47 protein-coding genes and 1 pseudogene (2 of these 48 cut by a window edge) are annotated in these 57671 nt (G+C 58.8%); 31 read left to right on the plus strand and 17 right to left on the minus strand.

The genetic code is table 11. The annotated features are described in order from the left end of the window. The 4 genes from kdpB to GWQ27_RS12455 all read left to right on the plus strand — a co-directional run. Window positions 1–681, plus strand: the 3' end of a protein-coding gene (gene kdpB / locus GWQ27_RS12440) for a potassium-transporting ATPase subunit KdpB (RefSeq protein ID WP_275907491.1). 1377 nt of this gene lie to the left of the window's left edge; the window shows 681 of its 2058 coding nt (coding positions 1378–2058); the start codon falls outside the window, past its left edge; its stop codon occupies window positions 679–681. Window positions 682–961: 280 nt separating this feature from the next. Further along, on the plus strand, window positions 962–1477 hold the full coding sequence (locus tag GWQ27_RS12445; protein WP_219598115.1) for a potassium-transporting ATPase subunit C: 516 nt from the start codon (window positions 962–964) through the stop codon (window positions 1475–1477). A gap of 126 nt (window positions 1478–1603) precedes the next feature. Then, complete coding sequence (locus GWQ27_RS12450) at window positions 1604–4192, plus strand: sensor histidine kinase KdpD (protein WP_275907492.1); 2589 nt, start codon at window positions 1604–1606, stop codon at window positions 4190–4192. An 86-nt stretch (window positions 4193–4278) separates the two neighbouring features. After that, window positions 4279–4962: a response regulator transcription factor gene (locus GWQ27_RS12455; protein ID WP_058395532.1), complete on the plus strand. Its 684-nt coding sequence runs from the start codon at window positions 4279–4281 to the stop codon at window positions 4960–4962. 4 nt (window positions 4963–4966) lie between these two features. Here GWQ27_RS12455 and GWQ27_RS12460 read toward each other — a convergent pair whose 3' ends face one another. Further along, window positions 4967–6094: a multidrug effflux MFS transporter gene (locus GWQ27_RS12460; protein ID WP_275907493.1), complete on the minus strand. Its 1128-nt coding sequence runs from the start codon at window positions 6092–6094 to the stop codon at window positions 4967–4969. Window positions 6095–6186: 92 nt separating this feature from the next. Here GWQ27_RS12460 and GWQ27_RS12465 point away from each other — a divergent pair, with 92 nt between their 5' ends. Then, complete coding sequence (locus tag GWQ27_RS12465; protein ID WP_265463063.1) at window positions 6187–6975, plus strand: helix-turn-helix transcriptional regulator; 789 nt, start codon at window positions 6187–6189, stop codon at window positions 6973–6975. On the opposite strand, the gene GWQ27_RS12470 is transcribed toward GWQ27_RS12465, so the two are convergent. Beyond that, complete coding sequence (locus tag GWQ27_RS12470; protein WP_219598113.1) at window positions 6941–7174, minus strand: hypothetical protein; 234 nt, start codon at window positions 7172–7174, stop codon at window positions 6941–6943. The two genes, GWQ27_RS12465 and GWQ27_RS12470, sit on opposite strands and share 35 nt — an antisense overlap. A 292-nt stretch (window positions 7175–7466) precedes the next feature. On the opposite strand from GWQ27_RS12470, the gene GWQ27_RS12475 reads away from it, so the two are divergent. Next, window positions 7467–8717 (plus strand): valine--pyruvate transaminase, encoded by a 1251-nt coding sequence (locus GWQ27_RS12475; RefSeq protein ID WP_275907494.1) that lies wholly within the window; start codon window positions 7467–7469, stop codon window positions 8715–8717. Between the two features lie 58 nt (window positions 8718–8775). On the opposite strand, the gene GWQ27_RS12480 is transcribed toward GWQ27_RS12475, so the two are convergent. Then, window positions 8776–9213, minus strand: coding sequence for an Hsp20 family protein (locus GWQ27_RS12480; protein WP_058395536.1), 438 nt, complete (start codon window positions 9211–9213; stop codon window positions 8776–8778). 93 nt (window positions 9214–9306) lie between these two features. Beyond that, window positions 9307–9720 carry an Hsp20 family protein gene (locus GWQ27_RS12485; RefSeq protein WP_169047132.1) on the minus strand — a complete coding sequence of 138 codons (414 nt, stop codon included), beginning with the start codon at window positions 9718–9720 and terminating at the stop codon, window positions 9307–9309. A gap of 278 nt (window positions 9721–9998) precedes the next feature. Between GWQ27_RS12485 and GWQ27_RS12490 the strand changes: the two genes are divergently transcribed. Together GWQ27_RS12490 and GWQ27_RS12495 are read left to right on the plus strand one after the other, a co-directional pair. Next, window positions 9999–10703 (plus strand): YafY family protein, encoded by a 705-nt coding sequence (locus GWQ27_RS12490; RefSeq protein WP_275907495.1) that lies wholly within the window; start codon window positions 9999–10001, stop codon window positions 10701–10703. A 70-nt stretch (window positions 10704–10773) separates the two neighbouring features. After that, window positions 10774–11151, plus strand: coding sequence for a VOC family protein (locus GWQ27_RS12495; RefSeq protein WP_275907523.1), 378 nt, complete (start codon window positions 10774–10776; stop codon window positions 11149–11151). Between the two features lie 187 nt (window positions 11152–11338). Here the strand turns inward: GWQ27_RS12495 and gyrB are convergent, their stop codons facing one another. The 4 genes from gyrB to dnaA form a co-directional block, all read right to left on the minus strand. Continuing rightward, window positions 11339–13753 carry a DNA topoisomerase (ATP-hydrolyzing) subunit B gene (gene gyrB, locus GWQ27_RS12500; protein ID WP_275907496.1) on the minus strand — a complete coding sequence of 805 codons (2415 nt, stop codon included), beginning with the start codon at window positions 13751–13753 and terminating at the stop codon, window positions 11339–11341. Then, window positions 13750–14853, minus strand: a complete 1104-nt coding sequence (gene recF, locus GWQ27_RS12505) for a DNA replication/repair protein RecF (protein ID WP_011898202.1) — start codon at window positions 14851–14853, stop codon at window positions 13750–13752. Before recF ends, gyrB begins: the two co-directional genes overlap by 4 nt. Before the next feature lie 2 nt (window positions 14854–14855). Beyond that, the gene (gene dnaN / locus GWQ27_RS12510; protein WP_005319542.1) at window positions 14856–15959 is read right to left on the minus strand and encodes a DNA polymerase III subunit beta; all 1104 of its coding nucleotides are present in this window, start codon (window positions 15957–15959) and stop codon (window positions 14856–14858) included. An 82-nt stretch (window positions 15960–16041) separates the two neighbouring features. After that, window positions 16042–17412 carry a chromosomal replication initiator protein DnaA gene (gene dnaA / locus GWQ27_RS12515; protein ID WP_005319544.1) on the minus strand — a complete coding sequence of 457 codons (1371 nt, stop codon included), beginning with the start codon at window positions 17410–17412 and terminating at the stop codon, window positions 16042–16044. A gap of 311 nt (window positions 17413–17723) precedes the next feature. On the opposite strand from dnaA, the gene GWQ27_RS12520 reads away from it, so the two are divergent. From GWQ27_RS12520 to mnmE, 8 genes are all read left to right on the plus strand, one after another. Further along, window positions 17724–18482, plus strand: coding sequence for an amino acid ABC transporter substrate-binding protein (locus GWQ27_RS12520; protein WP_005319547.1), 759 nt, complete (start codon window positions 17724–17726; stop codon window positions 18480–18482). After that, complete coding sequence (locus GWQ27_RS12525; RefSeq protein WP_087756815.1) at window positions 18483–19151, plus strand: amino acid ABC transporter permease; 669 nt, start codon at window positions 18483–18485, stop codon at window positions 19149–19151. A gap of 12 nt (window positions 19152–19163) precedes the next feature. Further along, window positions 19164–19898: an amino acid ABC transporter ATP-binding protein gene (locus tag GWQ27_RS12530; RefSeq protein WP_111588806.1), complete on the plus strand. Its 735-nt coding sequence runs from the start codon at window positions 19164–19166 to the stop codon at window positions 19896–19898. A gap of 269 nt (window positions 19899–20167) precedes the next feature. Beyond that, window positions 20168–20302: a 50S ribosomal protein L34 gene (rpmH, locus tag GWQ27_RS12535; protein WP_005307156.1), complete on the plus strand. Its 135-nt coding sequence runs from the start codon at window positions 20168–20170 to the stop codon at window positions 20300–20302. Continuing rightward, entirely contained in the window at window positions 20302–20661 is a 360-nt protein-coding gene (gene rnpA, locus GWQ27_RS12540) for a ribonuclease P protein component (protein ID WP_275907497.1), read from the plus strand. The genes rpmH and rnpA overlap by 1 nt, the downstream gene beginning before the upstream one ends. Continuing rightward, complete coding sequence (yidD, locus tag GWQ27_RS12545) at window positions 20628–20876, plus strand: membrane protein insertion efficiency factor YidD (RefSeq protein WP_010635605.1); 249 nt, start codon at window positions 20628–20630, stop codon at window positions 20874–20876. Before rnpA ends, yidD begins: the two co-directional genes overlap by 34 nt. Window positions 20877–20881: 5 nt before the next feature. Then, a complete protein-coding gene (yidC, locus tag GWQ27_RS12550) occupies window positions 20882–22528 on the plus strand; it encodes a membrane protein insertase YidC (protein WP_017411499.1) in 1647 nt (548 codons plus the stop codon). 87 nt (window positions 22529–22615) lie between these two features. Further along, window positions 22616–23977: a tRNA uridine-5-carboxymethylaminomethyl(34) synthesis GTPase MnmE gene (gene mnmE, locus GWQ27_RS12555; protein WP_275907498.1), complete on the plus strand. Its 1362-nt coding sequence runs from the start codon at window positions 22616–22618 to the stop codon at window positions 23975–23977. A 101-nt stretch (window positions 23978–24078) separates the two neighbouring features. Here the strand turns inward: mnmE and GWQ27_RS12560 are convergent, their stop codons facing one another. Continuing rightward, complete coding sequence (locus GWQ27_RS12560; RefSeq protein ID WP_275907499.1) at window positions 24079–25248, minus strand: histidine decarboxylase; 1170 nt, start codon at window positions 25246–25248, stop codon at window positions 24079–24081. Window positions 25249–25406: 158 nt separating this feature from the next. Further along, window positions 25407–25658 (minus strand): phosphopantetheine-binding protein, encoded by a 252-nt coding sequence (locus tag GWQ27_RS12565; RefSeq protein ID WP_005319564.1) that lies wholly within the window; start codon window positions 25656–25658, stop codon window positions 25407–25409. 335 nt (window positions 25659–25993) lie between these two features. Here GWQ27_RS12565 and GWQ27_RS12570 point away from each other — a divergent pair, with 335 nt between their 5' ends. After that, window positions 25994–30367 (plus strand): amino acid adenylation domain-containing protein, encoded by a 4374-nt coding sequence (locus GWQ27_RS12570; protein ID WP_275907500.1) that lies wholly within the window; start codon window positions 25994–25996, stop codon window positions 30365–30367. 63 nt (window positions 30368–30430) lie between these two features. Then, on the plus strand, window positions 30431–31753 hold the full coding sequence (gene basC / locus GWQ27_RS12575) for a putative histamine N-monooxygenase (protein ID WP_275907501.1): 1323 nt from the start codon (window positions 30431–30433) through the stop codon (window positions 31751–31753). Window positions 31754–31798: 45 nt separating this feature from the next. Here the strand turns inward: basC and GWQ27_RS12580 are convergent, their stop codons facing one another. Continuing rightward, window positions 31799–33928, minus strand: a complete 2130-nt coding sequence (locus tag GWQ27_RS12580; RefSeq protein WP_275907502.1) for a condensation domain-containing protein — start codon at window positions 33926–33928, stop codon at window positions 31799–31801. A 240-nt stretch (window positions 33929–34168) separates the two neighbouring features. Between GWQ27_RS12580 and GWQ27_RS12585 the strand changes: the two genes are divergently transcribed. From GWQ27_RS12585 to GWQ27_RS12620, 8 genes are all read left to right on the plus strand, one after another. Continuing rightward, window positions 34169–34687, plus strand: coding sequence for a sigma-70 family RNA polymerase sigma factor (locus GWQ27_RS12585; RefSeq protein WP_275907503.1), 519 nt, complete (start codon window positions 34169–34171; stop codon window positions 34685–34687). Between the two features lie 133 nt (window positions 34688–34820). Continuing rightward, a complete protein-coding gene (locus tag GWQ27_RS12590; protein ID WP_275907504.1) occupies window positions 34821–36644 on the plus strand; it encodes an ABC transporter ATP-binding protein in 1824 nt (607 codons plus the stop codon). Then, window positions 36638–38407: an ABC transporter ATP-binding protein gene (locus GWQ27_RS12595; RefSeq protein ID WP_275907505.1), complete on the plus strand. Its 1770-nt coding sequence runs from the start codon at window positions 36638–36640 to the stop codon at window positions 38405–38407. The genes GWQ27_RS12590 and GWQ27_RS12595 overlap by 7 nt, the downstream gene beginning before the upstream one ends. After that, window positions 38404–39348 (plus strand): iron chelate uptake ABC transporter family permease subunit, encoded by a 945-nt coding sequence (locus GWQ27_RS12600; protein ID WP_059112332.1) that lies wholly within the window; start codon window positions 38404–38406, stop codon window positions 39346–39348. The genes GWQ27_RS12595 and GWQ27_RS12600 overlap by 4 nt, the downstream gene beginning before the upstream one ends. An 11-nt stretch (window positions 39349–39359) precedes the next feature. Next, the gene (locus tag GWQ27_RS12605) at window positions 39360–40295 is read left to right on the plus strand and encodes an iron chelate uptake ABC transporter family permease subunit (protein ID WP_309266942.1); all 936 of its coding nucleotides are present in this window, start codon (window positions 39360–39362) and stop codon (window positions 40293–40295) included. After that, window positions 40292–41074 (plus strand): ATP-binding cassette domain-containing protein, encoded by a 783-nt coding sequence (locus GWQ27_RS12610; protein ID WP_275907506.1) that lies wholly within the window; start codon window positions 40292–40294, stop codon window positions 41072–41074. Before GWQ27_RS12605 ends, GWQ27_RS12610 begins: the two co-directional genes overlap by 4 nt. After that, entirely contained in the window at window positions 41071–42045 is a 975-nt protein-coding gene (locus GWQ27_RS12615; RefSeq protein ID WP_275907507.1) for a siderophore ABC transporter substrate-binding protein, read from the plus strand. Before GWQ27_RS12610 ends, GWQ27_RS12615 begins: the two co-directional genes overlap by 4 nt. Window positions 42046–42210: 165 nt before the next feature. After that, entirely contained in the window at window positions 42211–44685 is a 2475-nt protein-coding gene (locus tag GWQ27_RS12620) for a TonB-dependent receptor (RefSeq protein ID WP_275907508.1), read from the plus strand. Window positions 44686–44784: 99 nt separating this feature from the next. On the opposite strand, the gene fhuB is transcribed toward GWQ27_RS12620, so the two are convergent. From fhuB to GWQ27_RS12650, 6 genes and pseudogenes are all read right to left on the minus strand, one after another. After that, entirely contained in the window at window positions 44785–46767 is a 1983-nt protein-coding gene (gene fhuB, locus GWQ27_RS12625; protein WP_265433941.1) for a Fe(3+)-hydroxamate ABC transporter permease FhuB, read from the minus strand. Continuing rightward, a complete protein-coding gene (locus GWQ27_RS12630; protein ID WP_265433962.1) occupies window positions 46764–47687 on the minus strand; it encodes an ABC transporter substrate-binding protein in 924 nt (307 codons plus the stop codon). Before GWQ27_RS12630 ends, fhuB begins: the two co-directional genes overlap by 4 nt. 17 nt (window positions 47688–47704) lie before the next feature. Next, window positions 47705–47800, minus strand: a pseudogene (locus GWQ27_RS12635) (Fe3+-hydroxamate ABC transporter ATP-binding protein FhuC); the annotation flags it as partial. Window positions 47801–47842: 42 nt separating this feature from the next. Further along, the gene (locus GWQ27_RS12640) at window positions 47843–48607 is read right to left on the minus strand and encodes an ATP-binding cassette domain-containing protein (RefSeq protein ID WP_275907509.1); all 765 of its coding nucleotides are present in this window, start codon (window positions 48605–48607) and stop codon (window positions 47843–47845) included. Between the two features lie 46 nt (window positions 48608–48653). Beyond that, window positions 48654–50300 (minus strand): multidrug ABC transporter permease/ATP-binding protein, encoded by a 1647-nt coding sequence (locus tag GWQ27_RS12645; protein ID WP_275907510.1) that lies wholly within the window; start codon window positions 50298–50300, stop codon window positions 48654–48656. 57 nt (window positions 50301–50357) lie between these two features. Beyond that, window positions 50358–52463 (minus strand): TonB-dependent siderophore receptor, encoded by a 2106-nt coding sequence (locus GWQ27_RS12650; RefSeq protein WP_275907511.1) that lies wholly within the window; start codon window positions 52461–52463, stop codon window positions 50358–50360. Between the two features lie 384 nt (window positions 52464–52847). Between GWQ27_RS12650 and mioC the strand changes: the two genes are divergently transcribed. The 5 genes from mioC to GWQ27_RS12675 form a co-directional block, all read left to right on the plus strand. Beyond that, window positions 52848–53297, plus strand: coding sequence for an FMN-binding protein MioC (gene mioC, locus GWQ27_RS12655; protein ID WP_265458040.1), 450 nt, complete (start codon window positions 52848–52850; stop codon window positions 53295–53297). Window positions 53298–53806: 509 nt separating this feature from the next. Further along, a complete protein-coding gene (gene mnmG / locus GWQ27_RS12660) occupies window positions 53807–55696 on the plus strand; it encodes a tRNA uridine-5-carboxymethylaminomethyl(34) synthesis enzyme MnmG (RefSeq protein WP_059169525.1) in 1890 nt (629 codons plus the stop codon). 8 nt (window positions 55697–55704) lie between these two features. Beyond that, window positions 55705–56331 carry a 16S rRNA (guanine(527)-N(7))-methyltransferase RsmG gene (gene rsmG, locus GWQ27_RS12665; RefSeq protein ID WP_021139942.1) on the plus strand — a complete coding sequence of 209 codons (627 nt, stop codon included), beginning with the start codon at window positions 55705–55707 and terminating at the stop codon, window positions 56329–56331. A gap of 26 nt (window positions 56332–56357) precedes the next feature. Beyond that, entirely contained in the window at window positions 56358–57161 is an 804-nt protein-coding gene (locus tag GWQ27_RS12670) for a ParA family protein (RefSeq protein WP_005319608.1), read from the plus strand. Continuing rightward, window positions 57158–57671, plus strand: partial view of a ParB/RepB/Spo0J family partition protein gene (locus GWQ27_RS12675; RefSeq protein WP_021139940.1) — the 5' portion only. 395 nt of this gene lie beyond the right edge of the window; the window shows 514 of its 909 coding nt (coding positions 1–514); it begins with the start codon at window positions 57158–57160; its stop codon lies off the right edge, out of view. The genes GWQ27_RS12670 and GWQ27_RS12675 overlap by 4 nt, the downstream gene beginning before the upstream one ends.

A 57671-nucleotide genomic window follows, 5' to 3' on the forward strand; every position in this document is an offset into this window, starting at 1 on the left:
CGCTTCCAGATCCTGCGTCACATGGGGATCCGTACAGTGATGATCACAGGTGACAACCCGCTGACCGCTGCCGCCATCGCTGCCGAAGCCGGGGTGGATGACTTTATCGCAGAAGCAACGCCGGAGAAGAAGCTGGCTTATATCCGCCAGGAGCAGGCGGACGGACGTCTGGTTGCCATGTGCGGTGACGGTGCCAACGATGCGCCCGCGCTGGCACAGGCTGACGTGGGTCTGGCCATGAACGAGGGTACCCAGGCCGCCAAGGAGGCGGGCAACCTGGTGGATCTCGACTCCAACCCCACCAAGCTGCTGGACGTGGTACTGGTCGGCAAGCAGTTGCTGGTGACCCGGGGAGCATTGACCACCTTCTCCATCGCCAACGACGTGGCCAAGTACTTTGCCATACTGCCGGCTCTGTTCATCGCAGCCTATCCGCAACTGGGTGCGCTGAACCTGATGCAGCTGGGTAGCCCCGAAAGCGCCATCTTGTCGGCCATCATCTTCAACGCCCTGATCATAGTGGCGCTGGTACCGCTGGCCCTGCGCGGTGTCGATCTGAAAGGTTCGGCTGCCAGCCTGCTGCGCCGCAACCTGCTGATCTACGGTGTCGGTGGTTTGCTGGTGCCCTTTATCGGCATCAAGCTGATCGATCTGGTCATTACCGGCCTGGGCTTGGTGTAGGAGCAAGGGCGCAAGGCGCTGAATCCATGGTGTCCATGGCCTGCTGGTGCACCCGATTAATCGGCATCAAGCTGATCGACCTGGTCATTACCGGCCTGGGCTTGGTGTAGGAACAAGGGCACAAGGCGCTGAATCCATGGCGTCCATGGCCTGCTGGTGCACCCGATTAATCGGCATCAAGCTGATCGACCTGGTCATCACAGGCCTGGGTCTGGTGTAACGACATAGCGGGGTGCAAGCCAGGCTTGCATCCCATCAACCTGTTTGGAGCAAGAAAATCATGATCGCAATCAGAACCCTGCTGACCCTGACCCTGTTGCTGGGCGTCGGCTATCCCCTGGCAGTGACAGGTGTGGCCCAGTTGCTGTTTCCCTGGCAGGCCAATGGCAGCCAGTTGACCAACAAGAAGCAAGAGTTTGTCGGCAGCGCCCTGCTGGCGCAGAAATTCGAGCGGGCCGAGTACTTTCATTCCCGTCCTTCCGCCAGTGACTTCGCCACCATAGGTGGCGGCGGCAGCAATCTGGGCGTCAGCTCACCATTGCGTAGCGAGTTCGCCAAGGCACAGGGTGATGTCCAGTCACCCGCCATGCTGACCCGCTCCGGCTCAGGCCTCGACCCCCATCTGCCGGTGGATGCCGTGCTGGCTCAGGTGAACAGAGTGGCCAAGCAGCGAGGGCTGGATCCCGCCTTGCTGACGGAGCAGGTCAAGTCGGCGACACAAGCTGGTATCCTTGGCCCGCAAGTGGTCAATATCCTTCAGCTGAATCTGTTGCTCGATCAGGGCAAGGATGCCTGATGGAGGCAAAGTCCGGCACATGCGGCTGGCGATGACCCACATTTTCGAACTGAGCCAGCGGTTGCTCGATAAGGACAATAATGCGTGATGAGGTAAAGGCGGCAAGTCTGGAGCGGGAGCACCGGGATGCGTGATGAGGCAAGGGCCGACGCCTTGCTGGCGAGCCTGGAGCAAGAACACAAGGGCAAGCTGAAGGTATTCCTCGGTGCCGCACCCGGCGTAGGCAAGACCTACGCCATGCTGCAGGCAGTGCGTGAGCAGGCAAAAGAGGGGGTCGATATCCTGATCGGCGTGGTGGAAACCCACGGCCGTCAGGAGACTCTGGCCCTGCTCGACAAGCTTGCCATCCAGCCACGCAAACTCCATCTCCACCGCCAGCAACGTCTGGAGGAGATGGATCTGGATGCGCTGCTTGCACGCAAACCCGCCATAGTGGTGGTGGATGAGCTGGCCCACAGCAACGCCCCCGGCAGCCGCCACGAAAAACGCTGGCAGGATGTGGAGGAGCTGCTCGGTGCCGGCATCGACGTCTACTCCACCCTCAACGTGCAACACCTCGAGAGCCTCAACGATCTGGTGTGGCAACTGACCGGTGTCAGGGTCAAGGAGACCCTGCCCGATCAGGTGCTGCTGGAGGCCGACAGCATAGTGCTGATCGACCTGCCCCCCAAGGAGTTGCTCGGCCGGCTCAAGGAGGGCAAGGTCTATGTGCCCCATCAGGCCAAGGCCGCCCTGCAATCCTTCTTCTCCCTCAACAACCTGACCGCCTTGCGCGAGCTGGCGATGCAAACCGCCGCCAGCCACGTGGAGGGGGATCTGCAACTGCAGTGGCAAGCCGCAGGCAAGACAACGCTGCCGTTGCGAGGCAAGCTGATGGTTTGCCTCGGCGATCAGCACGGCTCTGCACTGGTGCGTTACGGCCACCGTTTCGCCCAGCGCCGCCAGCTGCCCTGGCTGGTGGTCCACATCGACAGCAAGGGACAACGCTCCGCCGAGCTGGAGCAGGCACTGGCGCTGGCCTCCCACCTTGGTGCCAAGGTGCTGACTCTCTCCAGCCCGGCAGTAGCCAGTACCCTGCTGGAAACGGCCGAGCAGCAACAGGTCTCACAACTGCTGCTCGGCAAACCCCACAAGGCCCCCTGGCGCCGCTCCCTGGTGCAACACCTGCTCAAGCAGGCACAAGGGCTCGAAATCACGCTGGTGGATACCGAGAAGCGCAAACCCGGCATAGGATTGCAACCGCTTCACCCCAAGGACATTCGCCAGAGTCTGCTGGCAGTGACCATAATGGGGCTGACATCGGCTGCCGCCTGGGGACTATCTCACTGGCTGCCCCCTGCCTCCCTGCCGCTGCTGTTCGTGCTGGGGGTGCTGGCGACGGCACTCACCACCAGCCTGGTGCCCGCCATTCTGGCGGCCGTGCTGGGGTTCGTCGGCCATAACCTGCTCTTTACCGCCCCTTATTTTTCACTGAGCGTGGCAAGACACAGTGACCTGCTCACCTTGCTGGTACTGCTTATCGTCGGTATGACGGCAGGACGGCTCGCCTCCCGCCAGCGGCAGCAACTGGTGGGCTTGCGTGAAACCCAGCAGCTCGGCAATGCCCTGCTGTCGCTGAGCCAGGGGCTGGCCACCGCCAGCAGTCCGGAAGAGGTACTCAGGCAAGGCACCCAGGCCATCTCCCTGGCCCTGGCTCAACCCGTCTTTGCCCTCGACCAGCATTATCAACACAGGGCTGGTTCGGAAAAAATTGAGCCTGGCCAGACCGACAAAGCCGCCATCGACTGGTGTCTGGCCCAGAAACAGAGTGCCGGAGCCCACACGGCGACGCTCAATGCCGCCGACGCGCAATATCACCATCTCACCGATGAGCTGGTGCTGGGCATCCTGCTGACCAATCCGCTCTCCTCTTCTGCCGAGCACCAGCTGCAAGCCCTGCTCACCGACATCCGAGCGGCCCTGGCCCGGATCGATCTCAACGAACGGTTGGCCGACAGCCAGTTGCAGGCAGAGACGGATCGGATGCGCGCCGCCCTGCTCTCGTCTGTCTCTCACGACCTGAAAACCCCGCTCGCCACCATAATGGGGGCTGGCAGCACCCTGCTGGAGTACGGTGACAGGATCAGCCCGGAGGATCGCAGCGAACTGCTCCATTCGGTGCAGGACGAGGCCCGCCGCCTGCACAGCTATGTGCAGAACCTGCTGGACATGACCCGCATCGGTTCACCCGACTTCCAGCTGAAACGCGACTGGGTTGACCTGGCCGACCTGGTGGAGAGTGCCCGCAAGCGGCTGGAGTCTTCCTGGCGTCAGCACAAGCTGCTGGTGCACTTCGATCAGCAGATCCCCCAGCTTTATGTGCACGGCGCCCTTATCGAGCAGGTGCTGGTCAATATCCTCGACAATGCCTCCCGCTACTCGCCGGCCGGCACCCCCATAGAGTTCAAGGTGATGCTGGCGGATCCGGACCTCATCCTCGACATCATAGATATCGGGGTCGGCATCGCCGAGTCGGACCGGGACAAGATCTTCAATCTGTTCTACACCCAGCCTGTCGGCGATTGCGGCAGTCGAGGCACCGGGCTTGGCCTCGCCATTTCTCGCGCTATGATAGAGGCCCATGGCGGCCGTATCTGGGCATTCTCCGGTCCCAATGGCAACGGCACCTGCATGCGCATCTCGCTGCCGCTTGCCCTCAACGCACCTGAGGTATAATGGTCCGCATATGGCTCACAGCGATGGCAGAGAGTGCTATTTTCCCTCGCCTCAGCCCTCCCCCAATGTTCGCCTCTGGAGGCTAGATGGCTCACATATTGGTCATAGATGATGAAGCGGCGATTCGCCGCTTTCTGCGTATCAGCCTGATTGCCGAAGGGCATCAGGTCAGCGAGGCGGTAGGGGTCAACGAAGGGCTGGAACTGTATCGCCATCTCAATCCCGATCTGGTGATCCTGGATCTCGGCCTGCCGGATGGGGATGGCATTCAGATACTGCAAGCCATTCGCGAGCATCACCAGAATCCGGTACTGGTACTGTCGGCTCGGGATTCGGAACAGGAGAAGGTGCGACTGCTGGATGCTGGCGCCAACGACTATATGAGCAAGCCGTTCGGCATTGGGGAGATGATGGCCCGCATCCGGGTATTGCTGCGCCAACGGGCCGGAGTCAGCAGCGGCGAACGCCGCCACTTTCCGCAATGTGGCCTGACCCTGGACGCCAGCAGCCACAAGGTGAGCCTGCATGATGAGGAAATTCCCTTGTCTCGCAAGGAGTTTGCCCTGCTGCAGGCGCTGGTGTGCCACCCGGGCAAGCTGGTGATGCAGACCCAGCTGCTCAACGACATCTGGGGGCCAAGCCACAAGGAAGATACCCACTACTTGCGTATCGTCATCGCCAGCCTGCGCAAGAAGCTGGGGGATAATCCCCAACAACCCAGCCTGATTGAAACCGAATCCGGCATCGGCTACCGCTTTATCGGCAGCTGATGTTTCACGTGGAACGCCGTCCGCTGCACAGTACGGCCAAGAGGCCACAGCCAAAGAGCAGCATGCCCAGATCCTGCAAACCGGCCGCCAGTGCCAACCCCAGACTGAGCAACAGGTAGTAGGCCAGCCCGAACAGAGCACCCGCACTGCCTGCCACCTCCCGATAAGTCCGCAAGGCCTGACTGAGCACATTGGGAATGGCGATACCAAAGGCCACGACCACCCCCATCATGGGCAACAGGAACCAGAGCGAATCCTGACTCGTCCACACAGCAACCCCCGCCCCCAGCGCCAGCGACGTGGCCAGCCGGATGAGCGACATCGACTGCCAGCCCTTGCCCAACAAGCGCTTGTTCAGCAGGCTGCCGATCAGAGTCCCTATCGCCAACACCAGGCCGGAATAGCCGAACTCGCTGGCATTCAATCCCAATCCGGCAAACAGAAACGGTGCCAGGCTGTAGTAGCCAAACAGCATGGTATTGAACAGAGCGACCAGCAGGGCGCTGCGCCAGAGCCCTCCATCCCTTGCCATCCGGCACGCCAGTGGCCAGAGAGCCACCCTGGTAGTGATGGCAGGACGGGTTTCAGGCAGACGCCAGCTGGCGATCACCGTCAATCCCAGGGCCAGCACCAGCAAGCCGCTGAAGACACCGAGATAGCCTAACTGCTCGGCCAACAGACCGCCGCTCACCAGCCCCAACACAGGGCTGATGGACAGAGCCACCCCCATCACGGAGAAGACACGGGCCAGATCGCTGCCCTGATAACTGTCACGCAGCATGGTCTGGGTCACGACAGATCCCACGGCGGCGCCAAAGGCCGAGATGATCCGGGCCAGCAGCAGGGTTTCAAACTGGTTGGCCAGCAATGCCAGCAGACTGCCAGCCCCGTAGGTCAGCAGACCGGCCAGCATGGCCGGACGCCGCCCGATCAGATCGCAGAGGCGACCCCAACAGACAACCCCTACCGCAAACGCCAGAAAATAGACCGACAGTGTCTGGGACGCCTGCCCGTCACTCACCCTGAACTGACTGGCAATATGCGTCAGCACAGGGCTGTAGATGGTCTCCACTATCTGGGGAAACATCATCAATCCCACCACCAGCCAGAGCGGTGGCAACTTGTTGTTCATGACAAACCTCCTTGACGAGAGGTTGCCAGTCTAGAGAGATACGAAATGTCTGATTACAATAAGCAAGACTATAAACATCAACAATCAGACATATGGCCTTTATTCTTCCCGATCACCCCTTTGATCCCGACCGCCTGACTGGCAGCGTGATCGGCATAGCCTCTGCACTGGGTTGGCACGACTCAGGCTTGCATCAGCATCAACGCCATCAGCTGTTGTTCGCCCAGGCTGGCTGCATGAGCATAGAGCTGGCCAATCGGGTCTGTCTGCTGCCACCCAGCCGGGCAGCCTGGCTGCCGGCGGGTACGCCCCACAGGGTCTTGATGCGCGGCGTGGTGGCCTACCGATCCCTCTACTTCATGCCACAACCAGAGCTGCCAGCCAGTGTGCAGGTGATCGCTGTCAATCCACTGCTGCGGGAGGTTATAGAGCGAATGGCGCTCTGGTCATGGGATAAACCGGAAGTGGAGCAGAGCCGGACGCTGGCCTTGTTCATGGAGGAGCTGGCGCAAGCGCCGCGACAATCCTGGCAGCTGCCGTTGCCGGCAGACCCTCGCCTGGCAGTCTGGTTACAGGAGGTAAAACGGGGGGACACCCTGCCCGATCGGCTCAACCGGCTGGCCGAACGGGTGGGTGCCAGTGACAAGACCATAGGTCGTATCTTCATGCGGGAAACCGGCATGAGCTATCAGGCATGGCGCCAGCAGTGGCGTCTGCTGCGCGCCATGGAGCTGCTGGCCGAGGCTGTGCCCATCAGTCGGGTAGCGGCTTCGCTGGAGTTCTCCAGCGACAGCGCCTTCATCAGCTTCTTCAAGCAGCATACGGGGCAGACTCCCCTGCGTCATCTCAACTCTCGGGGTGAGTCGCATCGGCCGAGCTAGCTTCCACCACCAGGGTATCCAGCACCAGTGGCTTCAAGTTGCTGAGGGCATCCAGCACCACAGCCCGGGATGCTTCCTGCTGCTGGGCCAGCATCTCCTGTCCCAGTTTGGCGGTATCCAGTTCGGGTCTGGGGTTTTCAGTTGCCATGACATTCAGGCTGAGGGTGCTCATTATCAGGGTGGCGATCAGGGTTTTCATCTGGCTTGCTCCGGTATGGTTGAGATGACCAGATAGCTATTCCAATAGTCGTGCCAACCCTCAAAAAATACATAAGAGTATGAATTTGTTTAAATTTATCTTCTTATGACACCAAGGTACGTCGCACAAAACATCATGTGTGGTCATTTTTAAACCCATTAGTGGTATTTTTTGCCATGCTCGATTATTGAGTCATGTTCCACGTGGAACGTCCCGTTATTTTGATCGACACCCGCTTTTAAACTGAGCTATGGTGCTACATCCCCGTAACTGACTCTGGATCCGTCACCGAATGGAATTTTCCTTGTTCGGCGAGAAGTTCACTCGCCACGCCGGCATTACCCAACTCATGGATGACCTTAATCAGGGGCTGACCAATCCGGACGCCATTATGCTGGGTGGCGGCAATCCGGCTCCGATCCCCTCCATGCTGGAGCGCTTTCAAACCGAAGCCAGAAACCTGCTCGACAATGGCGAACTGGTCAAAGCCATGGCCAACTACGACGGCCCCCAAGGCAAAGACAGGTTCACCAAGGCACTGGCCACCCTGCTCAGCAAGGAGCTCGGCTGGAATATCACGTCCCGCAATATCGCCCTGACCAACGGCAGCCAGAATGCCTTCTTCTACCTGTTCAACCTGCTGGCCGGTGAGTTCGCAGATGGCCGCAAGAAGAAGGTGCTCTTCCCCCTGGCGCCCGAATACATTGGCTATGCCGACTCGGCACTGGCCGATGACTATTTCGTGGCGTACAAACCCACCATAGAGAAACTGCCCGATGGCCAGTTCAAATACCATGTGGATTTCGAAAGTCTGCAGGTGGGTGACGATATCGGCGTGATCTGCGTCTCTCGGCCGACCAATCCAACTGGCAACGTGCTGACCGACGAAGAGATTGAACACCTCGATCAGATCGCCCGCGATAAGGGCATTCCACTGCTGATCGACAATGCCTACGGTGTGCCCTTTCCCGGCATCATCTTCAGCGAGGCCAAGCCGTTCTGGAACGCCAACACCATCCTCTGCATGAGCCTCTCCAAGCTGGGACTGCCAGGCACCCGCTGTGGCATCGTCATCGCCGATGAGAAGATCATCCAGGCCATCACCAACCTGAGCGGCATCATCAACCTGGCGCCGGGCAGCCTGGGGCCCGCCATCACAATCCCCATGATCGAGAGCGGCGAGATCATTGCCCTGAGCGAACAAGTGGTCAAACCCTTCTACAAGCAGAAGGCCGACTTCGCCGTGCAACTGCTGCGAGACGCCATCCCGGACCCGCGCTTCCATATCCACAAGCCGGAAGGCGCCCTCTTCCTCTGGCTCTGGTTCGAAGGCTTGCCGATCCACAGCCAGGAGCTGTATGAACGGTTGAAGGCCAAGAATCTGCTGATCGTGCCTGGTCACTACTTCTTCCCCGGCATTGATGACCCGGAGTGGCGCCACAGCCAGGAGTGCATCCGCCTCAACTACTCCCAGAGCGAGGAGCTGGTGCGCCGTGGCATTGCCATCCTTGCGGACGAAATCAATACTCTCTACGCTCGCTGATCAAGCCTGCCAAAAACAAAAAGGCCTGCAATCGCAGGCCTTTTTCATCTCTTGTCACTTAGTTGGGCAGCGCCAGCTGATCGGGTTTGCCGATCTCGATGGCACGAGGCTTGAGCGCCTCGGGCAGCTCGCGAGCCAGATCTATGGTCAAGAGGCCATGTTCCAGTTTGGCGCCCTGCACCTCAACGTGCTGACTCAGCTTGAAGGCGAGCTCGAAGTCACGCTCTGCGATACCCTGATGGAGGAACTGACGCTCACCGGCAGCGGCCTTGCGCCCCTTCACCTTGAGGGTGCCGTTTTCGGTTTCCAGCTCCAGCTCTTCGCGCTCAAAACCTGCCACCGCTAGCGTGATGCGGTAGCTGTCGTGCTCCCGCTTTTCGATGTTGTAAGGGGGATAGGCTGCTGCTTTCTGTTCAAACAGGCCCTCCAGCTCACGGGCCATCCGCTCAAAGCCGACGGCATTGGAATAGAGATGAGAAAAATCGAGGTTACGCATAATCCTATCCTTCTAATAAGCAACAGGTTTTCATTTCCACAGGCCCGTCATCGGCACCCGGGAAGCTTGGTAAAAATGGATTCAAATCAGGCGTTAGCCGTTGATCTCAATCTTGCGCGGCTTCATCGCCTCGGGTACTTCTCGCATCAGCTCGATGTGCAGCAGGCCATTTTTCAGATCAGCCCCTTTTACTCGCACATAGTCGGCCAGTTGGAAACGACGCTCGAAGCCTCGCTCGGCTATGCCCTGATACAGATAGTTGCGATCGGAATCTGCCTGCTTGCTGCCCTTCACCGTCAGCAGATTTTCCTGGAAACTCAGCTCCAGCTCTTCCTGGGTAAAGCCAGCCACCGCCATGCTGATACGGTAGTCGTTGTCACTCAGCTGCTCGATGTTGTAGGGGGGATAACCGGCATTGCCATTGCTGGCCGCAGATTCGATGAGATTGGCCAGACGATCGAAACCGATGGCAGAACGATAGAGCGGGGAAAAATCGATAGAACGCATAGTATTACCCTCTTGTGAGCGATAACGGATTATTTACCCTCCTGTCGGACGGGCTCCTGGTCGAAACCTCTGTCGAGCGTTCCGGCCTTGTTACCTATATAGGGGCCAGCTTTTTGCTTTCAAGGGCGAAAAATGAAAAATTTTCTGAAACATCAGATGTGGCTCTTAGCTTCCCTTGGCATCTTCTAGTGATAATAAAAGAGGTGAGCATAATCCCCCACCTTGTCCCGGCTCGCCCAAACATGGCACCCTAACCGCAGATCCCAAGGAGCCATGCCATGTCCCGTTCCGAACGCCTGCTGGCCCTGCTCCAGCTGTTGCGTGGTCACCGTTACGCCATCACAGGCACAGAGCTGGCCAGCCAGCTTGGCATCAGTCTGCGCACCCTCTATCGGGATATCGCCACCCTGCAGGCTCAAGGCGCCCATATCGAAGGTGAGCCCGGTATCGGCTATGTGCTGCGCCCTGGCTTCATGCTGCCCCCGCTGATGTTCAGCGAGGAAGAGCTGGAAGCCCTGGTGCTGGGTTCACGCTGGGTCGTCGCGCACTGTGATGAAACCTTGAGTGCATCTGCCAGCAGTGCACTGGCCAAGATAGAGGCTGTGCTGCCTGCCGAATACCGCCAACAGCTCCAGGCCAATGCCCTGCTGATCGGCACCTCCCGCAGCGACTGCCCTGTCGATGAGGCTCCCCTGCGCAGCGCCATCCGCCAGCAGCGCAAGGTGACCCTGAGCTATCGCGATTTGAAAGAGGAGCTATCTGAGCGCACCGTCTGGCCATTTGCTCTCGGCTACTTCGAGCAGGTGCGGGTACTGGTCGCCTGGTGTGAACTGCGGCAGGGCTTTCGCCACTTTCGGGTAGATCGCATCACCCGGATGCAGCTGGAAGATAACCCCTATCCCAAGAGCAGAGAGAGCCTGCTGAAAGAATGGCGTGCTACCCAGCAGATCCCGCAACCAAAACTCATTGCTGACAGAAACTGACAGCAGGTAACGCCATGCTGACGGGGTCGGCGCAAATGCGCCCTCCACCGAATCAAGGAGCGTTACCATGTTGTTAGTCCCACAGTTCACCATTCTCTATGTCGCAAATCCGGCTCGCAGCGCCCTCTTCTATCGCGAGCTGTTTGGCCATCCGCCAGTCGAAGAGTCTCCCACCTTTGCCATGTTCGTGTTCGAGTCGGGCGCCAGGCTGGCGCTCTGGTCCCGTGCCACAGTAGAGCCCGCCGTTACCCAGAGTGCAGGCGCCATGGAGCTGGCCTTCCCTCTGCCTGATGAAGCCAGTGTCGATATGGGCTTGGCCGAGTGGCGGGCTCGCGGCCTGACCATACTCCAGCAGCCAACCAAGATGGAGTTTGGCTACACCGGCATGGCGCTCGATCCGGATGGCCATCGCCTGCGTCTCTACTGCCCGGCGCCCGAGCTGGGCTGATGATAAACAATCACAAGTGTTTGGTTGGCAATGGTCAGCACTGTGTTTCACGTGTAACATCCATGACGATCCGAGATAATCCAGGGCTGGTCGCCATCCCGATGGGAAACGGATAGTGCGATCCCCTGACTGCAGATGTAAAAAAGCCGCTCACAAGGAGCGGCTTTTTGCTGTCTGACTGCGTCGATTAGACGTCGAGGTTGGCCACGCGCAGGGCGTTGGTCTCGATAAAGTCACGACGGGGCTCAACGGCATCACCCATCAGGGTGGAGAAGAGCTGGTCTGCACCAACGGCATCGTCGATGGTGACGCGCAGCATGCGACGGGCTTCCGGATCCATGGTGGTTTCCCACAGCTGATCCGGGTTCATCTCGCCCAACCCTTTATAGCGCTGGATGTAGATGCCACGCTTGCCTTCGCCCATCAGCCAGTCGACCGCTTCCACGAAGTTGGCGATCGGCTTGACCTTCTCGCCACGCTTGATGAAACCACCGTCCTCGATCAGGTTCGCAATCTCCTTGCCCAGCGAGACCAGTTGACGGTACTCGGAGGACTGCAGGAAGTCGTAGCTGATCGCATATTCACGGTCAACCCCGTGCTGACGCACGACGGCGTGCGGCACGAACAGGCTGCGCTCTTCGTCACGACGCACCTGGATCTGGTACTGAATACCGTGGTTGCTCTCGTTGAGCACGGCTTCCATGCCTTGGCACCAGGCCAGCAGCTCGCTTTCACTGGCCAGCAGGGTTTCGTTCAACTCAGGCTGATAGATCAGCTGGGTCAGCACGGCATCCGGAGCGCGGCGGGACATGCGAGTGATCAGGTGAGACACGGCGCGGTGCTGGTTGACCAGACGCTCCAGTGCCTCACCACCGATAGCCGGCGCAGACTCGTTGACATGCAGGGTCGCACCATCCAGCGCCATGGCAGTCTGGTACTGCAGCAGCGCATCTTCGTCTTTCAGATACTGCTCCTGCTTGCCCTTCTTGACCTTGTACAAGGGCGGCTGGGCTATGTAGATGTAGCCACGCTCGATGATTTCCGGCATCTGACGATAGAAGAAGGTCAGCAGCAGGGTACGGATGTGCGCACCATCGACGTCAGCATCCGTCATGATGATGATGTTGTGGTAACGCAGCTTGTCCGGGTTGTACTCGTCACGACCGATACCACAGCCCAGGGCTGTGATCAGGGTGCCCACCTCTTGCGAGGAGATCATCTTGTCGAAACGGGCCTTCTCCACGTTCAGGATCTTGCCCTTGAGCGGCAGTATGGCCTGGTTCTTCCGGTTGCGACCCTGCTTGGCGGAACCGCCAGCAGAGTCCCCTTCCACTATGTAGAGTTCGGAGAGGGCCGGGTCTTTCTCCTGGCAGTCGGCCAGCTTGCCGGGCAGACCGGCGATATCCAGCGCACCCTTGCGGCGAGTCAGTTCGCGGGCCTTGCGGGCCGCTTCACGGGCACGGGCCGCATCGATGATCTTGTTGACCACGATCTTGGCATCGCCCGGGTTTTCCAGCAGGAACTCGCCGAGCTTCTCACCCATCGCCTGTTCAACGGCGGTCTTCACTTCGGAAGAGACCAGTTTGTCCTTGGTCTGGGAGGAGAACTTGGGATCCGGTACCTTGACCGAGATGACCGCAATCAGACCTTCACGCACGTCGTCGCCGCTGGCGGCCGACTTGGCCTTCTTGCTGTAATCCTCTTTGTCCATATAGGTGTTGAGGGTACGGGTCAGCGCAGTACGGAAACCCACCAGGTGAGTACCGCCATCCCGCTGCGGGATGTTGTTGGTGAAGCAGTAAACCCCTTCCTGATAGGCATCGTTCCACTGCATGGCGACTTCGACACCGATGCCGTCCTGCTCTGTGGAGAAGTGGAATACCTTGGGGTGGATCGGGGTCTTGTTCTGGTTCAGGTATTCAACGAACGCCTTGATACCGCCCTCATAGCAGAAATGCACCTCGCGGCCATCACGCTCGTCCTGCAGACGGATGGAGACACCGGAGTTGAGGAAGGAGAGCTCACGCAGACGCTTGGCCAGGATCTCATAGTGATACAGGGTATCGGTGAAGATGGTCGGGCTCGGCCAGAAGCGCACTTCGGTACCCGTGCCGCTGCTGCTGTCGCCAATCTGCTTGAGCGGCGCCACAGGCTCGCCCAGGTGATAGGTCTGCTCGTAGACATGGCCGTTGCGACGTATGGTCAGCAACAGCTTGTCAGAGAGGGCGTTAACAACTGAGACGCCCACACCGTGCAGGCCGCCTGACACCTTGTAGGAGTTGTCATCGAATTTACCGCCGGCGTGCAGCACAGTCATGATGACTTCTGCGGCGGAGCGGCCCTCTTCCTCGTGCATGTCTACCGGGATACCCCGGCCATTGTCACGCACGGATACGGAACCGTCGGAATGGATCTTGACCAGAATATCGGAGCAGTAGCCAGCAAGAGCCTCGTCAATGGAGTTATCGACGACCTCAAACACCATGTGGTGCAGACCTGAGCCATCATCCGTATCGCCGATGTACATCCCCGGGCGCTTCCGGACCGCATCCAGGCCCTTCAGTACTTTGATATTCGAGGAGTCGTAAGTATTTTCACTCATAGCTTACTCTCTGCCTTCTCTAACGTTTCGGAGATCTTGCCTTGTTCCACGTGGAACAACTTGCAGTCATTCGCATCCATCATGTCTGCGAGCTGACCGGTGTCGATGGCGGTGATAAACACCTGAGAACCGCACTGCTTCAGCCTTGTGGCCAGCAAACGGCGCTTGTCGACATCCAGTTCAGAGGCAAAATCGTCAATTAAAAAAATACAGCCACGGCTGCTATGTTGATTCAAATAGAGCCCTTGGGCCAGTCGCATGGCACAGACCAACAACTTCAGCTGACCCCTGGACAAAATATCCTGAGCAGGCACACCGTTCGCCTTGAGTCGCACATCGGCCTTCTGTGGGCCTACCCCTGTGTAACCCAGCGTACGATCCCGCTCAAACCCCGCCTCCAGCAAGTCGCCGAGGGGGGTATCTTTCTCCCAGCCCCGATAGAAACCGAGACTGATGTCGAATTCGGGCAGAAAATCTGCCGTCATCTCCTTGATCAGGGGCGTAATGGCCTGACAATAACTGGCGCGAAACTCGGCCAGTTCACCCCCGAGCCGCACCAGCTCCTGATCCCAGAACGCCAACTGGCGATACTGGGTGCTCTGGCGCAACAGCGCATTGCGCTGTTTCAACAGACGCCGCACTCGTCCCCACAGGGAGAAAAAGGTCGGTTCCTGATGGAAAACGCCCCAATCCAGCCAGGCCCGGCGAGCCTGGGGCCCGCCCGTCAGCAGGTTGAAGCCATCGGGATGGATCAACTGCACCGGCAACAGCTCGGCCAGATCGGCCAGTCGCTGGGCCTGAGCCCCGGCGATCTTGAGCTGGGTCTCGCCACTCTTGTCCTTGGCGAGCCCGATGGGCACCTGACGCCCCTCCAGTTCACACTGGGCAAACAGGGTAAAGGCCCGCTCCCCCTGGCGGATAACCCGCCCGGTCAGGTGAGTACGAAAGGAGCGACCGAGACCAAGATAGTGAATGGCTTCCAGCACGCTGGTCTTGCCGCTGCCATTGCACCCGACCAGGATATTGAGACCGGGGGACAGCTTGAGACTGGCCTGCTGGATATTGCGAAAGTCGCTGAGCTGGAGTTTGACCAGAGACACGACTAGATCCGCATCGGCATCACCACGTACTGAGCATCCTGATGATCAAAATCCTCAATAATGGCACTGCTGATGGAATCGCTCAGGCTAATCCGAATTTGGTCACATTTTAACGTATTCAGCACGTCCAGCACATAAGAGACGTTGAAACCTATCTCCATCTCGCTGGCTTCGTATTGTACGTCAAGCAGCTCTTCGGCTTCTTCCTGTTCCGGGTTGTTGGCGGTAATGCGCAGCAGGTTTTCCTGCAGATTGAGACGCACCCCACGGAATTTCTCGTTGGAGAGGATGGCGGCGCGGGCGAATGCCTGACGCAGATCCTCACGACCGGCAATCAGGGCCTTGTCGCTGTTGCGCGGAATAACCCGACGCCAATCAGGGAAGCGGCCATCCACCAGCTTGGAGGTGAAGATGAAGCCGTCCAGCGCGGCGCGCAGGTTGCTGCGACCAATCTGCAGCCTTACCGGCTTGTCTTCCGCTTCCAGCAAGCGCACCAGCTCAAGCACACCTTTACGGGGCAGGATAACCTGATGATCGGGCAGCGATTCTTCCACTACCTCGCGACGGCAGGTGGCCAAACGGTGGCCATCGGTCGCCACGGTACGCAGACCGTGGCCCTCGCTCTCGAACAGCATGCCGTTCAGGTAGTAACGCACGTCCTGGCTCGCCATGGAGAACTGGGTCGCATCGATCAGCTTCTTCAACTCCAGCTGGCCAATGTCGAATTCGAGCACGGATTCCCAATCCTCGATATTCGGATATTCACTGGCAGGCAGGGTCGACAGGTTGAAACGGGAACGACCGGAACGGATGATCAGGCGCTCGCCTTCGGTGTTGAGGCGAATGTCCGCCCCTTCCGGCAGGCCACGGCAGATATCCAGCAGCTTGCGCGCCGGCACAGTGGTGCGGCCATCCTGGCTCTCATTATTGAGATAGACCTGACCTATCATCTCGACTTCCAGGTCAGTCCCGGTCAGCGACAGCAGACCCTGGCTGACATCAAGCAGGACATTGCCGAGGATCGGCAGGGTCGGCCGGCCACCCAGGGCACCGGACACCAGTTGCAGAGGACGTAACAGGGCCTCACGGCTAATTTCGAGCTGCATCTGTGCTCTCCGTTGTTATCAGGACGAAAGGTTTCGGATCAGGTTGGAATATTCGCGCTGCATCTGTCCACTCACCGTCATATCAGGAAGAGAGGGTTCGGATCAGGTTGGAATAGTCCTCCTTGATGTCGTGACTCTCCTCCTTCAGCTGCTCTATCTTGCGGCAGGCATGAAGAACGGTAGTGTGGTCACGGCCACCAAAGGCATCACCTATCTCCGGCAAACTGTGGTTGGTCAGCTCCTTGGCCAGTGCCATCGCCAGCTGACGCGGACGGGCAACGGAGCGTGAGCGGCGTTTGGACAGCAGATCCGCCAGCTTGATCTTGTAATACTCAGCCACCGTCTTCTGGATGTTGTCGATGGTGACCAGCTTCTCCTGTAATGCCAAGAGGTCGCGCAGCGCTTCGCGCACGAAATCGATATTGATGGCACGGCCGGTGAAGTTGGCGTTGGCGATCACCCGGTTGAGAGCGCCTTCCAGTTCACGAACGTTGGATCGCAGACGCTTGGCGATGAAGAAGGCCACTTCGTCCGGCAGGTGGATCTGGTTCTCATCCGCCTTGCGCATCAGGATGGCGACGCGGGTCTCCAGCTCCGGCGGCTCGATCGCTACCGTCAGGCCCCAGCCGAAGCGGGACTTGAGACGATCCTCGACACCGTTGATCTCCTTCGGATAGCGATCCGAGGTCAGGATGATCTGCTGGTTACCTTCAAGCAGCGCATTGAAGGTATGGAAGAACTCCTCCTGAGAGCGCTCCTTGTTGGCGAAGAACTGGATGTCATCGATGAGCAGGGCATCGACGCTACGGTAATAACGCTTGAACTCTTCAATGGCGTTATTCTGCAGCGCCTTCACCATATCCTGCACAAACCGCTCGGAGTGCATGTAGATGACTTTGGCGTCCTTCTTGCGCTCCTTGATAGCGTTGCCAACGGCATGCAGCAGGTGGGTTTTGCCCAGACCGGTGCCGCCATATAGGAACAGAGGATTGTAAGCGCCACCCGGGTTGTCGGCTACCTGACGGGCAGCCGCACGGGCCAACTGGTTGGACTTACCCTCGACGAAGTTCTCGAAGGTATAGTTCACGTTGGTGTTGCTCTTGTGGTTCGGCTCAGGCTTGGCGTCAGCCTTGCTTTCCCAGCTCTTCTGCAAGTTATTCACAGGCGCAGCACCCCGCGCCGGCGCTCTTGCGATCGCAACGGGATGGGGACGATTACCTATATCAAAACGCAGGGTGGGGCCATCGACCCCACAGAGTTCATTGATGATGCCATTAACCCGGATGAGATACTTGTCTCGTACCCAGTCCAGAACAAAGCGATTCGGTGCATACAGGGTCAGAGTATTGTCACTCAACTCCGCTTGAAGCGGCCGGATCCACATGCTGAATTCTGCCGAGGGCAACTCATCTTGCAGCCGGTTAAGGCACTGCTGCCATAGCGAAGCAGTCACTCTAAACTCCCGTCAATTGATTAACTAAAGACCGGCTATTCTACGTTTTTAGCGGCTGGATCTCTAGCCGCCACCTCGTGGATCCGGCAAATAAGATCCTTGACTTTCAAGGATCCAGCACCGATGAATCTGATTTCATCCCCAAAGTTACCCACAGCCTGATCCCACCCGGACGGCCCCGGGGATCCTGACCTTAACCGGTTATTTTATATAACCAAATATCATTTATTCTTTGGGTTTTATTCCAATAACATCAACGCAAATCCAGTCATTACAACTAAAAATACAGAACAACAGAGAGAGGAATCCCCATGACATCATCCATCAAGCTGGTCTCCGGTGCCGCCATTCTGCTGGCCGCCCTGTCCGGTCAAGCCATCGCCCAGGAAACCATCAAGGTCGGCATGTCCGGCAAATATTTCCCGTTCACCTTCGTCAAGCAGGACAAGCTGCAGGGCTTCGAGGTGGATATGTGGAACCAGATCGGTGAGCGCACCGGCTACAAGGTCGAGTTCGTGACCGCCAGCTTCTCCGGCCTGTTCGGCATGCTGGAAACCGGCCGCGTCGATACCATCTCCAACCAGATCACCATCACTGACGAGCGCAAGGCCAAGTACGCCTTCTCCCAGCCCTACGTCTATGACGGCGCCCAGATAGTGGTCCGCAAGGGCAACAGCACCATCCACGGCATCAAGGATCTGGAAGGCAAGACGGTTGCCGTCAACCTGGGTTCCAACTTCGAAGAGCTGCTGCGCAAGAACGACCCGAACAAGAAGATCGATATCCGCACCTATGACTCCAGCTTCGAGCAGGATGTCGCCCTGGGTCGCATCGATGCTTTCGTGATGGACCGCGTCTCCACCGCCCAGCTGATCAAGGAATCCAAGCTGCCGCTGCAACAGGCTGGTGCACCGTTCGAGACCATTGAGAACGCCCTGCCCTTCCTGAAGACGCCTGAAAAGCAGGCTCTGCTGAAGAAGGTCGACGACGCCCTGACCGCCATGCGAAAAGATGGTGCCCTGCGTCAAATCTCCGAGAAATGGTTCGCAGCTGACATCACCGACAAATAAATGATGGAATTTGACCTCGAGTACACACTAGGGCTGTTCCCCATCCTGCTCAAATACCTGGGCACCACGATGGAAATGGCCCTGTGGGGATTCGTCTTGGCACTCGTACTGTCGCTGACCCTGGCGATAGTGCGGGTGTTTCGCATCCCCGTGATCCACTGGCTGGCGATGCTCTATATCTCGTTCTTTCGGGGTACACCGCTACTCGTTCAGCTGTTCCTGCTCTACTACGGACTGCCGCAACTGTTCCCCGTCTTCGTGGGAATGGATGCCTTTACCGCCGCCATCGTCGGCCTGACCCTGCACTTCGCCGCCTACATGGCAGAGTCGATCCGTGCCGCCATCCTGGGTATTCACAAGAGTCAGATGGAAGCGGCGCTCAGTATCGGCATGAGCCGCTATCAGGCTATGCGGCGGATCATATTGCCGCAGGCGGCACGCATAGCGACCCCGTCGCTGATGAACTATTTCATCGACATGATCAAGAGCACCTCGCTGGCATTCACCCTGGGAGTGGCCGAGATCATGGGCAAGGCGCAGATGGAAGCCTCCTCCTCCTTCAAGTTCTTCGAAAGCTTCATGGCGGTGGCCCTGGTCTACTGGGTGGTGGTCATCATCTTCACCCGCTTGCAGCACCTGCTGGAAGTGCGCCTGAACCGTGCCTATTAAAGGAAGTCTGCGATGATCAAATTAACAGGCCTCTCCAAGGCATTTCACGGCAACAAGGTGCTCAACAGCATAGATCTGGAGGTCAGGAAGGGGGAGATAGTGGTCATTATCGGCCCCTCCGGTACCGGCAAGTCGACTCTGCTGCGCTGCCTGAATCTGCTTGAGACACCGGATGCAGGCACCCTTGCCATCGATGATCTGCAGCTGGATCTGGCCAATGCCAGCGAGCAGCAGGCCATAGAGCTGCGCAAGCGCGCCTCCTTCGTGTTCCAGAACTACGCCCTGTTCGCCAACAAGACGGCGCTCGACAACATAGCCGAAGGGCTGATCACCGTCTGGAAGCAGCCGAAGGCTGAGGCCCGCGCCACAGCCCTCGGCATCCTCAAGGACATAGGGCTTGCCGACAAGCAGGATGCCTACCCGGCGTCTCTCTCCGGCGGACAGCAGCAACGGGTCGGCATCGGCCGCGCCATGGCGGCTCACTCCAAGGTCATTCTGTTCGATGAGCCCACCTCGGCCCTCGACCCCGAGTGGGTCGACGAGGTACTTGGCCTGATGAAGGAGCTGGCACGCCAGCACCAGACCATGGTGGTGGTGACCCATGAGATTGAATTTGCTCGTGATGTTGCCGATCGGGTGATCTTCATGGAGGGGGGCCGGATCGTGGAACAGGGCCCGCCGAATCAGATATTGGTCGATCCCAAGGATCCCCGCACCCGGGAGTTCTTGCGAAAAGTCCTTAAATAGCTCTCTCTTTGGCGGCCTGGCCGCCTTTTTTATTGGAGGATCCTTGTTTAACCCCGGGTTGCCAGTATAATCCGGAGCCCTTGATCCTCCGGATCCTGTCAGCTTCTCCTGCTTATTGATGAGTCAGGGCAAGATGAGAGGGAACGGCGGATTGACTAAAAGCCGAACTCTGTTTAGAATTCGGCCTCTTTTGCTAGTCGTCACACGCTATAGCTGGCGCGTCGGCTAAGTGTGACAATCAAAACTGTACAGAAATACGGAATCGAATCATGAAACGTACTTTTCAACCGTCCAACCTGAAGCGCAAGCGCTCTCACGGTTTCCGCGCCCGCATGGCAACTGCCAACGGTCGTAAAGTTCTGGCCGCTCGTCGTGCCAAGGGTCGTGCCCGTCTGGTAGTTTAATGCCAACGCCGCACACCTTCTCTCGGGAGTTACGTCTGTTAACTCCCGAACACTTCAAACGCGTTTTCGCCGAGCCTGTCCGGGCCGCTTCTCCGCAAATTACTCTTCTCGCCTGTCCCAATACTCTCGAACATCCCCGTCTTGGCCTCGCTGTGCCCAAAAAAGCACTCAAGCGTGCCGTCTGGCGTAATCGTGTCAAACGAGTGGTCCGGGAAAGCTTCCGTCTCAATCAAGCCAGCCTGCCCGCTATCGACCTAGTCGTGATTGCCAAGGGCGGCGTCAAAGAGATGGATAACGAGGAGCTGTTCAAGTTACTGGAAAAGCTATGGCGCACTCTGTCACGCCGTTGCAATGGGTAGCTGTCAAACTGATACGCCTGTATCAGCTAATCATTAGTCCCCTGCTGGGGCCGCGCTGCCGTTTCACGCCAACTTGTTCCCAATTTGCGATAGAAGCCATCCGACTTCACGGTTTCATAAAAGGCGTTTGGTTAGCCAGCAAACGTCTATTAAAATGCCATCCCTTATCCGAGGGTGGTTATGACCCGGTTCCGCAACCAAAGCGAAGAAACTGAAGACTATGGAATCACAACGCAATCTTATCCTGATCGGTTTGCTGTTCGTGAGCTTTCTGCTCTGGCAACAGTGGGAGTCCGACAAGGCTCCGAAGCCGGCCCCGACTACCGTGGCCCAAACCGAACATTTCGTACCTGAAGCCGGTCAGACCGGTGATATTCCTCAGGTTTCCGAGCAAGCCAACGCAAACGCCGCACGCAAGCTGATCACCGTCTCCTCCGACGTGCTCAAGCTGACCCTGGATACCCAGGGCGGTGACATTGTTTCTGCCGAGCTGCTGGCTCACAAACTGGAAGAGGGCAAGGATCAATCCTTCGTCCTGCTGACCAGTCAGCCTGACCGCCTCTATGTCGCCCAAAGCGGCCTGGTGGGTCGCGATGGTCCTGACAGCCAGGCCCAGGGTCGTCCCACCTATGAAGCCGCCCAGACCAGCTACCAGCTGGCCGATGGTCAGGATCAAGTCGTCGTTCCGATGACCTGGACCGACAGCAAGGGTGTGGTCTTCACCAAAGAGTTCGTGCTCAAGCGCGGTGACTATGCAATTGGCGTCGATTACAAGATCGACAACAAATCTGCCGAGCCGGTCCAGGTGCAGTTCTACGGTCAGCTGAAACAGACCGTGACCACACCCAAGGATCAGGAAGGTCACGCCATGGTAGCAAGTGCTTACCGTGGTGGCGCCTTCTCCAGTGAGGAGAGCCGCTACAAGAAGTACACCTTCGACGAGATGAAGGATGCCGACCTGAACAAAACCACCAAGGGTGGTTGGGTCGCCATGCTGCAACACTACTTCGTCTCTGCCTGGGCACCGAATGCCGACGATACCAACAGCTTCTACAGCCGCGTGATCCCTGGTAAAGACCAGGCCATCATTGGCTACAAGGCGCCGCTGGTAGACGTAGCTGCCGGCCAGCAGGCCGAAGTGACCAGCAAGCTGTGGGTGGGTCCCAAGCTGCAAGACCAGATGGCCAAGGTGGCAAACCACCTCGACCTGACCGTCGACTACGGCTGGCTGTGGTTCATCGCCCAACCGCTGCACTGGTTGCTGACCGTGTTCCAGGGCTTTGTGCATAACTGGGGTGTGGCCATCATAATGCTGACCCTGCTGGTGCGCGGTATCATGTTCCCGCTGACCAAGGCCCAGTACACCTCCATGGCCAAGATGCGCATGCTCCAGCCCAAGCTGGCCGCGCTCAAGGAACGCTTCGGTGACGATCGCCAGAAGATGTCCCAGGGCATGATGGAGCTGTACAAGAAGGAGAAGGTCAACCCGCTGGGTGGCTGTCTGCCTATCCTGGTCCAGATGCCTATCTTCATCGCTCTGTACTGGGCACTGATGGAATCCGTTGAGCTGCGTCACGCACCGTTCGCGCTGTGGATCACCGACCTGTCAGTGAAGGACCCCTTCTTCGTACTGCCAATCCTCATGGGTGCTTCCATGTGGTATCTGCAGAAGATGAGTCCGACCACCATTACCGACCCGATGCAGCAGAAAGTGATGCAGTTCATGCCGATCATCTTCACTTTCATGTTCCTCTGGTTCCCGGCTGGCCTGACCCTGTACTGGTTGGTGAGCAACGTCATCTCCATTACCCAGCAGACCATCATCTATCGTCAGCTGGAGAAGAAAGGGCTGCATACCCGCACCTGATCTTCCCCCTGATGACAAAAGAGGCGGCCTTAGGGCCGCCTTTTTTATTACAATGTCCCCAATTACCGAACATACGAGCCAAGCAAGATGACAACAGATACGATCGTGGCCCAGGCCACCGCGCCCGGCCGTGGCGGCGTTGGCATAGTCCGGGTATCCGGCCCCGCCGCCGAACAGATCGCCGAGATAGTGCTCGGCAAGCTTCCCCGGGTCCGTTATGCCGAATATCTGCCGTTCAAGGATGAGCAAGGCCAACCGCTGGATCAGGGCATAGCTTTGCTGTTCAAGGCCCCCAACAGCTTCACTGGCGAAGATGTGCTGGAGCTGCAAGGCCACGGCGGCCCCGTCATCATGGACATGCTGGTGCGCCGTATCCTGCAGATAAAGGGGCTGCGCCCTGCCCGTCCCGGCGAGTTCAGCGAACGCGCCTTCATGAACGACAAACTGGATCTGGCCCAGGCCGAGGCCATCGCCGATCTGATTGAAGCATCCAGCGAACAGGCCGCCCGCAGCGCAATGCACTCCCTGCAGGGGCAGTTCTCCAGCAAAATCCAGCAACTGGTGGAGAGCCTGATCCGGCTGCGCATCTATGTGGAAGCCGCCATCGACTTCCCGGACGAGGAGATCGACTTTCTCTCCGACGGCAAGGTGGCAGGCGATCTCTACGCCATCATGGCTGAGCTGGACGGCGTGCGCAGTGAAGCCAAACAGGGCGCCCTGCTGCGGGAAGGGATGAAGGTGGTGATCGCCGGTCGTCCCAACGCAGGCAAATCGAGCCTGCTCAACGCCCTGGCCGGACGCGAGTCAGCCATCGTCACCGAGATTGCCGGCACCACCCGCGACGTGCTGCGCGAGCACATCCACCTGGATGGCATGCCGCTGCACATCATAGATACCGCCGGCCTGCGCGATACCCTGGACAAGGTAGAGCAGATCGGCATCGAGCGTGCCTGGGCCGAGATAGAGCAAGCCGACCGTGTGCTCTTTATGGTGGATGGCACAACGACCGATGCGATCGACCCGCGGGAAATCTGGCCGGAATTTGTTGATCGGTTGCCAAAAAACATCGGCCTCACGGTAGTGCGCAACAAGGCTGACCTGACCGGCGAGGATCTCGCTCCAAGCCAGGAACTGGGCCACGCCGTCTACCGCATCTCAGCCAAGACAGAACTGGGGCTGCCCGCCCTGCGCGAGCACCTGAAAGCCTGCATGGGCTTCCAGGGCAACACCGAGGGGGGCTTCATGGCCCGCCGCCGCCACCTGGATGCGCTGGAGCGCGCCGCCGAGCGGTTGCTGGTGGCCAAAGATCAGCTGGAAATCTATGTCGCCGGTGAACTGGTGGCCGAAGAACTGCGTCTGGCGCAGGAGTCTCTGTCCGAGATCACCGGCGAGTTCAGCTCCGACGATCTGCTCGGTCGCATCTTCTCCAGCTTCTGCATCGGCAAGTAATCTAGCGAGAAGCAGCCAGAGTAACGCAAGAAAACAGGGCGAGAGCTGGCTCTCGCCCTGCAACCGTGTCCATCATGGCAAGGCCGTCGACTCTGGTGCTATCAGACAGTCAACGCATGCGCCAAACCACGGCCAGGTTCTCCATCCAGAGCAATGTCATTGATCACCCTGTCCAGGGTTTCCTTCCCGGTGTGATGAGGCATGGTGATGATATGTGATATTTTCCCTGATGTGGCCAGACAGTGTTTTTTCCATATATGGTCAGCAGGCTTTGGGAAAACCACAGTGATCGAATTTGGATTGCGCCAGGCATGAATCCCTTTGGCGTGAAAACGCTCGATGACAGATTGGGCCATATCAAGACAGTGCTGCGTTCGCTGACGCCAGTCTGAAAATGATCGGCTTTTTATTGCCATCCATAGCAGTAGCGGGGTGTAGCCATTGCGCGAGCCACTGATTGTCTGATCACATGCCGAGATATAATCTATTTCAACCGAGACATGCTCGACATGCTTGCGTCTGGCCAGGACAACCCCGCAGGGAATGGGAGAACCGATCATTTTATGACCCGATACACTTATCGAGTCGACGCCATCGGCGAAAGAGAAAGGTTGAGGGTTGTCGATGAAGGGCAAGATCATGCCACTCAATGCCGCATCGGCATGCAAGTAATAGTCCCCCCTGGTGATTCCTATTTTTTTCAAGCGTCTTTGAATGGTGGCAATATTGTCTGTCGCCCCTGTCATCGTCGTCCCTATGTTGGCAAATATAATAGGGTGACGCTCTCCATCCAGTCGAATCCGATTGATCAGGTCATCATAATCTATCTCGCCATTAGGCAGTGAATCGACCATACATGACTTTACTCTCAATAGTCGGATGATCTTTGCAACCGAATAATGTGTATCTTTTGAGTAATATAATGTTGCCTCAGGAAATAACTCGCGGGCCAGATAGCATCCGAACATATTCCCCTCAGTACCACCGTTGGTCACATAACCCCAACTTTGCTCAAAAGGAATGCAGAACAGGGTTGCAAAGAATTGCATCACCTCTCTTTCAAAATCAAAGGAGTTGAGAAGGTAGTTGCTCTGCTGGCTCCAATCACCACAGTTATTGATAGAGAAGTTTAGAAAACGGTTTAAAGCGGAGTAGTCAAAGTCAGCCGCCTCTGGATAACCGATATTGAAATATTGATGCTGCACACAATACCGCCAAAACGACTCTATTTTCCCGGCATCTTCTGATGACAAACCCATTATCATACCCATGGCTAGCGCTATGCAGGCATGCCTGCACATTTGGTGGTGTAGTTTGGCAATCCGCATCTTGATTTATCAAGTTGCCGATGATTAATCGTAAGGGATGGCGGTGAAGCAACCATTAATAAAATCACGCGGACTCTTGCTGTCAAAACTATAATTTACGGTTATCTTGCAATGGCTTGTCGATTGGCAATCAACTCCCGCCAGCTAGCCAATGTTGGTGATTTTATCAGATCTTCAAAACTGACATGGATGTTGCGTTCTTTAAGTTCAGCAGCAAATCGCATTACTCGCAAAGAGTCTAGCCCATATAAAATAAGGCTCTCTTCCAGATCCAGCTCTGTGTCATTGTCTTCAATAAGTTGCTGTACGCGCTCTTGTAGCCATTGATGGCTAATCATCTCTGGATTGGTCATGTGAAACCAGCCTCATATTGTTGATGTCATTGTAAATAACAGCAGACACAAATACCCACATCATAACTATGGGCCTAACGCCTCCACACATTGAGCAGGGATATAAGCCTGCCATCTGTCATGACTATTTTTCGCTCGGGATAATGGAGTTGGAAAATACTTGTCCCGCATTTCAGCGCACACCTTAAACCATTCCGCAGTAGATCCGTTGCAGACTATCTTGCCTCCCCCCCATACAGGTTGACTCAATAAAATAAACTTGAAATGAAAACCATTCTCATCCGTAAATATATAAAGAACCAAATGAATGGCCTTGTCAACATTACGAGCGAGATATGAGAGAACTGACTTCCATGCAGGCGGCTTGCTGGATTGGCCGAGGCAATCACTCAGCACTGGGTGAGGTTTCTGCACATCTTTACGCCGAGTTCGATTGCCATGCCCTCGACCTGCAACGCTTGGGCCGCGCCATTGAACATGTATATCGAGCACACCCCATGCTGCGACTTCGGATAACCCCTGACGGCATGCAGACAGTGGCTGAAATGGCACCATCACAACGCCTTGAGGTTGATGACTTCAAGACGCTGGGTGATGCAGAACGGGGGGAAGCACTAAGGCGCAAGCGCCAGGAGTGGACACATCAACGCCTTGACCTGGCCCGGGGGCAAGCTGCGCGTTTCTCGGTATCACTTCTGGGGGAGGATGCATGCAGGCTGCATATCGATACCGACATGATAGCGGTCGATCCCTCCAGCTTCCGCGTGCTGATGGAAGACCTGGCGCTGTTCTATGAATGCCCGGACTCGCCACGGCAAACCCCTCCAGCCTTCTTCGACTGGTGCGATGCAATCAATCAGGATCCCGTGCAGCAAGCAGCCAGAATGGCTGACAGATCCTGGTGGCGCAGCAGGCTGTCACAGATAGCGCCGGCCCCCTCGCTGCCAGCGCCAGCACATGCTGCTTCATCCCCCGATAGCCACAGCCTCAGTGCATGGCTCTCCCCCAAAGAGCGTCAAACCCTGATCCAGTTGGCCCGACACAGACGAATGACGCCTTCCAGCCTGATGTTGGGGCTGTTTGCCCATCAGCTCGGCATGGCCACGGGCGACAAGAGATTTCGTCTCAATCTGCCCTTCTTCTGGCGCCAGCCCGTGATTGAGGGGACAGAAAAAATCGTCGGGGAGTTCGCCAATCTGACCATCCTTGATGTCGACATGACCTCTGCCAATACTCTCGCAGGGCTCTGCCATCAACTGGCAAGCCAGATGGCGGAACGACTCAGTCATGGCAGCTACTCAGGTGTCAGCCTGATGCGCGATCTCTCCCGCCACCATGGTGCAGCCCAGCTAGCCCCAGTGGTGTTCACGGCAGCGCTGGATCTGGATGGTGGCGAGCTGTTTTCCGAACGGGTTCACAGTGTGTTTGGCTCCATGAACTGGGTCATCTCCCAGGGACCTCAGGTCGCACTGGATGCACAAGTTGTCCGTATTGATGGCGGCATATTGATCAACTGGGACATTCGCCTGGATGCACTGCCGCAAGCCTGGATCACCCGGTTGTTCAACGATTTCGTCACTCAGGTTCGCACAGTGGCCACCAATCCAGCCACCCTTGACCAAGCGCTGACACCACAAAAGCCTCTGATGGAAACACCTCTGACACCATTGCAGCGAGCCTATCTGCTGGGTCGCACCACCCAGTTCCCACTCGGGGGAGTCGCCATGCAGGAGTTTCGGGAATACTGCGGGCGACTGGATCCGGCGACGCTGCGGCAGCGACTGCACGCCATGGTCAAACGCCACGAGAGTTTGCGCACCCTTGTCGATCCCGAGAGAGTAATCCAGTACGTCAGTGACGAGGAGAGGCTCAACCTTGAGGAGATCGACCTGCGCCACCTCTCTGCCAGCACGACGCAAGAACGGCTCAAGCTGCATCGCAACCACTATACCCACGCACTCTTCAGTCTCGAGCATGCCCCCTGGAACTTGACCCTGTTCCATTTGCCGGATGACCAGCATGTTGTTTTCGCTCGCTTCGATGCGCTCATCCTCGACGGGCGCTCGATCGCGGCGCTGATGCTGGAGTTGTTCGAGGATCATCAGCCCGACATGCCCTCCATCACTGCGGCTCAGGACGCCCCCGTGAGCCCTGAGCTGCGCAAGGCTGATGCCCGGTATTGGACGCATAAACTCGCCGGGCTGGACGGGGCCCCCCGGCTGCCATGGAAGCAGCCACTGGATCAGATCCCTACCGCTCGTTACGAGCGACAGAGCCTGATCATCCCCCCTGACCTCTTCACCCAGCTTTGCAAACTGGGCTCCCGACAGCACTTTTTCAAAAACACCACCATCATGGCCCTGATCCTGGATGTGCTGTCCCGCTGGCTCGACGAGGGAGATCTGTGTGTCGCCATTCCGGTCGCCCCCCTGCCCTCAGGCCCGCTTGCCAACCGATCCAGCTTCATCGCCGTCAAGTGGTGTGGGGCCAGGGACACGCTGATCGACAGGGCAAACCAGCTGCAAAACGACGTGATGGAAGGGTTGCAGCATCTGGCCTTCTCCGGGGTGGATATTGCCCGTCAGCTGTTTGAAACCCGGGGCACAGGCCCGGCGCTGCCCATTGTCATCACCAATGGACTCTCCTGGCCAACAGCCACCGCCAGCAGCACAATGACCCTGTGCACCGGACTGACCCAGACCCCGCAGGTGGCGATGGACATTCGCTTTTCGAGCCGCGCGGATGGCGCCCTGATACTGGATATCGACTATGCCCGGGAAGCAATAGAGAGTGACCTGGTGTGCGACATCCTCACGGCGCTGGACAAGGCAAGCCGCCATATCGTCACCTCCGGCCTGTTTGATATTGATGCCAGCGCAATCATTGATACGGGCCACTATCGCCATAACAGTGACGAGACAGGGGCAGACACGGACCCCTTCCTCGAGCGTATGGCTGCGCACCTTTTCGATGCCGGCAATGACAAGATTGCCCTGATACAGGGGGATCGCCGCATCAGCTATCGCACTCTCGGCGACAGCGTCTTGCGGATCATGGGGGCGTTCGAAAGAGCGGGGATCACGGCAGGCAAGGTCGTCGCCATCTGTCTGCCCCGCAGCCCGGAGCACACCATGGCTACCCTGGCCTGCGCCTTGAGCGGCGTGGTCTGGGTACCGATAGACAGTTGCTCCCCCATAGAGAGGCTGCTCTATTTGCTGGAGAACTGCCGACCTGACCTGATCATCTGTGCAGACGGGCTCGAGTCTGACGACCCCACTGTCACTCCGGCGGCGCTGCTGGCGTCTCCCCACGACAATGTCTGCGGCACCCCCTGGGTCGGGCGCTCCCAACACCTGGCGCCGGCCTACTACCTCTACACCTCGGGGACGACCGGCAAGCCCAAATGCGTGGTGCTCAACAACAGGGCCACGGCCAATGTCATCGGCAGCACGCTCAAGGCATGGCAGGTCACCCCTGACGATGTATTCATCTCGGTCACTCCGCTGCACCACGACATGTCGGTCTTCGATGTGTTCGGTTGCCTGAGCGCTGGCGCCACCCTAGTACAACCGGAAACGGGGGCCGAAAAAGATGCGGTGCGCTGGAATCAGCTGGTGGAGCAGCATGGCGTCACCCTCTGGTGCTCTGTACCGGCCATGCTCGAGATGTTGCTCTCCTGCAGTCAGGCAACGGGGCTGACGAGCCTGCGGCTGATCGCGCAAGGGGGGGATTACATCAAACCCGGCATCATAGCCGAACTTCGCAAGCGGCTGCCGTCGGCCCGCCTGGCGTCACTGGGCGGACCGACCGAAACCACCATCTGGAGTATCTGGCACCAGATCGGCGTCAGGGATCAGGACAAGATACCGTACGGTACGCCCTTGCCGGACAACGGCTACTGGTTGCTCAATGAAAGGGGGGAACACTGCCCGACCGGGGTTGCCGGTCGCATCCATACCACAGGGGTGAACCTGGCGCTCGGCTATCTGGAAGATGGCGAGCTGACACAGCAGGACTTTGTCACCCTTGCGTCAGGCTCCGGTGAGGAGACAAGGGCGTTTCGTACCGGCGATCGGGGCCGTTATCGGGCTGACGGCACCCTGATGTTCGACAGCCGCGTGAACGGCTACATCAAGGTGCGTGGCGTGCGCGTCTCATTGCCTGATATCGAAATCGAGCTCATCAAGCACCCGGCCATTGCCCATGTACTGGTGGTGGACTACGGCGCCGAGCAGCAGGGGGAACTCTGTATCGGGGCCCTGTATGTGGGCAAGCATGGGGAAACTGTCTCCATCATCTCGTTACGCGAGCATGCCAAGCAACACCTGCCAGCCTCCCATGTGCCGACGCGCTTTATCCAGGTTGACAGCCTGCCGCTGACACAAAATGGCAAGCTGGATCGGCGCGCAGCACGCAGCAGGTTGACCTCATCAGACAAGGGGGGATCGGCACCACAGGCCACAGTGGGTGCTGGTGCAACGGATGGCGGCGCCGTGCTCGATATCTATCTGGAGGTGCTGGGACAGGTCCGGAATGAAGGGATGAGCAGTCAGCTCGACTTCACCAGCCTGGGGCTGCGTCCCCAACACCTCAAGGTCATCTCGGCACGCCTGGGTGAGCACTTTTCCAAAGCCCTGTCACCGGGACAACTGCTGCGCTGCCGCAATGCAGCGGATGTGGAAGTCCTGCTCAGGTCCCCCGGTTCCTGACCTATCAAGCCTCGGGGAGAGCGCACTCCCCTGGGGTTCATTGTCATTCCCTCGGAGTTTTTTATGGATATCACAAGCGTTGACCTGACCGGTATTGGCATCGGGCCCTTCAATCTCGGGCTGGCAGCCCTGCTCTCCCGTCACAGTGAAGTGACGGGGGTATTTCTCGAGCGCAAACCTGCGTTTCGCTGGCATGAGGGGTTGCTGCTACCGGGCACCACACTGCAAGTGCCCTTCCTGGCCGATCTGGTGACACTGGCCGACCCGACCCACCCCCTGAGTTATCTCAACTACCTGCACCAGCAGGATCGGCTTTACCCCTTCTATTACTACGATAACTTCCTGATACCGAGACGGGAATATGACCACTACTGCCGCTGGGCCGCGCAGCAGCTAACGAGCTGTCACTTTGGCGAAGAGGTCATCGATGTCCGCTATGACGACACCAGGGAGAGGTTTCTCATCGACAGCACATCCTCAACCGGAGCCGTACAGCGCTACAGCAGCCGCGATCTGGTGATCGGCATAGGCACCACCCCCTGGTTGCCCGACTGGGCTCGGGAATGCCAACATCCTCTCGTCATGCATTCAGCCCGGTTCATGCATGCCAGGGAGCAGCTTTCGCAATGCAAGCGGGTGACTGTCGTTGGCTCGGGACAGAGTGCCGCCGAATGCGTATTGGCGCTCTTTAGCGCCTTGACCCCGGAACAGGTCCGGGCCGGAGCCTCCATTCAGTGGATCACCCGGGCGGCCGGTTTTCACCCCATGGAATATTCGAAGCTGGGACAGGAGTGCTTCACCCCCGCCTACATGCACTACTTCCACACTCTGCCCAGAGAGCGGCGCCGGGAAATAGTGGCGGAGCAAGGGTTGCTCTACAAAGGCATCAGCTTCTCGACCATTGGCGAGATTTTTGATCTGCTCTATGAGAGATCCATCGGCGGAGAGACGCCAGGCCTGGTGCTCTACTCACATTGCACCATCGAAGGAGTGGAAGAACTGGATGGCCAGGGCGCCCTGCGCATGAGCTGCCATCACACCCAGCTGGATCAGCACTGCACACTGGAGACCGACGCCATCGTCGCCGCAACCGGTTATGCCCATGCGTGGCCAGCGTGGTTTGAACGGCTCAAAGGCACAGTCCTGGCCGTTGATGAGCAGGGGGATTGCATAGTCCAGCCAGATTTCACGGCCCGTCGTTGCGACAGAGGACAGGGGCGGATCTTTGTTCAGAATGCCGAAATATTTCAGCATGGGGTGGGCTCACCGGATCTGGGCATAGGCCCCAACCGCAATGCACATATCATCAATCAGTTGCTTGGTCGGGAGCAGTATCGCCTGCCCCGAACCTCAACCTTCCAGCACTATGGGCTACCAACCTCCTAGCCCTGTGTTCTGCCCCCTGTCGGCTGACAGGGGGCAAAATGCTATTTATGCCTCCTTTTGCAGTGCCAGATCAGCCAGTCGACATGCACTCGTACCGGTACTTGTCATCAGTCCGAACAGCCGGTTCAGCACAACGCAAAGGGCATCGACCCAATCCCTGCTGTAGCGTTCGGCGCTATAGGTGATCACCAGCCGCAATCTGCGCTCCCCTTCCAGCACATCCTCCATGATCTCGAACTGCAACCCGAACATGGACTCCGTTTTGTCAGGATCAATCTGTCGGTAGCGGATCCCCTCACCGGCAGGGGTAGGCAAGCGCCCGTTCAAGGCATTATTGGCGTGAATCTGGACATAGACATCGAACAGGAGACCCTCTGCCGCCGTCATGCCAAGCCCTTGCTGGATCTGCTCCAGCGGGATGTCTGCGTAGGACATGGAGTCATTGATGGTATGCGTAACCGTCCTCAACAGACTGCCGAAAGACTCCTGCTCATCGAACTCGACCCTGTGCGCCACCATGGTGGTGAAGTAACCCACCGTATCAAAGAATGCCGGATCGGTACGCCCGGATGCCGAGGTCCCTATGACGATCTCGTTCAGGCCATCCAGCTTGTGCAGGGATACGGCAATCGCCGTGTACACCAGATTGAAGAGCGAAGAGTCATGGCCTCTGGCGAAGGCATACAAACTGTCGAGACTCCCCTGCTCGAGCTTGAGCTCCAGCCATTGCGCCGCGATAGAACCCTGGCCCTCGGACGGAGCACATAGCCGCTGCTTTCGCCGCTCGTCGGCAGCACCTTGCAACATCCGGGTCCAGTACGCCAGGTGCCGGGGGTTGATGCCCTGCTCTGCCTGCTGCCGTGCAAATCCGTGAAAATCGAGCGCTGGCGTGGCCCATACCGGCGCCTGATCTGCCGCACGGGCAATATAAGCGCTGGCGAGATCCTCCATCATGAGGTTGATGGACCACTCATCCACCACCATATGATGAACCAGGAATGAGAGGTGCTGACGGCCAGTCGCCACATCCCGAATGAAACGGATACGGATCGGCAGCTCACGGGAGAGATCGAACTGATAGGTCGCCTCATTGGCCAGGGAGACACCTCCGCTTTCAGCGCTGTGCCAGAACCACCGATATTGGCCCAAATGTTCAACGGGAATAATACGCTGGAATACCTGACCGTCTTGCACATGGAAAGTCGTTCGCAAACTGGGGTGGCGTTTTATCAGGTCTGTAAATGCCTGTAAAAAAAACGTTTCATCAACTTCATCAATAAAATCCAGCGCAAAGGGCAGATTGAAGATGGTGCCAAAATCATGGGCAGCATAGGCTCGCCACAATGACGCTTGTGCCAACGCGAGTGGCGCCTGCTGGCTGGTATTTTCAACAACACGTGAAGGTATTTGCTGAGGCGGGCTATTCAATATTGCCTTTTTAGCGAGGGCAGCCGCAGAAGGCGACTCAAAAAAATCATTGAAACGGCACTCAATACCATGACGATTCTGCAACTTGCCAATAATGCGCGTAGCCAGCAATGAGTGGCCGCCAAAATCAAAGAAGTCATCATTAAGCGTCATGTCAGGGCTGGATAAAGCAATACGAAACTCATCAAGTAAAATAAGCGCCAACTTGTCCCTTTCCGTGTGTTCCGTCTGGTTATTGGTAATTTCAGGTGCTAACACGCCTGAGTTTATCGATAGCTTTGTCATTTCCAGAGAAGGCAGATGCGGAGCAAGGGCGCCGTACTCATCACGCAATCTGGCCACCAGCGCGCTCAGACAACACGCCTCCCCCAGTATGGGATGAGACATCAATGCGAATATAACACCCTGTTCTACATGGATAATGAATGCCTTGAACGGCGGCTGGCTGGCAGAATCCCAGGGCGACTTATGAAGGGCGCCAAGGTTGTCATCGAGGTCCCCCGAAGACAACCGGATAAATTCCAGACAGGGATACCAGCCATCAACCCTGTATTTATAAAGGTCTCCTTCATCACTGAAGAGATAGCGGGAATTCAAATCCGGCAAGGCCGTTATTAATGACTGAATAGTCAGAGTGAGCAATGAAATATCGACCTTGTCATCCAGCCGCCAGACTTCCAGGTGCTTGATGACTTGCTCCGGATGCTGTTGTTGCAACAACCAGATATTTTCTTCATAAGTGCTCACAGGTATTTCGGGCAATACCTCGGAGTAACATAGTGGCAAGAGTGGCCTCCTTGCTGAATTGTGAATAATGACCATTGGGTTATGCCGGTTTTTCTGTCAAAAACCACTGAGATAGCTCCCCTGCTGTCAGAGTCAGTGAAGAGCATTGCTTGATATCTACGAACAGGATATCTTGTAAATGATTATCATATAGATTTTCATTATCAAAAAGAAAAACACTGTATTCGGGAGAAAAGAGCCGTGGAGAGGGATGCTTGCTCCTTGCAGGAACAGTGGCAGACGTTATATCGGGACAATCATGGATGGCTCTGTCGCCTGCTCCGCCGCAAGCTGGGAAATTCGTACGATGCAGCGGATTTGGCTCACGATATTTACCTCCACCTCATCAATAAGGGCCATATTCCCGCGGCCAGCGAATCGCGCCGTCATTTGATGCAAATAGCCAAAGGCAAACTGATCGATCTCTATCGCCGCCGCAGTCTGGAAGCCCGCTATCTCGAACGCCAAACCCAGCAACCTGCACTCAGGGAACCTTCCGAAGAGACCCGTGCACTGATGTGCGAAGCCCTGGGCGCTGTCGATATGGCGTTGCAGCGCAAGCCACCCAAGATCCGCCAGGCACTGCTGCTGTCGAGGCTCAATGGTATGGGCTACCAGGACATAGCAACCGAACTGCAGGTCTCGGTCTCTTCCGTTGAGAAGTACATAGCCCTTGGCCTGCAGACCTGTCACCAGTGCGAATCAGACGCGGGACGCTGAACTTTCTTCTGTCGTAAAAAGATTCATTTGAGGTTTTTATCCGCACGTTCGGAAAACCACAAGAGACGTGTCAGCCCAATGCAAACGAGACGGTGGGACATGGCCGCCATCACCCCACAGTGGAGAAGTATTCATGAAGGTAGACGACGAGTTCATCCTTGATTCCAAAGCCGCGGGTCCGATTGCCCGAGTCCTTTCACCCATTCGTGGCCGGCTGCTGGCTGCCGCCCTGCTCGCCGCCGTTGGTTCCATGCTGACACTGGTTCCCCTGGCGGGTATCACCCGGATTGCACAGCTGGTACTCGGCCAGGAGGGTGCTGGGTGGGAACTTGAAGAACTCTGGCTGATTGTCGGTGTCAGCCTGGCGAGTCTGTTTCTGGGCATGACGCTCATTTCCGCGGGCGATCTGGTCGCTCACCTCGCCGACAACCGCATCACTGGCTATCTGCGTCAGGCGCTGACCCGCCGCCTGGCCAGGGTGCCGCTGGGCTGGTTCACGGCCCGGGCATCGGGTGAAGTGAAACAGGCGATGCAAGATGACATAGGCACACTGCACAGCCTGACGGCCCACTTCTTCACGACCATGGGACGCAGCGCCGGTGCCGTTGCCATCTCGATTGCCTACCTGTTCTTCATGGACTGGCGCATGGCCATCATCTCGCTGCTGCCCTTTCCCCTCTTCTTCCTGTTCTCCGCCAGAGCGCACAGCGCCAGCGCCGCCAACATGCAGCAGTTCGGTGCCGGCATGGCGCGGATCAACAACGCCGTGGTCGAGTTTGTCAGCGGCATTCCGGTAGTGAAGGCATTCGGTGTTCAGGGCAAGCTCCACAACAGCTACCGCGAAGCCATCGATGCCTTTGCCGATGCCTTCAAGGCGTTTACCCGCCCTCTGGTCAGCGCCATGGCCAATGCCAACGCCATCATGGCGCCAGCCTCTGTGCTCGGTGTCGTGCTGGCCGGGGGCGTAGTGCTGGTCAGTGCCGGCTGGATAGCACCAGCCGATGTGCTGCCATTCGTGCTGGTGGCCCCAGGGCTTTGCGCCCCCCTGCTGCTATTGAGCTACCTCACCCATGACCTGAACAATGCGACCGGCGCTGCCCAGCGGGTGCATGCCTTGCTGCAGACTCCCGTGCTGGACACCACTGCTGCAACCGACTCCCAGCAGCCTGCAAACGGGGAGATCCGGGTCGAGCAACTGAGCTACGGCTATGACGATCAGGTACAGGTGCTGACCGACATCAACTTCACTCTGCAGCCTGGCACCGTCACTGCCATTGTCGGTGCATCCGGTTCGGGGAAATCCACGCTGGCACGCCTGCTGCTGCGCTTCTTCGATCCGGATGCTGGGAGGATCACCCTTGGCGGGGTCGATCTCAGACAAATGGACAGCGCCCGGCTCTATCGACACATCGGCTTTGTCTTGCAGGATGTGCGCCTCATTCACGCCAGTCTGCACGACAACATAGCGCTGGGTCGTCCGAACGCCACCCGGACAGAGGTTGAAGCCGTCGCACGGCTCGCCAATATCCACGATCGCATTCTGGCGCTGCCGCATGGATACGACTCAGTGGTCGGAGAGGATGCACAGCTCTCCGGTGGGGAACTGCAACGGGTGAGCATAGCCCGTGCCCTGCTGCTCGACCCGCCGGTGCTGGTGCTTGACGAAGCCACGGCGGCGGCCGATGCCGACAACGAGGTGAAGCTGCAACAGGCACTCTCGGCCTTTGCCCATGGCCGTACCCTGGTCGTCATCGCACACAGACTCGACACCGTCATGAACGCCGATCAAATCCTGGTGATCGACAACGGTACCCTCTGCGAACAGGGCAGGCACGACGAACTGCTGGCACTCAATGGCCGTTATGCCCGCTTGTGGGCCCAGGGCCGCTATGACAAGGCCATTCCCGCAGAGAAAAGACAATCCCCCGAGCATGAAGAGGCGGTCCCCCAATGCTGAAGACCTTTGTTCGTCTGCTGGACGATGACACTGCAATATTGCGTCGCTATGGCTGGCTGGCAGTGATCTACAGCCTCTGTTGCGGCCTCACCATAGTCACCCTGATCCCAGTGCTCAGGCACTTGTTGCTGGGAGAGGTGAACAGTGCAGCCAGCTGGCTGTTCGTCCAGCTGCTGGGGGTGGTGCTCTGCTGGTACCTCAGGCGCAAGGTGGAAAAGGCGGGGATAGCGGTCGGCATTGCCGTCCTCCAGACGGGTCGCCATCAGCTGGGCGAGCATGTCGGCAGCCTGCCCATCGGCTGGTTTACCCCTGCCAACACAGCCCGGCTCAATCACGCGGCATCACAGGGGATGATGGAAATCGCCCAGCTCCCGGCCCATGTTTTTACCCCGCTGCTGACCGGCTCCCTCATACCCCTGGTAGTGCTGGCGGCTCTGTTTGCCATCAACCTGACCCTGGGGCTGGTGGCGCTGGTCGCCCTGCCGCTCATGGTGGGGGTGTTCTGGTTCACTGGCCGCCTCAATCAAGCGGCTGACCTGAAGTTCCACCGCAATGCCGCCTCCACCAGCCAGCGCATGGTCGAGTTCGCGCAGGCACAATCCGTGCTGCGAGCCTTCAATGGCGAGCGCGGCGGTACCCGCTTCCTCGAGCAGGCCATCTCGCAGCAACAGCAATCCGCCAAAAAGCTTATCCAGCTCACTGCCCTCTCATCCGGACTCAATCTCTGGGCTGTGCAAGCCGGCTTTGCCGCCCTGCTGATCGCCGCGACCCTGTGGTTGCAGGGAAATGCAGGCGATGGCGTGGACAAAGAGGGGCTGATTGCTGGCCTGGTGGCTCTGGTGCTGATAAACCGTTTCATCGATCCCTTGCTCGATGTGGCCAGTTACAGCGATATCCTGCGCAGCGTCCGTGGACAGCTGGATGCCTTGCGAGACATCTTTGCGCAAGCTCCCCAGTCGGCCCCGCACTCACCACGCATCCCGACCGATGCCTCGGTCGAGCTGTGCAACGTCAGCTTCCGGTATGCCGCAAATCAATCCTCCGTGCTCAGTGACGTCAGCCTGAGAGTCGAACCGGGCAGCATGACGGCACTGGTCGGGGCATCCGGCTCGGGGAAAACCACCTTGCTGAGGCTGATCGCACGCTTTTTCGATGTCAGCCAGGGAGAAGTCAAGTTGGGTGGCGTGGATGTCAGGGAGATAACCGGCGACGCACTGGCCAACCAGATCAGCCAGATTTTCCAGGATGCCTACCTGTTCCAGGGCTCGATTGCCGACAACATCCGCATCGGCAAACCGAACGCCAGCGATGAAGAGGTGTTGATCGCGGCAAGGCAAGCCGGGGTGAGCGAGATTCTGGAGCGCCTGCCCCAGGGTCTGGCAACCCAGGTGGGTGAAGGGGGTGCCCGCCTCTCTGGCGGTGAGCGGCAACGTATCTCCATCGCCCGGGCCCTGATCAAGGATGCCCCCATACTGCTGATCGACGAGGCCACGGCAGCCCTGGATGCGGAGAACCAGGCCGCCATCGCCGAGGCGCTGGCGCGTCTGCGAGGGAAACGAACCCTGATTGTCATCGCCCACCAGCTGTCGACGGTCGAGATGGCAGACCAGATACTGGTACTGGAAGAGGGCAAGGTGCGCGAACAGGGCACCCATGCCGAACTCAGCCGCCAGTCCGGTCCCTATGCCCATTTCCTGGCACAACGGCAAGCCGCCAAGGGATGGCGCATCACCCGCGCAGTCCGTGACGAGGCCACCTCTTGAGACCAGCGGTACTGCCCACCCTCTTGATCCTGCTCAGTGGCCTCTCCCTGCTGGTCGGGGTCAAACAGATATCCCTGGCGGCGCTCTGGTCCTTCTCGGGCGACAGCTGGCTGACCCTTACCGCCAGCCGGTTGCCCCGACTGGCGGCACTCCTGCTCACCGGGGCCGGCTTGTCGGTGTCCGGGGTCATATTGCAGCAGATAGTGCAAAACAAGTTTGTGGAACCGGCCACCTCGGGTGGGCTGGATGCCGCCAAACTCGGCATTCTGATTGCACTGACCCAGCTCCCCTCAACCGGCACCACGGGGCGGATGCTGGTGGCGCTGGTGTTCTGCTTTCTGTCCAGCCTGCTGTTCATCGCCATCATACGGCGCATTCAGTTCAAGAATACTGTGCTGATCCCCGTGATTGGCCTCATGTATGGCAGCGTGCTCAGCGCCATCGCCGAGTTCTATGCCTATAGACACAACATACTGCAAAGCATACAGGGCTGGCTGCTGGGGGATTTCTCCAAGGTGGTCGAAGGCAATTACGAGATCATCTACCTGATCCTGCCCATTACCGTGCTCACCTACCTCTATGCCCATCGCTTCACAGTGCTGGGCATGGGGGAAGAGGCGGCCACCAGCCTGGGACTGCGTTATTCGGCAACGGCGGCATTGGGATTGGTGCTGGTGGCGGTCACGGTAGCCGCCACCGTCATCACAGTGGGGGCCATCCCCTTCGTCGGTCTGGTCATTCCCAATCTGGTGGCCATGCATTACGGTGAACACCTGAAGAAAACCCTGCCCATCGTCGCCATGAGCGGCGCCCTGCTGCTGCTGGCGTGCGACATTCTCGGCCGTCTGCTGATCTACCCCTTCGAGGTGCCGATAGGCTTGACCGCCGGCAGCGTGGGGGGCGTGCTGTTCCTGTCCATGATCCTGTGGAGACGCGCATGAAGCACCTGTTGATCCCTTATGGCATCTGGGCGCTGGTGATAGTGCTGGCCTTGTTGTTTCTGCTGGTGGGGTCGGATCTGGACTTCGACTATGTGATCCCCCAAAGGTTGATGCGTCTTGCCGCTATCGGGCTGGCGGGCATCTGTATCGCGCTATCGGCTGTGACGTTTCAGACACTGGCGGGCAACCGGCTCCTGACTCCCGCCATCATGGGCTACGAGGCTGTCTATCTGCTGCTGCAAGCCGTACTGGTACTGACGCTGGGCAGCCAGAGCCTGATCTTGCTGGACCGTCAGGAAAACGTGCTGCTGTCACTGCTGTTCATGCTGGGCTACTCCTGGATAGTCCATCGCTGGCTGTTCAGGGAGGGGCAGACCAACCTCTATCAGCTGCTGCTGGCGGGCCTGGTACTGACCATGGTGCTCGGCACCTTTACCCAGTTCATCCAGCTCAAGACCAGCCCGGGTGAGTTCTCCATCCTGCAGGGCTTCAGCTACGCCACCTTCAACCGGGTACAGCCCGGACAACTGCTGTTCGGCGCCGCCTTGATCACCCTGGTCGGCATCATGACCCGCCGACGGCTGGCAGTGCTGGATGTGCTCTCCCTGGGCCGTGACCAGGCAATCTCGCTGGGAGTGGATTACCGGCACACAGTGAGGCTGCAATTGGCCCTGATCGCCGTGCTGGTGGCCGTCTCCACCAGCCTGGTGGGCCCAACGGCCTTCATGGGGGTATTCGTGGCCAACATCACCTATGCGCTGGCACGCACCTTCCGCCACAGGGTCACCCTGCCGCTGGGCTGCGCCATTGCCATCGCCATTTTTATCGTCGCCCAGTTTCTGGTGGAGCAGCTGTTCAACTACCGCACCACGGTCAGCATCCTCATCAACCTGGTGTGCGGCACCTACTTTCTCGCCCTCATGGTCAAAACGAAAGGCACCCCATGATCACCCTGGAGCATGTTCACAAGACTTACGGTGACAAGCCTGTGCTGCGCGATGTCACCCTTGCCTTTCCCGCCGGCCAGGTCACCTCGCTGATCGGGCCCAATGGCGCAGGCAAGAGCACGCTGCTGATGTCGATTGCCCGGCTGCTCACCGTCAGCCGGGGCAGAATTCTGATGGACGGGATCAATATCGAGCAGATCCCCACCCGCGACTATGCCAGACGGGTCGCGACCCTGCGCCAGTCACCGGACGTCGGGCTGCGCCTGACCGTTGAGGAGCTGGTCTCTTTCGGGCGCTTCCCCTACAGCCTGGGAGCCCTCACCCGCCAGGACCGGCTGGCAATCGATGACGCCATTGATTTTCTGGCCCTTGAGCCGCTGCGCAAGGCCTATCTGGATGAGCTCAGCGGCGGCCAGCGACAGATGGCGTTTCTGGCCATGACCATTGCCCAGCAGACCGACTGCCTGTTGCTGGATGAACCCCTCAACAATCTGGACATGAAGCATGCGGTCAACATCATGCAGGCCATACGGCGCCTCTGTGATGAACAGGGCCGCACCGTCATTCTGGTGGTACACGACATCAACTTTGCCGCCAACTATTCCGACCACATAGTCGCGATGAAAGCAGGCGCCATCGCCCACAGCGGCCCGGTTAGCCAGGTGGTCACCCGTGCCTGTCTGCAAGACCTCTATGAACTGGACTTCGAGATACTGCCGAGTCAAAACGGCTTCGTCTGCAACTACTTCAACCCATCCCTGTCAGGAGAATCGCTATGAGGATGAACAAGGCACATGCAGTACACGGAATATTGCTGGTGGCGGCCGCTGGCCTGATGGGGTGTGATGACGCCGCATCAGGATCGGCGGCACAGACACCCTCGGCAAACGATCCCATGGTCACTGTCGAACACCAGCTGGGTACGACCCGGATAACCCACCGCCCGGAGCGGGTGGTGGCCTTCGACATGAGTGAACTGGATACCCTGGATCAGCTGGGCGCCCCCGTGGCGGGCATCGCCAAAGACTATGTTGCTCACTTCCTCAGCAAATACAAAGACGATCCCAACGTCATGGATGTGGGCACCACCATACAACCCAATCTGGAGCGACTGCACAAACTCAAGCCGGATCTCATCCTGATCTCCCCCCTGCAAGCCCAGAGTTATCAGGAGCTGAGCCGGATAGCGCCGACCCTGCACTACGACATCGACATGACCAATCACCAGGGGCATGTACTGGAAACCGCCAAGGCTCACCTGCTCACCCTCGGAAAGATACTGGGTAAAGAGGAGCTGGCACGCGAAAAGGTTCAGCAGATAGACGACAAGATAGCCCAGGTGCGTGAAGTGACCCGGAACCGACCGGAAAAGGCCTTGATAGTGCTGCACAATAACGGCGCCTTTACCTCCTTCGGCACACACTCACGGTATGGCTTCATCTTCGATACCCTTGGGGTTCAGCCGGCGGGGCCTGACAGGGAAACAGGCACCCATGGGCAGCCCATCTCCAACGAGTTCATCCAGCAGGCGGATCCGGACATCCTCTATGTGATCGACAGGACGGCCGTGATGGAGCGGCGGGCGGCACTCAATGCCCAGAGCCTGGATAACCCCCTGCTGCGCCAGACCAAGGCGTGGAAAAGTGGCAAGGTCATCTTTGTCGACCCGGAAACCTGGTATCTCTGCACAGCCAGCGTGACCTGTCTGACCCGCATTGCCGATGAAGTGATGACAGGCTACCGCAGCTGACAGGATCACGTTGTTTGCCCGGCTGTCGCGGCTGAATCACTGGCCGTTATGCTGCCGGGCCACAAAGATACAAATGATATTCATTTTTATTTGAGGGTTGTGAAGTCTCGTTCGGAAAACAGAAGGAGACAATCAATCACCTCCTCGAATAGAAAGGAATCCTGAATGTTAAAGCCCCATCGGTTGCATCCTGCAGCGCTCGCCCATCCCCCTCTGGCACAAACCGTTTCCCGCTTTTCCTTGAACAAGCTGGGCGTGGCCGCACGTCTGGCCATTCTGGCCGGTGTCAGTGGCACACTGCTGCTCGGCCTAGCCCCATCGGCGCAGGCACAATCCCCGGAGCAGTCGGTCACGACCACAAAAAGCCTCAATATCCCGGCTGGCTCTCTGGCCCAGGCGCTCAAGACCTTCTCGTCCGAGACAGGTATCAGCCTGGATCTCGATGATAAAACCCTGCAAGGGATGACCAGCCCAGGGCTGGCAGGCCAATACAGTCCCCCCCAGGGTCTGGCCCTCTTGTTGAGTGGTCACGATCTGGTGGCCGAGCCTGCGGGAGAGGGACGCTACAAGGTTCGCCGGCAAGCCGGGGTCAGTGCCGATGAGGTCATGGTGGTGCAAGGGCGTCAGACCTATGCCGGTGGCCAGGTGGCCTCTGACAGTCGGGTCGGATTGCTTGGCAACAAGCACTTCATGGATACCCCGTTCAACACCGTCAGCTACACAGAAGAGTACATAGAGAACGAGCAGGCACAGGATATCGGCTCCCTCGCCGGTGCCACCAATGCATCCATCTATGTGCCGAGCAAACGCAGCGTCTTCGAGACCTTCTACATGCGTGGCTTCAGCACCACGGCCAGTGACATGACCTTCAACGGTTTGATCGGCATGGCGCCCAACATGCGCAGTTCGACCGAGATGGCCGAGCGGGTCGACGTGCTCAAGGGCCCGTCCGTGCTGCTCAACGGCATGCCGCCAGACGGCAGCGTGGGGGGCAGCATCAACATAGTGCCCAAACGCGCCGGCAAGGATCCTCTGGCCAAGGTGACCGCCACCTATGAATCAGACGGGCTCGGCGGCGTGCATCTGGATCTGGGTCGCCGCTTTGGTGAAGAAAAACAGTGGGGGGTGCGCTTCAATGGCGTCTACCGCGATGGTGACACCCCGGTCAATGACCAGCAGCACAAGATGGAGCTGACTTCCATTGGCTTTGACTGGCGCAACGAGCGGGCCCGCGCCTCCCTCGATCTCTATCGGCAACATGAAGAGGTGGATGGGGTCAACTACTTCAGCATCTACTCCATCGCCAGCACTGTCACCCAACTGCCCACAGCCAAAAAAGGTGACTATTCACTGGCTCCGCCCTGGGCCTACACCATCAATGACACCAGAGCAGCCGTATTGCGGGGGGAGTACGACCTGACCGATTCGCTGACGGCCTTTGCCGCGTGGGGCCAGCGAGAAGGGGGATACAGAGCCCTGATCACCCGCAATACCCTGCTCAACAACGCGGGGGACATCAACGCCATGGCCATTCGCTCCGAACGGGACGGCACCCAACGCTCGGGCGAAGCCGGTCTGCGGGGCAACCTCGGCACGGGCCCTGTCGATCACGCCTGGTCACTGGCTGCCACGCACTACACCTCGGAGCTCAGCTTCAAGGATCGCATGTATCCCAACCACACAATCACCAACTATGACCACCTCGATTTTGGCTCGGCCCCCGATCAGAGCGGTTTTGGCGCAGTGACGTCCAGCAGCGACGCCAAGCTGGAAAGTGTCGCCCTGGTGGACACCCTCTCCTTCCTGGACGGGGACCTGCAGTGGACAGTCGGCGCCAGACACCAGATGGTGGAGAGCACCAACTATGGCGCCAGCGGCGCGCAGACCTCCCACTATGACGAGAGCCGGCTCTCGCCAGCCACCGCCATCCTGGTCAAGGTACGGGATGACCTCTCCCTCTACACCAACTACATAGAGGGACTGGGCCAGGGGGGCACGGCGCCCACCACGGCCAGCAATGCGGGTGAAATCATGAAGCCCTACCAGACCAAGCAGTATGAGGTCGGCGCCAAGCTGGATCTGGGTCAGTTCGCCCACACACTGAGCCTGTTCCAGATAGCCAAACCGAGCGCCTACACGGATCCGGTCAGCAATGTCTATGGGGTCTACGGTGAACAGCGCAACCGGGGGATTGAGTGGGATCTGTTTGGCGAACTGACTCCGGAACTGCGCCTGCTGGGGGGAGCCTCCTATACCCAGGCCGAACTGACCAAGGCCCTCAACAAGGCCAATGAAGGCAACCAGGCGACCGGGGTGCCCAAAGTGATGGCCAAGCTGGGGCTGGAATACGACCTCTCCGCCCTGCCCGGGCTCACGCTGACCGGCAATACCCAGTTTGTCGGCAAGCGCTATGTCACCGATGACAACCGCATGTCGCTCTCCCCCTACACCACCTTCGACCTAGGGGCCCGTTACACCACCAAGATTGCCACCAAGGAGGTGACGGTGCGAGCCTCGGTGCAAAACCTCACCAATCATGCCTACTGGCTCGGTTCCTGGAGCGGTGGCGACGGCAGCGGGTTGTCCGGCGGACTGGGTTCTCCACGTACCTTCCTTCTGTCCACCTCACTGGCATTCTGAGTTGGCTGTCTGCCTCGACACATGAGTCGGCGCCAGCCTTGAAACAAAGAGCCCGGGATTATCCCGGGCTCTTTTTTTGTGCATGTGTCATCCACACACCTAGAGGCGGCGCAGGCACCACATGAAGTAAGCGCCCCCTAACAGGGTGGAGACCAGCCCGACCGGCACGTCCTGCGGGAACAGGATCTGCTGGCCGATCCAGTCCGCCGACACCATCAGCAGGGCGCCGGAAGCGGCGGCACCGAGCAGGTGCCAGCGCGCCCGTACCAGTCCCATCAGCTTGGCCATGTGCGGGGCCAGCAGACCAACGAAGGAGAGCGGCCCCACCACCAGGGTGGCGCTGGCGGTTAGCACGGCCACCAGCAGCAGTATGGCGAGCTGGGCACGGTTGAGGCGAATCCCCAATGCGGTCGCCAGTGCCGGTCCCATGGGCAACAGATCGAGCCAGCGTCTGATGAGCAGGCAGGCTGCCAGCATCAATACCGCCAGAGCCACCAGTCCATAAGCCACCGGCAGGGTGACGTAATAGGTGGAGCCGGACATCCAGGAGAGCAGTTGCTGCACTCGCATGTCGCCGTTGGCCAGCGCTATGGCCTGCAATGGTTCGAACAGCGCCGTGATGGCGATGCCGGACAGCAGGATCCGCTCAGGCTGGAAGCCATGCTTGCGGTTGACCAGCACCAGCAGCAAGAGGCAACCGAAGGCCCCGATCAAGCCCCCAAGCAGCATCATGGGCAATGGCAAGGCAGGCAGCAGCAGTGCCGTCGCTATCACGCCCATGAAGGTGCCGCCACTCACCCCCAGCAGTTCCGGACTCGCCATGGGGTTGTTGCTGACCCGCTGCAGCAGGGTGCCCGCCAGTGCCAGCAAGACTCCGGCAGCCCCCGCCGCCAGAGTGCGCGGCAGCCGCCACTCCAGCTGGGCCTGCCACCTGAGCCAGCTCGGCCAGCTCCAGCCGTGCACTCCCTGACCGAACAGCAGAGAGCCTATGATGGCGAGCCCCAAGCCGAGCAGCAGCAAGGTGATCAGGCGAGTCGGGGCCGGATGTCGTGCTACCAGCAAACCGGCACTCGCTTTGGGTGTGCCCGACTTCAAGGAAAGTCGCGGGATCAGCCAGAGCAAGAGCGGCGCCCCCAACAGAGCCGTCATGGCACCGGTCGGGATCAGCATGGGCCAGAATCGACTGACGGATTGCAGCAACAGATCGGTGGCCGCCAACAGCAGAGCCCCCAGAACAGGCGCCCACAGCAGCCGCTGACCGAGCTGGCGGATCCCCAGCAGCCGCACCATGGCCGGTGCGGCCAACCCGATAAAACCGATCAGCCCCACCACGCTCACCACGCAGGCGGTGACAAATACCGCCAAGCCAAGCCCCGCCAGTCGCAAGTGTTGGAGGGAGACCCCCAGACTGCGGGCACTGGCATCATCCAGTTCAAGCACAGCCAGCGGGCGCACCAGCACAGCCGCCAGTCCCCCCGCCACCAGCAGCCGTGGCAGCAGGTAGCTCACTCCGTTCCAACTGTTCTGGGCCAGAGACCCGCTGCCCCACACCAGCAAGCCTTTCAACTCCTCCTGAAAAAACAGCAGCAGCCCCATGCTGATGGCCGCCAGATAGAGGTTGATCACCAGCCCCGCGAAGACGATGACCACCGGATTGAGCTGACGACGCCAGGACAAGGCGAACACCAGCGCCATGGCGAGGCTGCCACCGGCCATGGCGATCCACTCCCGTCCCAGCAGCAACCAGGAGGGAGCAAACAGGGTCACCATCATCAACGCCAGCTGGGCACCGGAGGCCACCCCCAGTGTGGTCGGCGAGGCGAGCGGGTTGCGCAGCACCTGCTGCATCAGGGTACCGGCCAGACCAAGGGCGCCACCGGCCAGCAGGGTCACCGTCAAGCGGGGCAACCAGCTGAAATGGACCACGGCTTGACGGGCATCATCCAGATTGGGCGAAAAGAGGGTCTGCCACCAGAGCACGCTGGGCAACTGGCGGGCCAGCACCCAGCAAGCGAGCGAAAGGGTCAGCCCCAGCAGGATCAAGGTCGGTCGCTGCAACGGGGATGGAAATTTATGTTTCATTGGCGATCTCCCCTGGCATCTTTCTGCAATGCCTCGCTGAGCAAGGTGGCGAAGCGATGGGCGGCGAGCACGCCACCGAAGCTCCAGACTGCGGGCAGATGCAATACCGGAGCCTGTTGCACCAGCGGCAAATGCTGCCAGAGACCGGGCTCCTGCAGCCGTTCGCTCACCCCGACCGGAATGGGATCCACCACCACCAACCTGGCCTCCGGTATGGATAAAAACTGCTCGAGACTGGCCACCGAGAAGCCCCAGGCATTGGTCTCTCCCTGCCAGGCATTGCGCAGGCCGAGTCGCTGCATCACGGCCTCGAACAGGCTGTGGCGGCCGAATACCCGCACATGGCGCTCATCGATGAACTGCACCACCAGCAGGGGCGGCAGCTCCGCCGGCAGGGTCTGTTTCATCTGCTCGAGATCCCGATTCAAATCGGTCAGCAGCTCGTTCGCCTCGGCCGTTTTGTTCACCAGTGCCGCTATGGTCAGGGTCGCCTCATGGAGCCGCTGCCACAGATCGGTTTGTGGATCATAGAGGGCGATGGACTGCACGGGTGCGATGCGGGACAGGGTCGGTGCCAGCGGCGCCGCCAGCGGAGAGATGAGGATGCGATCGGGTTTCAACTCGGCCAGCAGCTCGCGATTGGGCTGAGCCCGCAGGCCTATATCCACCACATCGGCCGGCAGCAGCGGCTCGCCGACCCAGGCGCGGTAGGCGCTGACATCCCCCACCGCCAGCGGGGTCACCCCGAGCGCCAGCAGGGTTTCGGCTATGGTCCAGTCGACGGTGGCAATCCGTGGTACCTGTGTGTGCTCACTCGGCCGAGCGGTATCGGTGGCGGCACTCTGGCTCGCCGGACTGGCCTGCAATCCCAATGGCGCCAGCAGGCAGAGCAGCCAGCCGGCCCTTTTCAATGAAGATATCAAGATAGCTGTCCCGGCTAGATGATGGCGATGGCATGGGCATGGGCCGGGTGGCGCATGACCTCCATCGGGATGCCATGGTACATGGAGTGCAGGGTCTCGCCAGTCTGCAGTGATATGGGTACAAATAAACTCATCGGGATAACAAGCCTTATCTAAACGATGGCGATGGCATGGGCATGGGCCGGGTGGCGCATGACCTCCATCGGAATGCCATAGATGGCGTGCAGGGTCTCGCTGGTCATGATCCGCTCTGACTCGCCATGGGTAAGCAGACGACCCGAGTGCAGCGCCACCAGCCGATCGCAGAAGCGGGAGGCCATGTTGATGTCGTGGATGACTATGATGACGCCGAGGTTGAGCTGACGGCTGAGCTGCCTGACCAAAGTCAGCACCTCCACCTGATGGGCCACGTCCAGCGCGGCCAGCGGCTCGTCGAGCAGGATGAAGCGGCTCTCCTGGGCCAGCAGCATGGCCAGCCATACCCTGCCCCGCTCACCACCGGAAAGAGTATCCACCAGCCGATCGGCAAAACCTTCGGTATGGGTGAGAGCAATGGCCCGATCGACCTGACGCTGATCCTCCGCCCCCATCCGGCCCAGCAGGCCGCGCCAGGGATAGCGCCCCATCTCCACCAGTTCCCGGCCGAGCAGGTTCTCGGCGCTCGGCAGATGCTGGGGCAGATAGGCCACCTGACGGGCGAACTCCCGGTTGCCCCAATCGGTCAGCGGTTTGCCATCGAACAGGATCTCGCCCTCACTCAGGGGCTGCTGGCGCGCCAGCAGCTTGAGCAGGGTCGATTTGCCCGAACCATTGTGGCCGATGAGGCCATAGACCTGTCCCTGCTCGAAACGCAGGTCAGTGGGGTGCAGCAGCTTGCGGCCGTTTACCGCGAAGCTGGCGGCTTTCATCTCAAACATAAGCTGTTCCTGTGCTGGCCTGATGCCAGTCTCATCGGTGCCTGCATCAAGCCGGCACCTCGCAATCCAGATGGGCGACGGCATCCCGGCTGACCTGCTCGCGCCGTTCACCGGTCAGTTCGGTGAGCTGGCCCTGACGCATCTCCAGCAAGCGGTCGGCCAGCGGGAAGTAGTGATCGTCGTGGCTGATGGCGATCACCGTCTTGCCCATCGCCTTGAGGCGCGGCAGCAGCAGCTGATAGAAGATGCGGCGGAACTGGGGATCCTGATCCGCGGCCCATTCATCAAACAGCATCACCTCGCGCTGCTCAGCCAGTGCCAGCAGCAGGGCGACCCGCTTGCGCTGCCCCTGGGAGAGGCTGATATCGGCGATAAAGTTGTCCTCTATGGCGAGCTTGCTGCCCATCTGCAACCGCTCCAGCCACTCGGCGATCAGCTCGGCCTTGGGCTCAGGCCCCAGCAAATGCTGGAACAGGTGATAGTCGGTGAAGATGGCGGAGAAGAGCGCCAGATAGGCGTTGCGATCCGTTATGGGTTCACCATCCAGCAGGATCCGGCCCGACACAGGCTGATAGAGACCGGTCAACAGCATGGCCAGGGTCGATTTGCCGGAGCCGTTGCCACCTATGATGAAGACCTGCTCCCCCTTCTCAATGGTGAGATTGATGGGGCCCACCGCGAAGCCACCCTCCCCCTGATAGTGAAAGCTCACCTGCTCCAGCTGGATGCGTTGCCAGGCACGGGGTGCCGGTGGCAGCGGGAAGTCTGGATCCGGCTCGGCCAGCGCCAGGGCGGCTATCTTGTCGAATGCTACCTGGGCGGAAAGCAGGGTCGGCAAAGCGCCTATCCCCTGCAACAGCGGAGTGCGCAGGAACAGCAGGGTCAGGGCAAAGGTGGCGGCCACATTGGTGTTGGCCCAGCCGAGGCCATTGGCCAGGAAGAAGACCAGGCCTATGGCTCCCAGCATCATGATATTCGACCAGTTCACCGCGCTCAGGTGATAGGTGTCGGCACGGATGATCTGCTGGCGATAGTCACGGGCGTTCTGCTCATAGAGCTGGTGGTAGACGAAATGGGCCCGCTCGCGATTGAGCGCCAGCTCTTTGCTGCCGGCTATGATGGCCTGATAGTTCTGATAAAGGCGATCCTCCGCCTGGCGCATGTGGGAGAGATGGCGATACACACGGTTCACCAGCAGCCAGCCCACCACCATGGTGACGGTGACCCAGAGTGCAGTGACGCCGAGCAGGGCCGGTGACAGCCAGCCGAGATAGAGGGCCGAACCAACAGTGAGCACCAGCCCCTGCACCAGCTCGGGCAGGCGCACGAAGGCGATGGTGATCTGGCCTATGTCGCTGGAGAGGGATGCCAAGAGCGGCCCCTGGCCAAGCTGGCGAATGCGGGCGACATCGGTATCCAGCAGTTGCTTGAGCAGACGGCCCCGCAACCGGTAGACGAAATGATGACCGAGTGTGGTCAGGGCCAATTGAGATCCGAGTGTGATCACCAGCAGCAACAGGATCAGGCCAAGCAGTTGGCCAAGTACCGGCAGCGGATCGCCGACGGATTCGACAAGAGATTGATTGATAAAGGCAATGACACCTATCCCGCTCACTGCGCTGAGCAGGCTGAGCAGGGTAATGGCGATGAAGGGCCAACGATATTGGCGGTAAACCAGAGACAAGAGTTCCATGACGGGCCTGTATGCGGGGAAAAAAGGGCGGGAGTCACGACTCCCGCCCGACCTCTGTTACCAGCGGTAGTTGATGCTGCCCACCACGCTGCGCGGCTCGCCGTAGTAGCAGTAGTAGTCACAACTGGCCACGTAGGTTTCACCCAGCAGGTTGTTGACGTTGAGCTGGGCTCGCCAGTTCTTGGCAAAGTCATACCCGATCATCGCATCCCAGACGGTATGGGCCGGCACCTGGGCCGAACCATAGATGGGGGTGTAGTCCGCATTCACGGCACCGATACCCACGCTGGAACCGACATAACGCACGCCGGTTCCCAGTTCCAGACCGGAAGCAACGCCCTGCTGCACCTTGTAGTTGCCCCAGAAGGAAGCGATATGGCGCGGGATCAGGCTGGCACGGCGATCACCCTTACCGGTGTCGTTGGTCTTGGCATCCGTGTAGGTATAAGCAGCTGTGAGACGCAGCGCCTCTGTGGCCTGCACGCTGCCTTCCAGCTCGACACCCTGGGAGGTCACTTCGCCGGCCTGGGTCTGCTGACCGGATCCTGTAGAGACGAGCGAGTTGGTCTGCTCCAGATCGAACAGGGCCAGATTGATGTAGCCGTCGAGGAAGCTGGGGGCGTACTTGACGCCAGTCTCATACAGGGTGCCCTTGAGCGGCTTGTAGGAGTTCTGGGTATTGGGATCTATCCCGGGCAACACCTCGAACGACTCGGCGTAGGCAATATAAGGAGATAGACCGTTGTCGGCCAGATACATCAGGCTGCCGGAGAGGGAGAGCTCGTGATCGTACTGCTTCTCCTCCTTGCTCTTGGCTTCGCTGATGTTGTGGGTCTCCACATAGTCGAAGCGGCCACCACCGGTCAGCAACCAGCGATCGTCCCAGCGGATCTGGTGCTGGGCATAGAGGCCGCTCTGGCCCTTGGTGCTCTTCTGGTGGGTGGTGGTCGATTCGTCAAAACCGGGGAAGCCGCTGTAATCCGGGTTCATGGTATTGATGGAACCCATGCCGAAGTTGTCGGCTTCCTGACCTTCGTTGACGTGACGCTGCAGATCCAGCCCCAGCAGCAAGGTCTGCTCCGTGCTGTCCGTGTTCCAGTAACCCACCATCTGGTTATCCATGGTGGCGCTCTTGGTGTCGCCATCCCGGTAGACAAGCCCACGGTAGGCGGTCGTGCCTTCATAGGTCGGGAAAATATAGGTCTGGCGCAGCAGCAGATCGTTGTAGTTGAAGCGGACGTTCTGCTTGAACTCCCAAGTCTGGTTGAACTGGTGGGCCAGCTCGTAACCGGCGGAGATCTGGGTGTTGCGGTTGCGATCGTAATCCGGCTGGCTCAGGTTGGTGGAGGGATCTATCTGGCCACCGCTGGTATTGAGAGTGCCATAGACAGGGAAGAAGCCGTTGGTCGGCACACCTTCGTCATGCTTGAAACTGGCCAGCAGGGTCAGGCTGGTACGATCCGAGATATCCAGGGTGACGCTTGGCGCCAGATAAACCCTATCGTTATAGGTATCGTTCAGCACGCCGTCACGCTCGCTATAGAGGGCGACCAGACGGTAGCGACTGTTGTCGGTCAATGCATCCGAGACATCCACCCCGATCTGGCGAAGATCCCGGCTGCCCATCTGCAGATCCAGCTGCCCCTGCGGGGTGGCGGTCGGCCGCTTGCTGATGGCATTGATCACGCCGCCGGGAGGCGCCTCGCCGTAGAGGATCGAGGCGGGCCCTTTCAGCACTTCCACGCTTTCCAGACCGAACGGCTCTGGCGTCCACACATAGTAGCCGGTGCTGAACAGGCGATTGCCATCCAGATAGGAGGCGGCATCGAAGCCACGCACCTTGAACCAGTCGGCATCGTTGTCGGATCCATAGGATTGGGAGAGCACACCGGAGCGGTAGCGCAGCGCTTCGTCCAGTTTCAGCACGGCGTGCTGATCCAGCTCCTCACGATTGACCACTGAGACGGCCCTTGGCGTCTCGGCCATCGGCACTTCCACCTTCATGGCGGTACCTGTCACCACCATGGTTTCGCTGGCTTTTGGCAATTCTTTCGGTTGTTCGGCCAGTACTGGCAGGCTTGCCAGCAGGCAGGAGAGCGGCAGCAGTTGCTGTGCCCCTCTCTTTCGCATCGCTGCGGTCAGGGTGTTTTTTTGCGCAATCATATAAGTGTCTCAAATATCAATGAGTTGTTTCTGGTTTCTTATTATTGGTGACCGATCAAGCTGGTCTGCCCGGTTCCTCAGGCGAATAAAGCAGCGCAATGCTACTACAGGAGCCATGATCGAATCGATTCAATAATTGCTAATCATTTGCATCTGCATTGTTACCTGACGTATCAAAGCAGTAGCTGTCGGGCAGAAAAAGGAGGGATCAGACAGGGGCATTTCCGAGGAAAAGATCCGGGGCAGACGAAAAACGGGGGATCCTGCCTTATATAGGAAAAGAAAAGAGGATCCATTATCCCCAAGCTTTATCCATATTTATCCACACCCTTTGGCGGTAGAATTCGGCTTTCCGTTTCTTTGTCTGAACTCAGGATCCATTCCATGGCCAAACTCAATCTCGTCGTCGGCTCCATGCTGGGCGCCGCCGAATATGTCGCAGACCACGTCGCCAACCTGCTGGAACAGGCGGGCCATCAGGCCGAGATCCACAATCCAGCCAGCCTGACCGAAGTGCTGGCCGAGCCGGACGCCATACTGCTGGTGGTCACCTCCACCCACGGTGCCGGTGATGTGCCCGACAATCTGCAACCCTTCGCCAAGGATCTTGCGGAGCAGCATCCGGATCTTAATGCCTTGAAATATGGCGTGATCGCCCTCGGCGACAGCAGTTATGACACCTTCTGCCAGGGCGGCAAGACGCTGGATCTGCTACTGAGCGAATGTGGCGCCAGCCGGATCGGGGATCGTCTCGACATAGATGTGACCCAGCATGAGATCCCTGAAGATGCCGCTGAGGCCTGGATCCAGGGCTGGATGCAGATGATCGCCTGATCAGGAGGGGGGAGATCCGGTAAAAAAGCCTTGATCTCCCCGTTTATCCCCAGATCGCTATCCACCAAGTTATTAACAGATTGATCCTGACGACTTGTTCTACACGGTTACCCACAATGCCCAGGGGTAATGTGCATAACTACCGTGTAAACCTCTGCAAAACCTATAGTTATCCATGTATGAGATCCAACCCGCTAGCCACCTGTGCATAAAAGCACTGGTTATACCCTGGTTCACGGCCCCAGGATCCAAGCTTTTCCACAAGCTAGGATCGTCTTTAACACGATGATCTTTATGATCAAAAAGTGCTTATCAACAGAAAAGGCGGATCCTAATAAAAGATCCAATAAAAGATCGATCTAAAGATCCTTAAGATCTATTAAGTAGATCCTCCCTTCATTCTGAACGTTAAGTAGACATTCCCCTCAGGGCGCGAAACAGATAGAATGTTCAGCCCCTCAGCCCAGGCAATCAACGATCTTCAGACGTGCAGATCAAGGTGATCCCCAATGCAATACCATGAACAATTTGATGTGATCGTCGTTGGTGGCGGTCATGCAGGAACCGAAGCAGCAACAGCGGCAGCCCGTATGGGCCTGAATACCCTGTTACTGACCCACAACATAGATACGCTGGGACACATGTCCTGTAATCCGGCGATCGGCGGGATCGGCAAGGGACACCTGGTCAAGGAAGTTGACGCCCTCGGTGGGATCATGGCGCGAGCCACAGATCTTGCCGGGATCCAGTTCCGTACCCTCAACTCCTCCAAGGGGCCAGCGGTACGAGCCACCCGTGCTCAGGCGGATCGACTGCTCTACAAAGCCGTTGTTCGCCAGATGCTGGAGAACTATCCCAACCTGAAGATCTTCCAGCAGGCCTGTGATGATCTGATCATGGACGGGGATCGTGTTGCCGGTGTCGTCACCCAGAGCGGGATCCGCATCAGTGGCAAGACCGTCGTGCTGACGGTCGGGACCTTCCTGAACGGCTTGATCCACATCGGGATGGAAAACTACAAGGGCGGCCGCGCCGGGGATCCTCCCTCGATCGCCTTGGCTCAGCGGCTGCGTGAGATGCCGCTGCGCATCGATCGTCTCAAAACCGGGACGCCGCCACGGATCGACGCCCGCAGCGTCGATCTCTCCGTGATGCAGGCGCAGTACGGCGATGATCCGCGCCCTGTCTTCTCGTTTATCGGCGATGCCAGCCAGCACCCACGCCAGGTGCCCTGCTACGTCACCCATACCAACGAGCGTACCCACGATGTGATCCGCAACAACCTGGATCGCAGCCCCATGTACGCCGGGGTGATCGAAGGGATTGGCCCCCGTTACTGCCCGTCGATCGAGGACAAGATCACTCGCTTCGCGGACAAGACGGCCCACCAGATTTTTGTCGAGCCGGAAGGCCTGACCACCCACGAACTCTATCCGAACGGGATCTCCACCAGCCTGCCATTCGATGTGCAGGTGCAGATAGTGCGTTCCATTCGTGGTTTCGAAAATGCCCACATCACACGCCCCGGCTATGCCATCGAATATGACTTCTTCGATCCCCGGGATCTCAAGGCCAACATGGAGAGCAAGTGCATCGGCAACCTGTTCTTCGCCGGCCAGATCAACGGCACCACTGGCTACGAAGAAGCCGCGGCCCAGGGCCTGATGGCCGGTTTGAATGCCGGTCTGCGTGCCCAGGGCAAGGATCCCTGGCATCCCCGCCGGGATCAGGCCTACATGGGCGTGATGATGGACGATCTCTCCACTCTGGGGACCCGCGAGCCTTACCGCATGTTCACCAGCCGCGCCGAATATCGCCTGCTGCTGCGGGAAGACAACGCCGACCTGCGCCTGACCGCCATTGGCCGCGAGCTGGGTCTGGTGGATGACGAGCGCTGGGGCAAGTTCAATATCAAGATGGAACAGGTGGAGCTGGAGCGTCAGCGCATGCGTTCGACCTGGATCCACCCGCAACATCCGTCACTGGAAGCGGTCAACGCTCTGGTCAACACGCCGCTGACCCGTGAGCAGAACCTGGAAGAGCTGCTGCGTCGCCCCGAAGTGACCTACGATGCGCTGATGGCCATCGAAGGGGTTGGCCCGGCGCTGAGCGATCACGCCGCCGCCGATCAGGTGGAGATCCAGATCAAGTACGCCGGTTATATCGAGCGTCAGTACGACGAGGTGGAGAAGCAGTTGCGCAACGAGAACACGCTCTTGCCGCTGGACATGAACTACCGCGACGTCAACGGTCTCTCCAACGAGGTGATCGCCAAGCTCAACGATGCCAAGCCCGAGACCATTGGTCAGGCTTCCCGCATCTCCGGTATCACACCGGCGGCCATCTCCATCCTGCTGGTTCACCTGAAAAAACACGGCCTGCTGCGTAAAACCGCCTGAGGATCTTCATGCTGCAAAGATTGAACGGCCTGCTCATGCAGGCCGGTATTGTTATCACCGATACCCAAAAGACCCAGTTGGTTCAGCTTGTCGAGTTGCTGCACAAGTGGAACAAGGCTTACAATCTCACCTCGGTGCGTGATCCCGACGCCATGCTGGTCAAGCATATCCTCGACAGCCTGGTGGTGAGCCCTCACCTGCACGGTGAGCGCTTCATCGATGTGGGGACAGGTCCTGGGCTGCCTGGCTTGCCGCTGGCCATCATCAATCCTGACAAGCAGTTCGTGCTGCTCGACAGTCTGGGCAAGCGGATCAACTTTATCCGCCAGGTGATCCAGGAGCTGGGCCTGACCAATGTGACGCCAGTCAAATCCCGGGTGGAAGAGTATCAGCCTGACGTGGGGTTTGATTGTGTGCTCAGTCGTGCCTTTGCCTCGCTGGAGGACATGCTGAGCTGGTGTCACCATCTGCCGTCCGAACAGGGCAGCTTCCTGGCGCTCAAGGGGCAATATCCCGAGCAGGAGCTGGCCCAGTTGCCTGCCAATATCCGTCTGGTAGCCTGTCATGAATTACGGGTACCGGAATTGGAAGGCGAACGTCATCTGCTGGAATTCAAACATATCCAGCCCGAATAGGGTCGCAGTTTCATTTAGGGGATAGTGTGGGAAAAGTCATCGCCATAGCCAACCAGAAGGGTGGAGTGGGTAAAACCACCACCTGTGTGAATCTGGCCGCCTCCCTGGCCGCTACCCGGCGCAAGGTGCTGGTGATCGATCTGGATCCCCAGGGCAATGCCACCATGGGCAGCGGCGTCGACAAATACGAAGTCGAGCGCACCGCCTACGAGCTGCTGATCGAAGATGCCCCCATCGCTGAAGTGATCATCCCCGAAACCTCGGGGGGCTATCACCTGATCGCCGCCAATGCCGACGTGACCGCGGCCGAAATCCGTCTGATGGAATTCTTCGCCCGCGAGATCCGACTGCGCAACGCCATTGCCTCGGTACGTGACAAATACGACTACATCTTCATCGACTGCCCGCCTTCTCTCAACATGCTGACCGTGAACGCCATGGCCGCCGCCGATTCCGTGCTGGTGCCCATGCAGTGCGAATACTATGCACTGGAAGGGCTCACCGCTCTGGTGGACACCATCAGCAAGCTGGCAGCCGTGGTCAATCCTGAGCTGAAGATCGAAGGGGTGCTGCGTACCATGTTCGATCACCGCAACCGGCTGGCCAATGATGTGTCCGATCAGCTGAAACAGCATTTCGGGGACAAGGTCTATCGCACCATCATCCCCCGCAACGTAAGACTGGCGGAGGCCCCGAGTTTCGGAGCCCCGGCCATGCACTATGACAAATCATCGGTGGGCGCCAAGGCCTATCTGGCGCTGGCGGGCGAAATGCTGCGCCGCCAGGAGCAGGAACGTCCGGTGACCATCGCAGACCGAGAGAGCATATGACGCCGAAAAAACGTGGGCTGGGCAAGGGGCTGGACGCCCTGCTCAGCACCAGCACGGCCGCGCGCCAGAAACAGGTGATGAGCGACCAGCGTACCGAAGAGGCCATGGCCCCCACCAATCAGGGGGAGCTGCGGAGGCTGCCGGTGGAGTGGTTGCAGTCCGGCAAGTACCAGCCGCGCAAGGATATGTCGCAGGATGCGCTGGAGGATCTGGCCAATTCCATTCGCGCCCAGGGCGTGATCCAGCCGATCGTGGTACGCCCCCTCGGCGAGCAGTCCTTCGAGATCATCGCCGGTGAGCGGCGCTGGCGAGCTTCCCAACTGGCTCGCCTCGACGTTGTGCCCTGCATCGTCAAGGATGTGCCTGACGAGGCCGCCGTCGCCATCGCCCTGATCGAGAACATCCAGCGCGAAGATCTCAATGCCATCGAGGAGGCGGTTGCCTTGCAGCGGCTGCTGACCGAGTTCGAACTGACCCACCAGCAGGTGGCCGAGGCGGTGGGCAAGTCCC

It is taken from the genome of Aeromonas sp. 5HA1 (genome assembly GCF_029237245.1).
In the GTDB taxonomy this organism is placed as follows: domain Bacteria; phylum Pseudomonadota; class Gammaproteobacteria; order Enterobacterales; family Aeromonadaceae; genus Aeromonas; species Aeromonas salmonicida.

What these genes read in the sequence shown, in the direction of transcription:
- GWQ27_RS12620 (WP_275907508.1), top strand. Translation starts at nt 42,211, where the DNA reads ATGTTAAAGCCCCATCGGTTGCATCCTGCAGCGCTCGCCCATCCCCCT.
- GWQ27_RS12465 (WP_265463063.1), top strand. Translation starts at nt 6,187, where the DNA reads ATGGCCTTTATTCTTCCCGATCACCCCTTTGATCCCGACCGCCTGACT.
- fhuB (WP_265433941.1), bottom strand. Translation starts at nt 46,767, where the DNA reads ATGAAACATAAATTTCCATCCCCGTTGCAGCGACCGACCTTGATCCTG.
- GWQ27_RS12485 (WP_169047132.1), bottom strand. Translation starts at nt 9,720, where the DNA reads ATGCGTTCTATCGATTTTTCCCCGCTCTATCGTTCTGCCATCGGTTTC.
- GWQ27_RS12595 (WP_275907505.1), top strand. Translation starts at nt 36,638, where the DNA reads ATGCTGAAGACCTTTGTTCGTCTGCTGGACGATGACACTGCAATATTG.
- GWQ27_RS12445 (WP_219598115.1), top strand. Translation starts at nt 962, where the DNA reads ATGATCGCAATCAGAACCCTGCTGACCCTGACCCTGTTGCTGGGCGTC.
- rnpA (WP_275907497.1), top strand. Translation starts at nt 20,302, where the DNA reads ATGCCAACGCCGCACACCTTCTCTCGGGAGTTACGTCTGTTAACTCCC.
- GWQ27_RS12610 (WP_275907506.1), top strand. Translation starts at nt 40,292, where the DNA reads ATGATCACCCTGGAGCATGTTCACAAGACTTACGGTGACAAGCCTGTG.
- GWQ27_RS12490 (WP_275907495.1), top strand. Translation starts at nt 9,999, where the DNA reads ATGTCCCGTTCCGAACGCCTGCTGGCCCTGCTCCAGCTGTTGCGTGGT.
- GWQ27_RS12450 (WP_275907492.1), top strand. Translation starts at nt 1,604, where the DNA reads ATGCGTGATGAGGCAAGGGCCGACGCCTTGCTGGCGAGCCTGGAGCAA.
- basC (WP_275907501.1), top strand. Translation starts at nt 30,431, where the DNA reads ATGGATATCACAAGCGTTGACCTGACCGGTATTGGCATCGGGCCCTTC.
- GWQ27_RS12525 (WP_087756815.1), top strand. Translation starts at nt 18,483, where the DNA reads ATGATGGAATTTGACCTCGAGTACACACTAGGGCTGTTCCCCATCCTG.
- rpmH (WP_005307156.1), top strand. Translation starts at nt 20,168, where the DNA reads ATGAAACGTACTTTTCAACCGTCCAACCTGAAGCGCAAGCGCTCTCAC.
- GWQ27_RS12460 (WP_275907493.1), bottom strand. Translation starts at nt 6,094, where the DNA reads ATGAACAACAAGTTGCCACCGCTCTGGCTGGTGGTGGGATTGATGATG.
- GWQ27_RS12590 (WP_275907504.1), top strand. Translation starts at nt 34,821, where the DNA reads ATGAAGGTAGACGACGAGTTCATCCTTGATTCCAAAGCCGCGGGTCCG.
- GWQ27_RS12560 (WP_275907499.1), bottom strand. Translation starts at nt 25,248, where the DNA reads ATGGGTATGATAATGGGTTTGTCATCAGAAGATGCCGGGAAAATAGAG.
- GWQ27_RS12480 (WP_058395536.1), bottom strand. Translation starts at nt 9,213, where the DNA reads ATGCGTAACCTCGATTTTTCTCATCTCTATTCCAATGCCGTCGGCTTT.
- dnaN (WP_005319542.1), bottom strand. Translation starts at nt 15,959, where the DNA reads ATGCAGCTCGAAATTAGCCGTGAGGCCCTGTTACGTCCTCTGCAACTG.
- gyrB (WP_275907496.1), bottom strand. Translation starts at nt 13,753, where the DNA reads ATGAGTGAAAATACTTACGACTCCTCGAATATCAAAGTACTGAAGGGC.
- GWQ27_RS12615 (WP_275907507.1), top strand. Translation starts at nt 41,071, where the DNA reads ATGAGGATGAACAAGGCACATGCAGTACACGGAATATTGCTGGTGGCG.
- yidC (WP_017411499.1), top strand. Translation starts at nt 20,882, where the DNA reads ATGGAATCACAACGCAATCTTATCCTGATCGGTTTGCTGTTCGTGAGC.
- GWQ27_RS12520 (WP_005319547.1), top strand. Translation starts at nt 17,724, where the DNA reads ATGACATCATCCATCAAGCTGGTCTCCGGTGCCGCCATTCTGCTGGCC.
- mnmE (WP_275907498.1), top strand. Translation starts at nt 22,616, where the DNA reads ATGACAACAGATACGATCGTGGCCCAGGCCACCGCGCCCGGCCGTGGC.
- rsmG (WP_021139942.1), top strand. Translation starts at nt 55,705, where the DNA reads ATGCTGCAAAGATTGAACGGCCTGCTCATGCAGGCCGGTATTGTTATC.
- GWQ27_RS12475 (WP_275907494.1), top strand. Translation starts at nt 7,467, where the DNA reads ATGGAATTTTCCTTGTTCGGCGAGAAGTTCACTCGCCACGCCGGCATT.
- GWQ27_RS12565 (WP_005319564.1), bottom strand. Translation starts at nt 25,658, where the DNA reads ATGACCAATCCAGAGATGATTAGCCATCAATGGCTACAAGAGCGCGTA.
- GWQ27_RS12470 (WP_219598113.1), bottom strand. Translation starts at nt 7,174, where the DNA reads ATGAAAACCCTGATCGCCACCCTGATAATGAGCACCCTCAGCCTGAAT.
- mnmG (WP_059169525.1), top strand. Translation starts at nt 53,807, where the DNA reads ATGCAATACCATGAACAATTTGATGTGATCGTCGTTGGTGGCGGTCAT.
- yidD (WP_010635605.1), top strand. Translation starts at nt 20,628, where the DNA reads ATGGCGCACTCTGTCACGCCGTTGCAATGGGTAGCTGTCAAACTGATA.
- GWQ27_RS12645 (WP_275907510.1), bottom strand. Translation starts at nt 50,300, where the DNA reads ATGGAACTCTTGTCTCTGGTTTACCGCCAATATCGTTGGCCCTTCATC.
- GWQ27_RS12640 (WP_275907509.1), bottom strand. Translation starts at nt 48,607, where the DNA reads ATGTTTGAGATGAAAGCCGCCAGCTTCGCGGTAAACGGCCGCAAGCTG.
- GWQ27_RS12455 (WP_058395532.1), top strand. Translation starts at nt 4,279, where the DNA reads ATGGCTCACATATTGGTCATAGATGATGAAGCGGCGATTCGCCGCTTT.
- GWQ27_RS12530 (WP_111588806.1), top strand. Translation starts at nt 19,164, where the DNA reads ATGATCAAATTAACAGGCCTCTCCAAGGCATTTCACGGCAACAAGGTG.
- GWQ27_RS12570 (WP_275907500.1), top strand. Translation starts at nt 25,994, where the DNA reads ATGAGAGAACTGACTTCCATGCAGGCGGCTTGCTGGATTGGCCGAGGC.
- GWQ27_RS12650 (WP_275907511.1), bottom strand. Translation starts at nt 52,463, where the DNA reads ATGATTGCGCAAAAAAACACCCTGACCGCAGCGATGCGAAAGAGAGGG.
- mioC (WP_265458040.1), top strand. Translation starts at nt 52,848, where the DNA reads ATGGCCAAACTCAATCTCGTCGTCGGCTCCATGCTGGGCGCCGCCGAA.